Here is a 57,671-nt window from a genome sequence, read left to right as displayed (position 1 = left end):
TTAAAATAAGGGATACTCAATACCACGAGCAGTGATATACAGGCCGATGTCCCCAATGCGCCACCATAGCCATTAAAAAACTTGCTGGTATTGAGCAGGATGGTGGTAAAGATTACACCAGCCAAAGAGAGTCCGAAATAAGTGGACAACTGCGTTTTGGATACCATACCGATAAAAGATGCACCAATAAAAACGGCTGGAATATACTGTGTGAGATAAGTGGATAACAGCTGTGGGAAAAAATAGAGAAAACCGGACACGATCAACGTCAATAAGGCAGAGGAACGGACAGCCCCCTGTTTGTATCGGGTATTGACATAGTATGTGGCTGTACTTCCGATAATTCCGACAAGATAGAGAATGAATGTTTCCATGTTATTTGAAAAGATAAAGCAGTAAATAGGTCATCGAAACACCCAGAAAAGCCAATGTGCCCAATTTGCCTCCCACTCCATTCAGCAGGCTTTTTGAAATGACCAGAAAGATGGCGGTAAAAACACTCGCGGTTAGGATAAACGAAAAACCATGGGCAACCTGTGAACTCGACATGCCGACAAAAGCACCACAATAGATGGCGGCAGGGAGCTGAGGGAGGTAGTCCGAGTCTCTGTTGATATTGGGGATAAATGATGCCAATGTCCCTGTCAGTGCAGCACCCATCACCGGGCCAAGGCCAAAAATCTGGTTAAAATAATAGGAAACAATTGCACCTATGGGCACCCATAGCGCAATTTTGATTGACTCATATTCATGGATATGATGATGTATAGGCGACTTAAAGTAGCTATATAACATGAATAAAGAGAGTAATCCGATGAAAGACAGGACAATATATGAACTGGTGTTTTCAACAAAGATGGCCACTAGAAAGAGTGCCTGAATAACAAATAATAAGCAAATACTTAGAATTCTAAACTTCTGCCGGGCTTGCATTTATTTCAAATTTCGGCAAAGTTATTAATTATTTGTCTATTCTGCAGGTAGATTTTCTTTTTATCAGGATCGGATCAAGTACAACCTGCTGGATGTCTTCATAAGGATCCTTTTGTCTGACCATTTTTAAAAAGAGCTTGGCGCATTCTTCACCCATTTTGTTGGCCTGCTGATCTATACTGGACAGGGTTGGTGTGATAAATGAAGAGAAAGGTTGATTTGCGAAACCGATCACACCTGTTTCAGGGATATCGATATGTGCCGTTTTAAGCGCCTGAATAATCCCGACAGCAGTAAAGTCGTCGCCGCCAATGATCGCATCCGGTTTAATGGAAGACTGCAAAATCTGCTCGGTGCCTTTTATACCCGCTTCGATAGATAGTTCACCCTGAACAATAAGCTCATCCAGCTGGGGAAGATCCGCTTCCTTCAAAGCTGCTTCAAAACCGCTGAAACGATCCTGAAAAATAGCGATTTCTTTGTTAGTGGTAATAAAACCAATTTTTTTATAGCCTTGTTCGATAAGATGTTTTGTCGCAAGGTAGCCCGCCTCAAAGTCGTTCAGCTTGACGACAGGCGCGGCGATGTCCTTATGGGTACGGTCAAAGATGATCAGGCATTTGCCTTGTTTGATGACTTCCTGAAAATGTGCAATATCCTGGGTTTCCAGGGACAGGGAGGCGATGATTCCGTCTACTTGTGCTTCCAGTAAGGTTTTTACACCATTTACTTCATCTGTATACGATTCGTTTGACTGATAGAGCAACAGGCTATAGTTGTGTTTCTTTAATTCTTTTTCGATACTGTGAATAGCCTCTGCAAAAAAGTGGATCTGCATCGTCGGCACGATTACACCTATGGTATTGGACTTGCCCGAAGAGAGCGAAGACGCAATTTTATTGACACTGTAATTCAGCTCTTTTGCCTTCGCCAAGACCAGCTGCCGTGTAGCCTCACTGATGGTAGGTACGTTATTCAAGGCACGGGAAACCGTTGAAACCGTGATTCCAAGCGCCCGGGCAATATCATAGATCGTTGTTTTTTTATTCACGCCCCAAAGTAAATAATTTTATTGAATATTTTGGAAAATTCGGAAACATATCCTACTTTTATGCAACCGGTTGCAAGTTTGTTTCCGCGAATTGTTTTAATAACCAGTTTTAAAAAAATCAGATGTATTTTTTAGGTATAGATATTGGTACTTCCTCGGTCAAGGTTTCCATTGTCGAAGCATCCTCACAACAAAAGATCTGTTCGGCACAGTATCCAGCTGTTGAAGCACCGATTTATTCGCCGCAACCCAATTGGGCCGAGCAGGATCCGCGCGATTGGTGGGCTTATTTCAAGTTGGCCCTATCCAAAGCCAATGCTACGGGTTTATACGATCCCAAACAAATCATGGCCATCGGTATAGCCTATCAGATGCATGGACTTGTTGTTGTCGACAAGGATCAACAGGTCTTGCGTAATGCGATTATCTGGTGTGATAGCCGGGCTGTTGCATTGGGAAATAAAGCTTTCGAGGAGATCGGAGAGGTGTTCAATTTGAAACACCACCTCAATTCTCCCGGCAATTTCACGGCTTCCAAGTTGGCCTGGGTAAAAGCAAACGAACCCGAAATCTATCAAAAAATTGACAAGGTCATGCTTCCTGGTGATTTTATTGCCATGAAACTTTCAGGCACGATCAGCACATCCATTTCCGCTTTATCGGAAGGTGTATTCTGGGATTTTCAACAGAATGAACTGTCAGCTACACTGATGGATTATTATGGTTTTGACTCCGGTCTGATCCCGGCAATACGCCCTGTTTTTGCCGAACACGGTCAGATTAAACGCACTGTGGCCGAAGAACTGGGACTTTCGCCCGAAGTAACGATCAACTACAAGGCCGGAGACCAACCGAATAATGCATTGTCATTAAATGTGTTGCAACCGGGGGAAGTGGCCGCCACGGCGGGGACTTCCGGTGTGATCTATGGGGTGAGTGATCAGCTGATCGCTGACCGCGAGTCCCGTGTCAATACCTTTGCCCATGTCAACTATCGGGAAGATGCGATAAGGACAGGCGTTTTGCTCTGTATCAATGGTACCGGTATTATGAACAGTTGGGGCCGGAAACTTTTGGGAAAAGATTTATCCTATGATCAGATCAATGCCATGGCCGCAACTTCGCCGATTGGAAGTAAAGGCTTGCAGGTTATTCCGTTTGGTAATGGAGCCGAGCGCATGTTGAACAATCAGCTGGTTGGTGCTTCCATTACGTCCATCGATCTAAACAGACATGAAACCGCGGATATCCTGCGGGCGATTCAGGAGGGGATAGCCTTTGCCTTTCGCTATGGCCTGGATATTATGCGCGAAAACGCCCTGCATCCACAGATGATCCGTGCCGGACATGCCAATTTATTCCTCAGTCCTGTATTCCGGGAGGCATTTGTAGGCGCTACGAATGTTCCCGTAGAAGTATATGATCACGACGGTAGTGTTGGTGCGGCCATGGGAGCAGGCATCGGTAGCGGCTATTATCGTGATCTTACCGAAGCTTTCAGGAGCCTAAAACCAGTCTATACCGTGGAGCCCAAAGACATTGATCGGTATGAAGAAAATTATCAACAATGGAAGGGAATTTTAGAAACAAAAATAAACATCACATAAAATGAACATTATCAAAGGACAAAAAGAGTTTTTTAAAGGGATCGGAAAGATCGAATTTGAAGGACAGGAAAGTAAAAATCCACTTGCTTTCCGTTATTACAATCCAAAACAAATCGTTGCGGGCAAAACGATGGAAGCGTATTTTAAGTTTGCCTGTTCTTATTGGCATTCCTTCAATGGTGATGGTTCGGATCCATTTGGCGGGCCTACCCACAGATTTCCCTGGGATGAAAGTACGGACGTGATCACACGTGCAAAAGATAAGATGGATGCCGCTTTTGAATTTATCAGCAAAATGAATATTCCATATTATTGTTTTCATGATGTAGATTTAGTGGATTACACAGACAATGTGCTAGAAAATGAAAAGATACTGGCAACAATCGTGGATTACGCCAAGGAGAAGCAGCAGGCGAGTGGTATCAAGCTGCTTTGGGGGACGGCTAACCTTTTTAGCCACAGGCGCTACATGAATGGCGCGGCGACAAATCCGGATTTTCAGGTATTGACGCATGGTGCTGCACAGGTAAAGGCCGCATTGGATGCAACAATTGCCCTGGGCGGCGAAAACTATGTGTTCTGGGGTGGAAGGGAAGGTTACATGAGTTTACTCAATACCAATATGAAACGCGAGCAGGAGCACCTTGCAAAGTTTTTGCACCTAGCCAAAGATTATGCACGTAAGAATGGTTTCAAAGGGACATTCTTTATCGAGCCAAAACCTTGTGAACCGACCAAACATCAATACGATTATGATGCGGCGACCGTATTGGGTTTCTTGCGGCAATATGACCTTTTGGATGATTTCAAACTCAATCTCGAAGTGAATCATGCAACTTTGGCCGGGCACACCTTCCAGCATGAGCTGCAGGTCGCTATTGATGCCGGAAAACTGGGATCTATCGATGCTAACCGGGGTGATTATCAAAATGGCTGGGATACCGATCAATTTCCAAATGACATCAATGAACTGACTGAATCCTTGCTCATTATTTTAGAAGGTGGCGGTTTCCAAGGCGGAGGTGTTAATTTTGATGCCAAAATACGCCGAAATTCAACCGACCCCGCAGATTTATTCTATGCACATATCGGTGGAATGGATCTTTTCGCACGGGCTTTGCTTACTGCTGAACGCATCTTGGAAGACTCCGAATACCGCAAAATACGGGCAGACCGTTATGCTTCCTTTGACAGCGGCAACGGTGCTTCTTTTGAGCAGGGAACCCTGAGTTTAGAACGTTTAAGAGATCTGGCGGTAGAATTCGGTGAACCACAAACGATCAGTGGCAGACAGGAGTATTTAGAAAATTTGATCAATAGATATATATAGTTATTTAAAATATTTCTATATTAGGCGATCAAATTAAACCAATTACCAACACATGAATAATTATTTAAGCACAAAAGATTACATCGTTTTCCTGATATACTTTGTCATTGTCGCAGGCTACGGATTATGGGTGTATTATCGTAAAAAGTCTGAATCTGTAGGTTCCAAGGATTATTTCCTGGCCGAAGGATCATTGACCTGGTGGGCGATCGGAGCCTCCCTGATTGCGTCCAATATTTCTGCGGAGCAATTTATCGGTATGAGTGGGTCGGGTTTCAAGATGGGACTTGCGATTGCGACTTACGAATGGATGGCGGCGATTACCTTGATTGTGGTTGCGGTGTTTTTTATACCGGTTTACCTCAAGAACAAGATCTTTACGATGCCGCAATTCCTCCACAAACGTTATAATGGTACCGTAGCCATGATTATGGCTGTCTTTTGGTTGTTATTGTACGTGGTGGTCAATCTGACTTCTATTCTTTATCTCGGAGCGATTGCCGTGAGCAGTATCTCGGGGATCAGCCTGGAAGCCTGTATGTATGCCATTGCTATTTTTGCCGTTATTATTACCCTGGGCGGTATGAAAGTGATCGGATATACGGATATTATTCAAGTATTCTTTTTGGTGTTGGGTGGTTTGGCAACAACCTATTTAGCATTGAATCTGGTCTCAGAACACTATGGTGGTTCAGGTATCTTGCAGGGCTATCACCTGATGACGGAGAAAGCTTCTGATCACTTCCACATGATTCTGGACCGCAAGAACGAAAATTACCTCGATTTACCGGGATTGACCGTTTTGATCGGTGGTATGTGGATTGTGAATCTGAACTATTGGGGCTGTAACCAGTACATCACACAGCGTGCGTTAGGTGCTGATCTAAAGACTGCGCGTAATGGAATATTGTTTGCTGCGTTTCTGAAGTTATTGATGCCGATTATTGTGGTATTACCCGGTATTGCAGCTTACGTCATGTGGAAAGATGGCTTATTTCAAAATGAGATGATGCAACATGGTGAAGTCAATCCAGATCATGCTTACCCTGTTTTATTGAATTTGTTGCCGGCGGGCCTGAAGGGACTTTCATTTGCGGCCCTGACTGCAGCGGTAGTGGCTTCATTGGCCGGTAAGGCAAATAGTATTGCGACGATCTTTTCCTTGGATATTTATAAGAAAGTGTTTAACACCGAGGCATCGGATAAGAAACTGGTCAATATTGGTAAACTGACTGTTGTTGTTGCCATGATTCTGGCCGTGATCATCGCTCCACATTTGGGTATCGACAAAAAAGGTGGATTTCAATACATTCAGGAGTACACGGGATTTGTATCGCCGGGTATTTTTGCCATGTTTATCCTGGGATTCTTCTGGAAAAAGACGACGTCCAATGCTGCGTTGTTTGCGACGATCGGTGGGTTTATCCTGTCTATTATTTTCAAAAAATTACCGGACTGGGCAGATCTTTCGTTCTTGGCCTCTACCGGATTTTCTATTCCAAATCCGACAACCGGCGTTTACGAAATTCCGTTTTTGGATCGGATGGGCTTTGTGTTTGCGATCTGTATCATCGGTATGATCATTATCAGTTTGATTGACAACAAACGCGGAGTGGTGCCTGCGGGGCTAGAGGTAGATACGACAATGTTTAAACCGCATAAGGCATTTTTGATCGGTACATTGATTGTTGCCCTATTGGTAACAGCCTTGTACTCCATTTATTGGTAAGCCGATCATCATAAAGGCCTTATAGAACGCCCATATCAACTTTAGTTGGTGTGGGCGTTTTGTTTTCAGAAATCGTTGTCTGCTAGAAATCGTTTTCGCCAATTTTATACATGAGATCCAAAACGGTCGCTGATGGTTTTTTAAAAATTTCCTATCTTGTCTTCAATAATTATTACAGGTGCCGCGCTGCGCAAATCCGGTAAGGTATCCTCCTGTTTCAATACCCGGGAGAAACTAAAGGAGCAGACTTTGGACACTAAAAAAATAACAGGGATGAAAAGAAGATATACGCTATTTACTGCTCTGGCAGGGATAATGACCGCATTGGCGCCGATTCAGGTCCGGGCACAACGGACGGAGAAACCACCTTTGCACGGCAAACATTGGATGGCCATTACCGGAAAGCCTTTGGCGGCGACTGCAGGGGCACAGTTGTTCCAGCAAGGGGGGAATGCGGTCGATGCCGCCTGCGCAATGCTTGCGGCAACTTGTACCATGTGGGATGTCCTGAGCTGGGGTGGGGAAACACAGGCTTTGATCTATCATCCAAAACTGAAAAAGGTAATTGCCATCAATGCTTTGGGAGTTGCACCGACGGGAGCAACGGTTGATTTTTTTCGGTCGAAGGGCTATGAATTCCCGCCGGAATACGGCCCGCTCGCTGCAGTTACACCCGGCACACCCGGAGGCTTATGTTATATGTTAGCACAGTATGGCACCAAAAGCCTGGCTGAAGTCCTGGCGCCGGCCCTGGAGATGGCCTCGGGCTATCCCATCGATGCCCAGACGGCCAATAGCATCGAACGTGGTAAAGCACGTATCAAAGAATGGCCTTATAGCAAAAAAGTTTTCCTTGTTCGTGAAGGCAGGGAAAGAGAAGCACCCGAAGCAGGAGAAATCTTTGTACAGCAAGACTTACACCGGACATTGACCAAACTTGTTGAAGCTGAAAAGAAAGCCCTTGCCGCAGGCAAGGATCGAAAAATGGCGATTATGGCCGCCTATGACCGTTTTTATAAGGGGGATATCGCCGATGAATTTGTCCGCGGTAGTAAAGAACAAGGGGGCTTGATCACCAAAGCGGATCTGGCCAATTGGAAACCCATTGAGGAAGAGCCTTTACATGTCAACTACAAAGGCATTGACGTTTATAAATTGCAGGAATGGACGCAGGGACCAGCCATGTTACAGAGCTTGCAGCTGCTGAAAAATTTTGATTTAAAAGCCATGGGATATAACTCAGCTCCTTATATCCATACGCTTTATCAAGTGATGAACCTGGCCTTTGCTGACCGGGATTTCTATTATGGTGATCCCTATTTCAAACCTAAAGCACCTATTCGGGGGCTCTTAAGTGATTCCTACGCCAAGGCACGTGCTGCTACCATTGACCCGGCACATAACAATCCGCATGTACTTCCCGGTGATCCTTACCCCTATGAAGGGAAGCAGAATCCTTTTACCGGCCTGCTCGGGGAGCGCAGGAAGCAATTCACGCCGAATACCGAATTGAACAAGGATTTTGTGCCCAAGCACGATGTGAGTTCCACCTCGCCCTTGCTATCCCTGTCGGATACTGCCCGTTGGGCATCCCAAATCCCAGATAGTGTGTATATGGACCGCTTATTGCGTGGAACTACAAGTGTGGAGGCTGCGGATGCCGAAGGCTGGGTAGTTTCCATTACACCAAGTGGGGGTTGGTTACCGGCCTGTATTGCCGGAAATACAGGAGTAGGCATGAGCCAACGTTTACAAAGCTTTGTCCTTGACTCCCTCATTAATCCGTTCAATGTGGTGACACCGGGCAAACGCCCCCGGGTCACGCTCACACCTTCCTTAGCCTTAAAAGAGGGAAAACCTTACCTTTCTTTTGCCGTGCAGGGCGGGGATACACAGGATCAAAATCTGCTTCAATTCTTTTTGAATACAGTAGAGTTTGGCATGACCCCACAACAGGCCAGTGAAGCGCCTAATATCAACAGCAATCAGCTGTGGTTATCTTTGGGCGGTACCAAATTGGACGACCGAAAACCACGCGCGGGAAGTTTGCTGCTGGATAAGCGCACAGCGCCGGAAGTCGTCGAAAAGCTGGAGAAAATGGGCTATAGCATACAGTTCGGCGAGCGCAACAGCGGCCCGATCAATGCCATTTATTTCGATCAGCAGCATGGTACACTTTGGGGCGGTAGCAGCAACAATGGCGAGGACTACGGAATCGGCTGGTAGCATCTGTCCATGTTGAGGTAACACTATGAGCTGGGCCGACCTGGGTGAAGAGCAGCGTCGTTTTGTTATCTCCATCGGATTTGGTATCTTACCTACTGATCAAAAGGTGATTTTTTGTTATGGAGGGTAGTGTCAATAAATATTCGTTTGTTTTTCAGCCTGATGAATCTGGTTTGGTATTGGTAGATGGGTTAAAGCAGGGCTTGCGGGCAGCATTGGCGGAGGAATTTCCGGATAAGGGTAAAGGCTGGTACCACAGCTGCAATTCCAAAGCCCATGTCACTATCTGTGCTTTTACAGGAAATGACGATATGCTGGCACAGGCTATTGCGGCACTGCAGCAATCCCTGCGCTATGAACGCAGTCAATATGTATATTTTGATCATTTTGCTTCCTTTGCTGGCGGAGCTTTCTATATCGGTCCGACGGTACATGCCCGCAGTTACCTGAAGGATAGGGCACGGAAGGTTGTGCACACGCTGAACCCCTTTGACCTGATCGAGATCAGTGATGAACCCCATATCTCCATCGGACGCCGACTGGAGCCCGAAAGACTTGAATTTGCAAAGAAAATGCTGCGTTCGGTCGATCTGAGTTTTATGTGTACCGGGGTGTATATCCGCCGCTTTAATCCTGATATGGGTCAGTATGAGCATGTTGGTTTTGTTAAGTTCGGAAACCAGTCGAAAGAAAATTCGGGCCAACTTACATTTAAATTCTAATAATAATGGCCGTTTAATTGCCTAATACTATAAAGCTTTTTATCTTTAGCCCTAGCAATAAAAGATATTTTCCTAATGTAAGCTATGCATCACGACGACGCCCATCATAAATCATTATCCGATATCCACGAAAGTGTGGATGTCAATCAAGGGAAATCCAAATTCAAAAAGGTTCTCAGTTTTTTTGGTCCAGCCTATCTGATCAGTGTAGGCTATATGGATCCGGGCAACTGGGCGACGGACCTCGCCGGGGGAAGTCAGTTTGGCTATGCCTTGATCTGGGTGTTGCTGATGAGCAATATTATGGCTTTGTTGCTGCAGAACCTCTGTGCCCGTTTGGGAATTGTGCGGGGTAAGGACTTAGCACAGTGTAATCGGGAGACCTATCCCAAGCGCATGAATTTTGTACTGTATGTTCTGGCGGAGATTGCGATAGCCGCCTGTGATCTGGCCGAAGTGCTTGGGATGGCCATTGGTCTTAACCTGCTGTTTGGTATCGATCTGCTCTGGGGAGTCCTGATCAGTTTTGCGGATACCTTCCTGTTGCTCTACTTACAGAAGCTAGGGATGCGCAAGATGGAGCTCTTTATCATCGGTTTGATTTCCCTGATCGGAATGTGCTTTATGGTGGAGATGTTTTTGGCCAAACCTGATTTTGCGGAGGTGGCCACAGGTTTTATCCCGAGTATTCCCAATAGTGCCGCGCTCTATATTGCGATCGGCATCATCGGTGCCACGGTCATGCCACACAACCTCTATCTACATTCTGCCTTGGTGCAGACCCGAAAGATTGACCGCAATGAAGTCTCCATACGGAAATCCTTAAAATATAATTTCTGGGATAGTGCCATTGCGTTAAATCTGGCATTTCTGGTCAATGCCGCAATTCTGATCCTGGCAGCGTCTGTCTTTCATAAGAATGGCATGCACGATGTCGCCGAACTGGAAGATGCCTACCACCTGCTGGGAAATTTACTTGGTACCGAATGGGCATCGAAACTATTTGCCGTGGCATTGATTCTGGCCGGACAGAGTTCAACGGTAACGGGTACGTTGGCTGGACAGATCGTTATGGAGGGCTACCTGCGTCTGCGCATCAGTCCTACGCTACGGCGAATTATTACACGGCTTTTGGCGATCATACCTGCCGTCCTGGTGATCCTGATTTCTGGCGAAGGTCGCGTAGGGCAGTTGTTGATCTTTAGTCAGGTCATCCTGAGCATGCAGCTGGCCTTTGCGGTGATTCCACTGATTCATTTTGTCAGCGACAAAACCAAGATGGGCATCTTTGCGATTAAACCGCTGACCAAAGCATTTGCCTGGCTCATTGCTGCTGTGATCGCGGTGCTGAATTTTAAATTGGTTTACGACGAGGTCAGGGGCTGGATTGCCGAAGCAAACAATCCTTTGGTCACCGTGTTACTTATCCTGGGGGCTGTTGGTCTGCTCTTTTTGCTGATCATGACCGTATTGATTCCCATCTTACGTAAATCAAAACCGATCGAATTGGAAGTACATCCGCCATTTGAGGCCCTACATTTTGAGGACAAAGGTTCGTTCAAGAAGGTGGTGATTGCGCTGGATTTTTCAAATTCGGATCTGAAAGTGATCCAGTACGCCCTGCAGCTATCCCATGCGGATACCCGTTTTGTCGTTGTCCATATTGTCGAAAGCGCCTCTGTCAAATACACTGGTGAGTCTACTGATGATTTTGAGTCGCGGCAGGATCTGGAACGCCTGAAGCTGTATGCAGATTTTTTGCTATCCAAAGGGCACCAAACGGAATATGAACTCGGCTACAACAACCGGATCCGGAGCATTGCTGAGGTTTGCGAGAAATATCATGCAGACCTATTGGTCGTGGGAAGCCACGGGCATACCGGAGTCAAGGACTTTGTTTTTGGAGAGACCGTTAACAAGCTGCGCCATGCTGTAAAAGTTCCGGTTTTTATCGCGCAATAAGGCTTTGAAACCTATCCCAAAGACACACTGTTGATTCACTGTAATTTTATTGCGGAAAAAGTGTGGGGAGGGGTCGGTAAGTTCTAAATAATTCTTATTTTTGCGTCATCAAATCAAGATATGAGCGACGCTATTAAACACGAGTGCGGAATCGCACTAATTCGCCTGTTAAAACCCTTATCTTATTATCAGGAAAAATATGGTACGCCATTCTATGGCATCAACAAATTGTACCTATTAATGGAAAAACAGCACAACCGTGGACAAGACGGGGCTGGAATTGCAACCATTAAATTTGATGTTAAACCTGGAAATCGTTACATTTCGCGTTACAGAGCTATGGGCTCAACTGCTGTGGCAGACATATTCGAATATGTACAGAAAAAATTTGCTTCTGTTCAGAAGGCATTTCCAGATCAGTCAAAGGATACCCAATGGTTAAAAGATAATGTCAGTTTTACTGGAGAAGTACTTTTAGGACATTTGCGTTATGGAACGCATGGAAAGAACAGTATCGAAAGCTGTCACCCATTTTTAAGACAAAACAACTGGATGTCACGCAATCTTGTTGTTGCGGGTAACTTCAACATGACCAATGTCGACGAACTTTTGCAGCAACTGTACGAGTTGGGACAACATCCAAAAGAAAAGGCGGATACCGTTACCGTTTTGGAGAAAATTGGTCATTTCTTAGATGATGAAAATCAGGAGCTTTTTGATCAATTCAAAAAAGAAGGTTATTCTAATGTGGAAATCAGTTCATTGATTGCCAAAAATATCGATGTTTCCAAGATCCTGAAGCGTTCAGCGAAGACTTGGGATGGTGGTTATACCATTGCCGGTATCTTTGGTCACGGGGATGCTTTCGTGATGCGTGATCCTGCGGGTATCCGTCCGGCATTCTATTATCAGGATGAAGAGATTTTGGTTGTCGCTTCGGAAAGACCTGTCATTCAAACTGCATTCAACGTACCTATCGGTGCCGTGAAAGAAATTAAACCGGGGCATGCATTGATCGCTAAAAAAGACGGTACAGTATCACAGGAAATGTTTAGACAGCCTGTTGAGCAACGTTCTTGTTCTTTTGAGCGTATTTATTTCTCCCGCGGATCGGATGCTGATATCTATAAAGAACGTAAAGAACTGGGTAGATTACTGGTGCCTCAGGTACTGGAATCTGTCAAAAGTAATATTAAAAATACCGTATTCTCTTTTATCCCCAATACGGCCGAAGTATCTTACTACGGTTTGATGGACGGTATCAATACCTACGTTAGGGATTTCCAAAAAGAGACCTTATTAAAACGTTCGGAGAAAATTTCTGACGAGGAGTTGGATGAGATCTTAAGCATCAAACCCCGTTTTGAAAAACTGAATGTAAAGGATGCCAAATTGCGTACTTTCATTACACAAGATGCTGATCGTACCGATATGGTACAACATGTGTATGATACGACTTACGGTATCGTTAAAGATCATGAAGATACCATCGTTGCGATTGACGATTCCATTGTACGTGGGACGACGTTGAAACAAAGTATCCTGACAATCCTGGATCGTTTGAATCCAAAGAAAATTGTAATTGTTTCTTCGGCTCCTCAAATTCGTTATCCAGACTGTTACGGTATAGATATGTCACGTATGGGTGAATTCGTAGCGTTTGAAGCGGCAATTAACCTGTTGAAACAACGTGGTATGGCACATATTATTGACGAAGTATATCAAAAATGTCTGTTGTCGATGACCCAAGATGTTAACGAAATCGAAAACTATGTAAAGGCTATTTATGCGCCATTTACAGATCAGGAGATTTCCGAAGAAATTGGCCGTATCGTCAGGCCGCATCATTTAAAAGCCGAACTTGAGGTGGTGTATCAGACATTGGACAACCTGCATAAAGCATGTCCGGCACATACGGGTGACTGGTACTTCTCTGGTGATTATCCTACTCCGGGTGGGAATAAGGTGGTGAATAAAGCCTATATGAACTGGATTGAAGGTAAAAATGTACGTGCATACTTTAGTAATTAACGGCTAAAAAATATCAGAAGAAGGGATGCATTTATGCATCCCTTTTTTTATATATTCGTAGAACGGATTGATTAAAATGGTGCTGCTCACTTCGCAAAGTGTGCGCTGTATTTTGCCAATATAGACATTTAAGATTCGATCAATCTTTGCCCTAATAAAATGATGGTTTTTAACAGCTTAAAAAAATAGCTCCATGAGAGGACAACTTTTCTATCTTTTTTTTCTTTTTTTAATGGTTTCCTGCGGAATAACCCATAATGTACCCAAGGATCCATACCCCAATTCATTCGATAAACCGAATATTGTCAATTCATTTGTAGACCAAAACGGCAACTTCTATCCGGATAATTGGCGTAAGACCTATGGTGAGCCGCCAAAAAGCGGTGACATCAATGCCTACTCGCTGATGAAGATCGCAACGGAAAAAGGCATCGAAAGCCAGCTGAAAGGTTTTGAAAAGACCCGCATGTTGGCTGTGGGGAGTAAAGTGAAAGCGAAAGACCGCGTGTTTATTTTTGTACATGGTTTTAATGCGCCGTCTGATGAAGTTAATGAAAGCTATGAGTATATGCGCAAACTGTTGAAGCTCAATCCAAATAAAGATGAGGTTGTAAAATTCTATTGGGATGGTTTACATACCACGAATCCCTTTGGAGGTGCCAAAGTTTGGTTTTCTGCGACCTCATTCAGTCAGATGGCGGGTGAATTTGGCCTGCGCAACCTGTTAAATAGCATCAGTAATAAAAAGATTATCCTGATCTCCCATAGTCGTGGCGCATCGGTTGTCCTGAGTGCCCTGAGCAGCGCAACCTTTAGTGAAAGTTTTGCCAAGGGTACATTGGAGAACCATAATGTGGACGTTGATGCGGCAAAAAAGCTTGCCGAAAATGGCAATGACATCACCTGCATTATGCTCGCCCCGGCGATAGGCTTAGATGACTTTAAGATCCGGGATCTAACTTCGGGAACAGATTCATTCTGTAGTTTGAGCAAACAGGTTAAGAAAATCCACATCACCATCAATAATACCGATGTGATGTTGAAGAAGTTTGTTGGTTTTTTATCCAATAAGTTGAAAGCGACAGATTTAGGGTATAAAGCTGATGTCTGCAATGAGCTGGTGAAACATTATCCGATCATGAAGTATACAGATTTTACCGGAATGAAAAGTCATGATTTTAATAAATATATCCGCAACCCCAAATTCAAAACCATGTTAAAGGCTGAGGGAATTGCCGTTAATCGTTAGCACCATGAAGCATATTGTTAAAAGTCTCTATTTTCAGGTTATTGTCGGTATATTGGTCGGCATTTTTTGCGGTGCCTTTTTCCCGGATTTTGCCGTGAAGCTAAAGCCCCTCGGGGATGCCTTTATCAAGCTGATCAAGATGGTGATTGCACCCCTGATTTTCAGTTCGATCGTTATCGGAATTGCTGGCATGCAGGATGTGAAAAAGGTGGGCAAGATCGGGCTGACCTCCATTATTTATTTCGAAGTCATGACGACGATCGCATTGATTATCGGTTTGATCTTTGTCAACGTGATTCAGCCCGGTACAGGCATGAACGCCGATCCGTCGACCCTGGATATATCCTCGGTGTCACACTATATTTCGGAATCCAAGAAACCGCATAGTTTTATGGATTTTATCATGGATATTATCCCGGAGAATGTTATTGCTTCGGTCGCGTCGGACAATATGTTGCAGGTACTGGTTTTTGCGGTTCTCTTTGGGATCGGGATGACCAAGATTGGTAAAAAGGCTTCAGAACCGGTGATCAATGTGCTGCAATCCTTTCTAAAGGTACTTTTTGCCATTATTAAGATGGTGATGTACCTGGCGCCTATTGGAGCGATGGGAGCGATGGGGTTCACCATTGGCGCATTTGGTATTCAGGCCCTGACCAAGCTGGGTATGTTAATGCTAAGCTTTTACCTGACCTGCATTATCTTTATCGTGATAGTCATCGGGGCGGTATTACACTTCTATGTTAAGGTTAATATTTTTAAATTTCTGAAGTATATCAAAGGTGAAATTTTGATTGTATTGGGTACCTCCTCTTCGGAATCCGCATTACCGGGCATTATGCAAAAAATGGAAGATGCAGGCTGTGCCAAATCGGTCGTGGGACTGGTGATTCCGACGGGCTATTCCTTTAATCTCGATGGGACGAGTATTTATCTGACCATGGCTGCGGTATTTATTTCACAGGCGCTGAATATGCACTTGAGCCTAGAGCAGGAAATTACCTTGCTGCTGGTGCTGTTGCTGACCTCAAAAGGAGCAGCGGGTGTGACGGGAAGCGGCTTTGTGACTTTGGCGGCAACGCTCCCAGTTGTCGGACACGTGCCTGTCGAGTCCGTAGCATTGGTCTTTGGTGTAGACCGCTTTATGAGTGAAGCAAGAGCCATCACCAATCTGATCGGCAATTCAGCTGCGACGCTGGTGATCTCAAAATACGAAAATAGCCTGGATGAGGAACTGCTACAGGAGAAACTTGGTTGATAGCGTATGCTGTATTGAATAGCTGACCTGCAACCGCGAAGGAGACGGACAGCATAAAAGAAAAACGGGGTGTCCAATTTTTATTGGATACCCCGTCTTTTATCTATTCGTCGATAGCTCTTCAGAAAGAATTAAGCCTCCTTTTTTGTGTTTTCAATTCCCTGCGATAGATCTAGGGCACCATCTACTTTTTCTTCTAGAAGTGCGAGCTTGATTACCTGTGCCATTTCGGTCACGTAGTGAAACTGCATATCTTTGATATAATCTTCCTTGATTTCAAGGATATCTTTTTCGTTGGATCTGCACAGTATGATATCTTTGATGTTCGCCCGTTTGGCGGCAAGGATTTTTTCTTTGATACCACCTACCGGTAACACTTTTCCACGCAAGGTGATTTCACCTGTCATCGCCAGTTTCTCTCTTACCTTACGTTGTGTAAATAAAGATGTCAGCGCCGTCAGCATCGTTACTCCAGCGGATGGACCATCCTTGGGAATAGCACCTGCCGGAACGTGGATGTGGATGTCCCAATGATCGAATACGCGATAGTCAATACCAAAGTCGGCTGCATGTGCTTTTAAATAGGCTAGGGCAATAGAAGCTGATTCTTTCATGACGTCGCCCAGATTACCAGTAAGGCTCAAACGGCCTTTTCCGGGACTTAAAGAGGATTCGATGAATAAAATATCACCACCTACAGAAGTCCAGGCAAGCCCGGTTACGACACCAGCGACATTATTGTTCTCGTAGATATCTTTATCAAAGATCGGAGCCCCCAGGATATCCACGACATCCTGATCATTGATGCTCGGGTTGTAATCTTTTTCCATGACGATACGCGTGGCAATCCCACGGACGATCGAACCAATTTTCTTTTCCAGTCCACGCACACCGGATTCGCGGGTATAGTCTTCGATGATTTTCTCGATGATCTTACCTTTTAGGGCAACATCCTTGGCCGCCATACCGTGCATTTCACGTTGTTTCGGAAGCAGGTGTTTTTTCGCTATTTCGATCTTTTCTTCGATGGTGTATCCATTGACTTCGATGATCTCCATACGATCCAATAAAGCTGGCTGGATAGCGCTTAGCGAATTGGCTGTCGCGATAAACATCACTTTAGAAAGGTCAAACTCCATTTCCACATAATGGTCGTAGAAATGTGTGTTTTGCTCCGGATCCAATACCTCTAACAAGGCCGAAGAAGGATCACCTTTAAAATCGGCGCTCATTTTATCAATCTCATCCAGGATAAAGACCGGATTTGCAGCGCCCGCTTTTTTCAGCGATTGGATGATGCGGCCGGGCATGGCGCCGATATAGGTTTTGCGGTGACCTCTGATTTCAGCTTCGTCACGCACACCACCCAGGGCCATGCGGGTATATTTACGTCCCAATGCTTTGGCGATAGATCTTCCCAAAGAGGTTTTACCCACTCCTGGAGGGCCTACCAAACAAAGGATAGGGGCTTTCATATCATTTTTTAGTTTCAGTACTGCAAGGTATTCAATGATACGTTTTTTGACTTTCTCCAAACCGTAGTGATCCTTGTCCAGGACTTTTTGCGCTTTATTTAAGTCGAAATTATCTTTAGTCGTTTCATTCCATGGAAGATCAAGCAGGAGCTCCAGATAATTCAACTGAACGGAATAATCTGCCGCCGCTGGATTGATACGTGATAGTTTTTCAAGCTCCTTGTTGAAATGTTTTTCAACATCAAGCGCCCATTTTTTTGTTTTACCACGTTTTTTGAGTTCCTCCAACTCAAGGTCAGGTGTGTTTCCGCCAAGCTCCTCCTGGATGGTTTTTAGCTGTTGGTTGAGGAAGTAATCCCGTTGTTGCTTGTCCAGGTCGACGCGTACCTTGTTCTGGATCTGATGTTTCAGTTCCAGCATCTGGATTTCTGTGGTCAACAGTTCCAAAAGGAGTTTGGCGCGGTTTTCAACTTTTGGGATTTGTAGCAACTCTTGTTTTTTGACCATTTCGACATTGATGTTAGACGAAATAAAATTGATCAGAAAAGAGGGGCTTTCAATATTTTTTATTGCTATACCAGCTTCGCTAGGTAGGTTTGGTGAAAGCTGAATAATCTGCAATGCCATTTCTTTCAAAGTCGAGATTGTCGCTTTGAAATGTTTGGTCATCTTAGGTTTCGCCTCATTGAATTTCTCGACACGAGCTTTCAGATAAGGTTCGGTTTCGATGATTTCCACCAGGTTGAAACGTTGCTTTCCCTGAATGATTACCGTGGTGTTTCCGTCGGGCATCTGAAGCACTTTAATAATGTGGGCAACGGTACCCACTTTATTCAGTTCTTCAAAACCGGGATCCTCTACTGTCATATCCTTCTGGGAGACCACACCGATTGTTTTGCTGCCTTTATAGGCCTCTTTAACCAATTTGATGGATTTATCCCTTCCTACAGTGATCGGTATGACAACACCGGGAAATAAGACGGTATTGCGTAAAGGCAAAATAGATAGTGCTTCTGGAATTTCAGCGTTAGCCATATCGTCTTCATCCTGCTGTGTCAATAAAGGGAAGAACTCGGTGTCTTCCGCAACGATTGGAATAGCCTGACTGAAATCAAAAGTTTCGAATTTGCTCATAGTGTTTATTTTGTGTATTTGTCAGTCGCTGACATGTTGTCGGTAGACGTTCAAATTTTAAGCTTCAAATATTGTTTCCCCTATAGTGCAAGGGAAGTGCCAATTGCTAAAAGGTAGCAAAATTACAAATCTATTTTCTAGAATAGGAAAAAAAGGCAGGTTAAATAAAATTTATCTGCCATTTATTGGATAAATAGGCATAATAATTGTAATATTGGAATGTGAAAGAATAAACGATGGCAGATTCTTGCGAGAGGCGAAGCAATAAGGCTATTTTTTCATAGGGTAATAAACGATCAATATTGATCAATAATAAGGTATATTGAAAAAACGTAACTATTTAGATATGAACTTAAAATCACTTAAATTAGGTTTGTTCACAGGAGTTTTTGCTTTGGTTGCACTTGGTGCCAATGCACAACAAAAACAAGCTGAGCACAGCAATGCCAATGTGAGAATGGGGCAAAAAGCTCTTTTGGACGGTGACTTCAAAAATGCAGAGTCATACTTGACAAAAGCTTTACCTGAGGAAGGCAAAGATCCGGATGTCTTGTATATGTTGGGTTACTCCCAATTTCAAAATGGTGATTATAAAAAATCCGCTGAAACATTCGGAAAGGTTGTCGCTTTAAGTCCTAAAAATGCAAATGCGCTTTACTTTAAAGCGAAAGCAAACAACACACTTGCCATTCAGGCAAACAAAGTGTCTGCTGCAAACAAAGAACAGTTGTTGCGCGTAGCCATTGAAGATTATTCAAAAGCGATCGCAATCACCTCTACTGACTCAAAATTCTATCAAAATAGAGCGATCGCAAACCGCGATTTAGGAATCTTGATCGGTACAGCAGGTACACCGAATTACAATAAAGCTATGGCTACCGATGCTTATAATAATGCCATCAAGGATTATGAAAAAGTATTGAGCTTTGATTCTTCTAAAAAAGACATTCAAACAGAAATCAAAAAAGCTAAAGTGTACAGAGACAATTTGAAATAGTCTCCACGATAGATAAAATAAAAAGGGAAACCCGATCAGGTTTCCCTTTTTTTGTGCTCAGCTGTCCCTTGGCTTGTATTCTTTCCGCTTTCCATTCGTTCTTCTGGACCAACGTCTTCGGTAGTAACTCAGGCTCGGCGGATCAGGTCTTGACACTGCCTTTGATAAATTCGCAAACGAAATTGCGGCAAATATTGTTCTATACTTGAATCAACAAGAATTTAGTATATGGAAACGAATCGATTGTCAGCGGAAATGCAGGACATTTTAATCAGTCAGATGACGAAAGAAGCCGAAGCCGCACAAATTTATCTAGCTTTGGGGGTGTGGGCCGATGATCAGGGCTACGGTGGAATTGCCAATTTTCTCTATCGGCATGCCCAGGAGGAACGGAATCATATGACAAAAATTATGGGTTACATCCTCGAACGCGGTGGGCGTCCCCAAATTCAGGCGATTGCAGCACCACCATCAGATCCGAGCACCCTGACCGAATGTTTCCAACGTGTATTTAGACATGAGGTGGACAATACCGAAGCAATTTATCGCATTGTCAATCTGGCTATGGAACAGAAAGACTGGGCCACCTGGAATTTTGCACAATGGTTTGTCAAAGAGCAGATCGAAGAAGAGAAACTTGCCCTTGAACTGATTGATAAATTAAAGATAGCAGGTGGTGACCGGGCTTCGGACGAATCGCTGTTTGCTTTGGATTCGTCCTTGGAGAGCATGCCTGACGATGTACCTTTGGCGCGTGAGGCTACAGCGGATGACCCTAAATAATAATGACCCCAAATAATGCAAATAGCTATTCTTGCACCATGTGAATGGATTGGAATAGCCCATAAAAAAGCAGGGATCCAAAAGGATCCCTGCTTTTTTATGGGCCGGTTTATTTTTTTATGCTGAGTGGGAGATAGATACCGAAGGTAATATTTCTTCCCATATTGTAAACCCCGAAGGTAGGATCCTCCTGCGATAACCTTCCCGGGCGTAATCTACTCAGGGCATCATAATAGCGCTTGTTGGTTAGATTGGATGCAGCGGCATACACCTTCACCTGTTGTTTTCCGAAATGTAAGGTAGTACCTATTCCGGCGTTGATCAATGAATACGAATCTGCAGCTGTTTCAAAAGTTTCGTCAATGCGATTCTGTTTAAAATAATTGTCTAAACCTACCGATACATAAAATGCATGTAGACCATTGATCTTGGGCTCGAGACGTAGCGTGTTATGTAAAACACCTGCAGGGATCAATGCCAATGGCCGATCAAAGGTTCTGTTTTGTGCATGTGTATAGGTAAACGTGTTATCTAGGTGAACCCAATTGAGCGGATGGAGGTTTAAACTCCCTTCGAAACCAAAGAGATTGGCATTGACCTGGCCATAACGATAGATATCGTAGGTCTGCTCGTTATTATTGTCATCAACGATGGTTTTGGTATCTCCTTTTTTTGCTGAGGCATAAATAAAATTATGAATATAATTCTCGTAGATGCCGATACTACCCGTGACAATGCTATGTCCAAATTCGAGGGTTGCATCTGCCTGGAAACTACGCTCTGCTTTCAGGTTTTCATTTCCGATTTCATAGCGAGATGTACCTTCGTGTACACCATTGGAACCAAGTTCCGCTGGGTTAGGTGCTCTGAAAGCTGATCCTGCGTTGGCTTTGAAGTTGAAATCTTCGCTGAAACTATGCGTGTATCCCAAGGCACCACTAACATTGCTGAACCTATTTTTAAATCCCGGAAATTGTTCCTCATCTTCGACGAAGAGCTGTTTACCTTTGCTGTTGACGTAATCGTAGCGCAGTCCGATATTGAAGGTATTCTCTGCCCAGGTTTTCTTGGCGTACCCAAATGCTCCCAGTTCGATCTGGTCATAAGCGGGGATCAGAAATTCCGTGCCCTTGTTGATACTATGTTCCTGACTGGCGCTGATACCAACAACATGTTGCCAGCCGTTTCGTTCCGCCAGGTAGTATTTGGCATCAAGAGAATAGGTATTCAGGTCAAAAAATAGGGAAGGAGTTGCCGACTCCAGTTCGCGACGCTGATTTTTTTGGTAACCCAGATCCAGTTTTAAATTTCCCGAACCGATCACAAAATTATTGTTGAGGGCAAGCTTATAATGACGGATGTCCTGTTTTGGGAAATCCAATGTCCGGCTTTTGGAATTATTGTATAAAGGATCTCCGGGGTCGGCATCGTAAAAACCGATATTATTTTTGAGGTAAGAAAAGTTGAGGTGTGAATATCCCCATTGCTTGTTTAAACCCAGCATTCCACTGAAGTTCGTATTATTAAAACCACTATTGATATAGCGTCCTTCCGGTGTATTGTAGGCATGAGCATTTTGATAAGATCCGCGTCCGCGCCATACAAAGCCATTTTCATTTCCTGTAAGCATCAATGAGTTATTGGTCAGGCCATTGTTGGTCGAGAAGCTGGAAAGCAGTTCCCCTTTTATTTCACCTGCCGTTGGAACGCTGGGTTCAAGGATGTTGATGACACCGCCGATGGCATCTGATCCGTACATCAGCGAAGCTGCTCCCCGCAGGACCTCTACCCGGTCGGGTTGATTCTGGTCAATCTCTATACCATGTTCGTCCCCCCATTGTTGGCCCATTTGTTTTACACCATCATTGACGGTGACAACACGGTTATAGCCGAGACCGCGGATGACGGGCTTGGAAATTCCCTGTCCCGTTGTAATCTGGCTTAGGCCGGGTACCTGACGTGCTAGTGCGTCGATCAGGTTTGTCGCGCCACCCTGCAGTTCGTCTTTGGAGACAACGGAGACGGAGGTGCTGTTTCTGCGGCTTTGTGAAGTAACAAGCGTACCTGTAACCACGACTTCATTCGTTTCGATAATACTTTCAGTCAGTGCAAAATCAACTGACACATCCGCCGATGTTAGCTCTATCGTCTTGATCAGTGACTGGTAGCCTATAAAACGTACTTCGACAAGATAACGTCCACTCGAAGGAAGCGATTTGAAGGCATAGCGCCCCTGTTGGTCAGAAGAGGTGCTCGAGCGTAGCTGGAGCAGCGAGATCGTCGCTCCGGCGATCGGTTGATTTGTTTTTGAATCTGTCACGCGACCAGATATGGTTGCAGCAGTAGCAGAAAATAGCAGGAAATAACAGACAAGCATGAGTATGCCGTCTTTAATTTTGAGTTTCATCTGTAAATATTTTTATGCCATCGTAGATGGGCGTTATCGAGCTGATGGCCTGTCATACCGATCGTACGATTGTTGAATATGAAGAAAATTCATGATGAAAACGGCAGCACTGATCGCTAAAACTGGGAACAGGGAAAGCCGATAATCATCATATACAGCCGCTTTCGATAAAAACAGCTATTGTTGCATATTGGATCAAAATCAACACATGGGGGGACCGCGATTGCCCGATAGCAATGCCCTGACCATCTGATCGCCGGGCACAAAAAGACCAAATACTATTTCCCGTTCGGGAAGTAAAAACTCGCTTTGGTTGAAACTAAAGAGTATCTGCGGATGTGAATTTTGGTCACAGATGGAGCATTTGGGATGGTCTGCATGATGTTTTTTCGAATTGCAGTCCACTATACTTAATGCCGCCGGTTTATGGGGATGGGTATAGACAATGAACTGACCGATTAAAAAGGTCATTAAAAGCGTAAACGCTGCTAATTTGTTCAATGGAATACCGCGCACCTTGTTTTTTTCTAAACTATCGTCTTTGCAGACATATAATGGGCAAATATAAGGAAAAAAATAAATAAAGCAATGAAGTTGCATTTATTTGTTTGCATTCGATGGGGAAATAAAAAAATGTCTTTATGGATTCACATAAAGACATTTTTGTAGCACTTTATTTTTTGGATTGAATAAACTTTCCAATAATCTCATATTGGTTTGCATCGAGGCCTTGTACATCCTGTAGTTTTACGATGCTATACAATGAATCGCTATAATAATCCAGCTTTTCATTGCTATCGTATAGGGAGTTCGCAATCTTTTTATCAATATGGATATGTTTGACCTTTTCGTTGTTACGATCAAATTCGATCCTGAGTTTTTGTATCTGCAATTCCTCCTTTTTGGCGGTAAATTCCGTAACACAATCTATTGCTTTGACCTCATAGAGAGTGGGATCAAAGTTTTTACTGATATCAGCAGACTGGAAAGCTGAAAGTTCATTTTTCCAGTTTGCAATTTTAATTTCGCGTTGTTCTTTTTCGCCGTCTTTATTGACAGATTTTAATACCGAAGGATTGAGTTGCTGCAGGCGTTGTGCTTCGGCACTGAAGAAAGAGTCTACCGAAAAGATATCCGTCGTCTTGTTAGCTCCTTTGTGGCCGGAGGGGGAGCTACAGCTCCAAAAAAGCAGCGCACTGCCCACCAGTAGTGGAAGTGCGCTGTTCAATTTTTTATATAGATTTTTATTCTGATACCAATACATTTCCTGTCATTTCAACGGGGATATCTACGCCCAAAAGTTTGAGTACGGTTGGAGCGATATCTCCCAATTTACCATCTGCGATTTTTTTGTAATGATCGTCAATCAAGATGCATGGAACCAAATTCGTTGTATGTGCTGTATTTGGTGAGCCATCCTCGTTGACCATAAATTCTGAGTTACCGTGATCGGCCAGGATGATAAATGAATAACCATTTTTCAACCCAGTCTCCACCACTGTTTTTGTGCATTGGTCCACAGTTTCTACTGCTTTTACAACAGCCTCAAATACACCAGTATGGCCTACCATATCCGGATTGGCAAAATTGAGGCAAATAAAGTCAGGTTGAAGAGTTTGCATATCGTTGACGATGGCTTCAGTGATTCCGCTGGCAGACATTTCCGGTTGAAGATCATAAGTGGCCACCTTCGGTGAAGGCACCAAAAGACGGTTTTCACCTTCGAATTGTTGTTCACGACCACCGGAGAAGAAGAATGTCACGTGTGGATATTTTTCTGTTTCAGCGATACGGGTCTGTGTTTTATTATTGGCTTCCAAAACCTCCCCGAGTGTATTTGTCAAATTGTCCTTTTGGAACACAACGCGTACATTTTTGAAAGTTTCATCGTACGAAGTTAGCGTGACATAGTACAGGTTTAAGGGCGCTAGATCATATTCAGGAAACGCTTTCTGTGTCAGTGCGATCGTGATTTCACGACCACGGTCTGTTCTGAAATTGTAACAGAAGACGACATCACCTTCCTGGATTGTTGCTACTGCGGTACCATCAGCATGAACCAATGTGATTGGTTTAACGAATTCGTCGGTAACACCGGCATCGTATGATTTTTGGATCGCAGCAACTAGGTCATTCGATTTTTCACCTTCGGCTTTCACCAATAGGTCGTAAGCTAACTTAACGCGTTCCCATCTGTTGTCGCGGTCCATCGCATAATATCTGCCGATGGCAGAAGCGAAGGTGCCTGAGGTCGTTTTTAGATATTCCTGTAGATCTTTGACATAGCCAATCCCCGAATTGGGGTCTGTATCACGACCGTCGAGAAATGCGTGGATAAATACCTGCTCACTGTTTAGGCCGGCGTGTTTTGCGGCGTCACATAGACCTTTCAGGTGTTTGGTATGCGCATGCACACCACCATCGGAAAGTAAACCGATAAAGTGTACTTTCTTATTGTTTTCAAGCGCATATTTAAAGGCGTCCTGGATAACGATATCTGTGTTGAATACGCCGTCATTTACGGCCTTATGAATACGTCCTAACTCCTGATAGACAATTCTTCCGGCACCAAGATTCATGTGGCCGACTTCAGAGTTTCCCATCTGTCCGTCAGGAAGGCCCACGGCCTCACCGGAAGCTTCAAGACTTGAATTTGGGTATGTGTCCAATAAATGATCTAAAAATGGGGTATTTGCAGCTTCAACTGCATTTGATTTATCATGTTTTCCGTATCCTAGTCCGTCTAGGATCATGAGTGCAACTTTTTTCTTATTCATCGTATAACAAAGATAACCTTAATTTTAGAATCTATCAATGCATCTTTAAAATCTTCCCTTGTTTATATCCAATAATTTTATAGGTTTGTGGCATAGTTTATGTTTGATATAAACTATGCTACCTAATGATTGATACATCTATCTTGGAAACTGTGCTATCTTATTTTGAGCTATATGAAACTTTTGAGCTATTGCGTATTTATATTTGTTTATAGTCTTTTTATACACACTAACGCCTCAGGGCATATTTCGAAAGATTTAAACGATTCATCGCAGCCTATTTTGCAGGTCGAGGCGGGGTCCTTGGGAAGTATTTCCGAAGAACTTAAAACTTATTTACGGGAGGGTAACGCTAAGAATATAGCCAAATATTTTGGTTCTAATCTGACCTTATCCATTTTGGGTGAAAACGGTGTGTATACGAAATATCAGTCCGAGATTATGCTAAGTACATTTTTTAACCAACATAAGCCCAAGACTGTCAAACTGACTCAGGCCAGCAATGCCAATAACGGTTATCAATATTTCACCTTTTCTTTAACCACCGAACAGGCCAGTTACCGTGTATTTATTAAGATCGGGGCAGGATCCAATAGCCAGTCTATCGAAGAACTGCGCATTGATAAAAATTAAGATGCATGCCATTTTTTTATCATTCTATTTTTCGATTAAAAAATTATTCCACATCTTAGCCCAATAAATTGTATTTATGGAGAAGGAAATCAAGGATTATTTGGCGCAATTTGTAAAACAATCTGTCGCGGAAGATCTTGGGGATGGCGATCATACCTCATTATCAACGATTGCGACCGGAGCGCAGGGGGAGGCAAAGCTGATTGTGAAGGATGATGGCATTTTAGCAGGGGTTGAAGTTGCCCAGGCGATTATGAGCTACATCGACGAAACCTTGACCTGTGAAGTGTTTATCCAAGATGGAAGCCCGGTAAAAGTTGGTGATATTGCTTTTTATGTTCGTGGAAATATCCAAAGCATTTTACTTGCGGAGCGTTTGGTCCTAAATGTGATGCAACGTATGAGTGGTATAGCAACGACGACCCGAAAATACGTGGAACTGCTGAAAGGTACAGCTACACAGGTATTGGATACGCGTAAGACAACGCCTTTACTGCGCGTATTGGAAAAAGAAGCTGTCAAAATCGGCGGGGGCACCAATCACCGTTTTGGTCTATTCGACATGATTTTGATTAAGGACAATCACGTGGACTATAGTGGGGGGATTGTTCCGGCATTGACACGCGCAAACGACTATCGAAAAAAATTAAATAAACCAATAGAAATAGAAATTGAGGTCCGAAATTTTGCGGAACTTGACGAAGTTCTTAACTTTGGCGAAGTGGACCGAATCATGTTGGATAATTTTTCACCTGCCGATGTGGCCAAAGCTGTTAAAATTATCGATCATCGATTCAAGACAGAAGCCTCGGGGGGAATAACATTTGAAACCATTCGGTCATATGCAGAGGCTGGAGTAGACTATATCTCGGTGGGAGCTTTGACACATAGTGTCAAGAGTTTGGATCTTAGTTTGAAAGCCAAATTATTATAAGAACTGATTTAATTTAATGATATCGATTTATTTAGTAATTGCAGTATTACTAGCTTATTTGTTTGGTTCTATACCTACAGCGGTTTGGTTGGGTCAAGCATTTTATGGCGTAGATGTTCGTGAGTATGGGAGTGGGAATGCTGGAGCGACTAACACCTTTCGCGTATTAGGACCGCGTGCCGGTTCCATCGTGATGTTTGTGGATATATTTAAGGGCTGGACGGCGACAAACCTGGCTTACCTGATTGAGCTGGGGCAGAATACCAGTGATGTTCAGTTTGTTAATTTTCAGTTGGCTCTGGGGGTGATTGCTGTGATCGGGCACCTTTTTCCCGTATTTGCAGGCTTCCGTGGAGGAAAAGGGGTGGCGACATTATGCGGGATGATCTTAGCCATACATACACCGGCGGCTCTGGTCTGTGTGTCCGTATTTGTCATTATCCTATTAACCACCCATTATGTGTCTTTAAGTTCGATCTCCGCTGGATTTGCCTTTCCGTTTAGTTTGGCATTTATTTTTAAAACCACGATTCCTTCGGTATTACTGTATGGTATTGCGATCTGTACACTCTTATTAATTACCCATCAAAAAAATATTGAGCGACTGCTAAAAGGACATGAATCTAAGATTTATCTGTTCAAGAAAAAATCGAAGGAAAAAGAATAGGCACAATAATTGTATCCTCTAAAACGGATTTAATTGAATATTATGAAAGGCATATTTAAGTATTCGGCTATGGTTTTGGCGTGTGTTGCGCTCTCCTCGGGGTTGTCAGGTTGCGCGACTTCGGCCGTTACCGGAAAGAAATATTTGAAATTGGTCAGTGCTGACCAGGTCAACCAGCAAGCAGCGTTAGCTTATAAGGATTTTTTGTCGAAAAATAGTGCAAAGGTGATTACCGGTACTGCCGATGCAGCAATGGTAAAACGTGTGGGTAACCGATTAGCAACAGCGGTCAACCAGTATCTGCAAAGCAAGGGTATCGCCAATAAATATAATTTCAACTGGGAATTTAACTTGGTGAAGAGCGACGATGTGAATGCTTGGTGTATGCCGGGCGGTAAAGTTGCTGTATATACCGGAATATTACCTGTAACACGGACAGAGGCGGGTATGGCGACAGTAATGGGACACGAAATTGCCCATGCGATTGAAGAGCATTCCGTGGCGCAGGCTTCCAACCAGATGGCTTTGCAAATGGGCGGTCAGATCCTGGGCTCAGCAGCAGGGATGACAGGCAGCAGTTCCCTTGGAATCTTTAACAATCTTTATGGCTTGGGTGGCAGCTTAGCACAGTTGAAATTCTCACGAAGCGATGAATCTTCTGCCGATCAGGCGGGTTTGATTATTATGGCGTTGGCCGGTTACGATCCGAATGAAGCCATTGGATTTTGGAAGCGTATGGCATCGGGCAGTCAAAAAGGGCAACCTGAATTTTTGAGCACACACCCGAGTGATGCCCGTCGTATTGCGGATATTGAAAAACAGATTCCAAATGCAATGCGGTATTACAAAAAGTAGAAATGTAATTTAATTATAACAGAAAGGGAGGATATCAGATGCTCCCTTTTTTGTTTTAGTTTATGCTATTTTGGTTTTATACGGCAGCTATTGCATCAGAGATACCCATGACGATGCCGAGAATAAGGCCCAGGAAATTAAATCCGATCGTGATAATGACGATGATCCCAATGAATTTATAATGTTTTTTTAGGGCATCGAGGCAGAGTTCGAGCTGTATGCCATCGCGGTTTTCTATTGCTTTTCTTGCTTTGGATCCGAAATTATACAAATAATAAATTGGGAGGCAGGAGAAAGCCAGGAACAGGAGGTAAAGCACCCCAAAGGTGGATATTGTCCCGGCTGAGACATATTCACCCTGACCGAGGGATAAAGCACTCGCGCCAAAGATCAGGCTAACCATGGTGATGGCCGATATTCCGATAAAAATAAAACAGACAATAGCCAAAAAATTAGCCCATTTAGCTGCCGAAGCTAAGAAAGAGAGCCCTGCTGGAGACAGTTTAATGTCTGCGGGTTCGTGAAAAGAAGAATTTTGAATACCGACTTCCATGAAAAAAGAGAATTATAAAGGTGTGCGAATTTCTAAAATTTCTCCGTTTTTTAAAACAGATTTTTATAGAAACCAGTTCGCAGGGACAATAGTTTACAGTTTTAATACAAATACTAGGTTAGTAGCGTCATAGCTACAGAAAAAACGAGTTGATCAATAAAATGCTCGGTTGACAGAAAGTTAGTAAATTTTTTTTAAAAAGTCTATGTTGAGATTGGAAGAATGTTGTTACAAATATGATCGTGTGATTCAGTGTGGAAAACTATTTTTTATGGATTAAAATATTTTAAAATGGCGCTTTAAAAGGTGTTATAACGTTTTTTTTCTTTAAAAATTATGTCGGAAGATAAGAATTTCTGTCGATATTATATGAAGTGTATGTGCTGTAGTATGTTAAGTTTATATTAAGTCCTTTGTTATTTGAAATCTCTTAGTAATTTTGCTTAACATTTTTTAACAAATCACATTATATGAAAAGATCTTTACTCTTTTTCGCTCTTGTTATGGCCAGTTACGGTGCTGTACAAGCTCAGGTTACGACAAGTAGCGTTACAGGTATTGTAAAAGAAGCAAACGGCAGTCTAACTTCAGGAGCTACGATCAAGGCAACGCACGTGCCATCGGGAACGGTTTATTCGGGTTCTTCGAATGCTGCAGGTCGGTTTAATCTGCCAGCGATGCGTATTGGCGGTCCTTACAAAGTAGAGGTAACCTATGTAGGACAACAGCCTATTGTGTATGAAGATATTTATTTAAAGTTAGGGGAAGCTTTTTCACTTAATCCTGTTTTTACAAATTCAGGTACAACTTTAAATGAAGTTTTAGTAACAGCAAAAGGTGGTAAATTAAATGCTACAAAAAGTGGGGTTGCAACAAATGTTGGATTAAAGCAAATTCAAGAGTTGCCGCAAATCAGCAGAAGTATTACAGAATTTACTCGTATGACTCCTCAGGCTAATGGAACTTCGTTTGCGGGTAGAGACTCTCGTTACAACAATCTACAGATTGACGGTGCAAATTTTAATAATGGCTTTGGAACAGATACAAAGAATCCTTTACCTGGGGGGAATTCACAACCTATTTCATTAGATGCAATCGAAGAAATATCTGTTAATATCGCGCCATTCGATATTACACAATCGGGATTTACAGGTGCAGGAATAAACGCGGTTACAAAATCCGGTACTAACCAATTTCACGGATCTGTTTATGGGTATTATAATAATCAGAACCTCAATGGGTTTAGAATCAATAAAAAGAAAATAGATTACGGTGAAGGCACAAAACAAAATTATGGTTTTACTTTAGGTGGACCAATCATCAAAAATAAATTATTTTTCTTCGTAAGTGGTGAACGTGAAGCTGCTACTGGTGTTAATGCTTCTGGTGCGAACTTATGGAAAGCATCTCAAGACGGTGTAGCAAATGTTGCTCAGAATATAACCAGAGTGAAAGAATCAGATTTAATTGCTGTAAGTGAACATTTAAAAAACGTATGGGGCTATGATCCTGGAAGATATCAAGGCTATGCTGATGAGGCAAAACAACATGGTAACAAATTTTTAACTAGAATTGATTGGAATATTAGTGAAAAACATAAGGCTTCATTTAGATATAATTTACTAAAAGGAACCTCGATGCAACAAGCGAATTTTAACTCTGGACCATCTCCAAGATCTGCTTCAGGTAGGGTAAGTGAAAATTCAATGGTATTTGAAAACGCTAATTATTCTTTTGAAAATACAGTGAGTTCGTTAGCTGCAGAGTTAAATTCTAACTTCAATTCACAACTTTCAAATAAGTTTTTATTTACTTATACACGGGTACAAGATAAGCGAAAATCACCTAGTAAAGGATTGTTTCCGTTTGTTGATATTTGGGATGGTAGCAGTTCAGGAAGCAACTATATGAGTTTCGGAACAGAGTTGTTTTCTTATTTGAATGACGTTGTAAATGATAATTTTTCATTTACCAACAACTTAACTTATTCAATTGGAAAACATACATTTACTGGTGGTGCCGCATTTGATATACAGAAATTTGGTAACTCTTATACTCGTTCAGGAACAGGTTATTACCGTTATGCTTCCGTAGCAGATTTCTTAAAAACAGGCACTCCAGAGGAGGTCGCTCCAATAATGTATTCGCTTACTTATCCTTACGAAGGTCAGGATACATATTCGAGAATCAGTTACGGTTTAGCTTCTCTTTATGCTCAAGATAAAATTACTGTAAATGATCAATTTAATGTGACGGTGGGATTGAGAGCAGAATTGCCGATTTATATGAATAAACTCACTCCTAATAGCTCGATTGATGCATTAAAACTATTAGGAGTCGATGGGAATGAACGTAACTATGCATCGGGTAAATGGCCTAAATCACGTGTTATTTTGTCTCCGAGGGTAGGTTTTAATTATGATGTATTTGGAGATAAGTCATTCATGGTACGAGGTGGAACCGGTATTTTCTCAGGTCGCGTACCATTCGTATGGTTAACGAATATGCCAACAAATGCAGGTGTTCTACAAAATGTATTAGAACCCAAAAGCTATGACGATGTAGCAGGTTGGATTGGAAAAGTTCAATTCCATCCGGAGGATCCTTATTATTATGTGAAAAATCCAATCTATTATAAAGATAAAGAAGGTAAAGACGTAACGCCATTTATTACAAACCCAAAGGACGGAGCTCCTGATTCGTTTGCTTTGGTCGATGATAATTTTAAAATGCCAACAATTTGGAGGTCAAGTATCGGTGCAGATTATAGAATTCCTAATACACCAATAACTTTAACCACTGATATTTTGTATACTAGAGATGTAAATGCGGCATATCAATTCGGGGCGAATAGAAAAGCAACAACTGAGAAAATGACTTATGCAGGTGTAGATCGTGACTTTTATCCAAATAACGGATCTTACCAATATAATCAATCTATCGGTGGAAACAGTGCAGTCGTTTTAACCAACACAAAAACTAAAGGGCATGCTTTCTCTGCTACATTTGGAGGTTCATTATCACAATGGAACGGCTTATCTGGATCTATTTTTTATACGTATTCAGAAGCTAAAGAGGTTTCTGCTAATAATGGATCTAATGCAAGTTCTGCATGGTTAGGCTCTCCTGTAATAAACAGTCCTAATCAAGATTTTTTAAGTATTTCTGACTATGCAATTCCTCATCGAATTGTTGCTAATGTGAGTTATACTATTAAAAACACAACATTAGGTATTTATTATAATGGTGCTAATCAAGGGCGTTTCTCCTACTATCATAGTTTTGACTTAAATGGTGATGGAATTACAAATGACCTAATCTTCCTCCCGAAGAATACTAGTGACATGAAATTTGCCAATATTATGAAGGGATCTGACGTTTTGTTCTCTAAAGAGCAACAAATTGAAGCTTTTGATAAGTTTGTTAGCGATAACGGATTAGAGAAATACAGAGGGCAAATTTTACCGCGTAATCAATTCTTAATGCCTTGGCTGAATAGATTTGATGTTCGTTGGACACAGAATTTGTTTAACAATATCGCAACAGAGAAAGATAAATTACAATTCACAGTGGATATTATAAATGTTGGTAATTTATTCAACTCTAAGTGGGGAGTACAAGATGTAATATTGACTAACGGAAGAGCAATATTAGGTAAGGTAGAAAAAAATGCTGTAGCTGATCCAACTTTCCAAATGTTACAATATGATGGAAAATTAGTTACGTCTCCTTTTGTTCCGGCGAGTACAACGGCAACAACATGGTCAGCTATGATTGGTTTGAGATATTCATTTTAGATAGTACGTCAGTAAATAGAAAGCCTCAGGAATTTGTTCTTGAGGCTTTTTTGTGTTTCTGAAAATCAAAAACCAAAAAGGAAATGTTAGCCTAAATAAATTAATCTATATTTTGTTCTCTCCAATCAAGTATTTTCCTACTTTAAGGAGAACTTTTGCAAAAGTGAAGAGAATAATCCAGTTTGTAATCATATGACCAGTTTAAAAAAACATCTTGGTAAGTATGTTGATCCACGTACTGATTTCGGTTGGAAATTTTATTTTGGAAGAGAAGAGAACAAAATTTTATTGATTGAATTTCTGAATAGCTTGTTTGAAGGAGAAAAAGTCGTTAAGGATCTGCGCTATAAGACCGTGGAGCATGATGGAGATCATGAGGACATGCGTCGTATAGTTTTTGATCTGCTCTGTATTAGCGATGATGGCAAGCAATTGACTCGCGGCAAGAAAGGTAATAGTTATTGCTTACCTGAAGTGTATTTTATTGGCATTTTGGAATTTCGAATGGATGAAAAAAAAGATTTCGAACATCGGGACACAGGTCATCCTTATTTCTATGATGTCGCTTTATGTGATAAAAATACACATGAAATATTTTACGATAAGCTGGGCTATAAAATGGTATCCTTACCTCTTTTTAATAAAACTCCCGAAGAGCTGCTTACGGTCATGGATCAATGGTTGTATCTTCTTAAACATCTGAGTACCATGGATAAATTGTCTTCTTTTTTGGATAAGCGAATATTTGGCCTTATCTTTGAAATAGGAGAGATAGGCAAATTAACGGAGGAAGACCTGATGTCATACGAAGCAAGTTTAAAACATAAAAGAGATGCCGAAAGTGTTTTCAATTCGGCATTAAATACCGGACGTGAAGAAGGTCGTAAAGTTGGGCTTGAAGAAGGTCTTGAAGAAGGTCGAAAGGTTGGACTCAAAGAAGGTCGAATGGTTGGCGTTGAAGAAGGTAAACATCAAAAAGCTATTGAATTTGCACGTACAATGAAACAAGATGGTGTTCCAATGGCGCAGATTATGCGTTATACAGATTTATCTGCCGAAGAAATCGAAAAACTTTAATCATATAGTCTGCTGCTACCTAACAACTCGATTATTTTTTGATTATCGTCCGGTATTTATAATCTTTGTATAGATTATAACAAATAAATTATGGGAAGTTCCCACGAGCAGTCTCTAAGTATAGCGTTGCCAAATCCCATCCGGTATTATCCCATGGGAGATCAGGCGATTGTCCTCTCTTTCGGCGATACGCTTTCCGAAGCGCTCAATACACAGGTACGTAAGGTCGTGGCATCTCTCGTAAATTGGTCACAGCCCGGCGTTATCGAATGTGTTCCGGCCTATACCACAATCACGATTTACTATGATCCGCTGACGATTACCTATCATGAGCTATTATCTGCGCTCCAAATGATTATACAAGATATACCAGAGGATACAGAATATAGGGGCCTAAAAAAGGAGATCCCTGTCTATTACAATGGGGATGATCTCGCTTATGTAGCCCAATATAATGGGTTGACAGCGGAAGAGGTTATCCGTATACACAGTACCCCCGAATACCGGGTATATATGATCGGTTTTGTTCCCGGATTTCCCTATATGGGCTGTATGGACAGTCGGATTGCGACACCACGAAAGCAGGTTCCCCGGCTGAAAATAGAGGCGGGTGCGGTCGGCATCGCGGGGGAACAGACCGGCATTTATCCAATCGAAACTCCAGGTGGCTGGCAGATTATCGGACATACGCCACAGCAGCTGTTTGACCTGACACGGGAGAGTCCCTCTCTGCTTGAAGTGGGTGATCGCGTATGTTTTGTTCCCATAAGCTATGATGAGTTTGTACAACAAAAAACGAAAAGCAATGGGCATTAAGATCGTCAAAGCAGGTATGCTAACAACGATACAGGACCTGGGACGCTACGGGCTACAGCGTTACGGAATGGCTGTGAGTGGGGCGATGGATAGCTATGCGCTCCGTCTTGGTAATAACATCCTTGGAAATCCGGATAATGAAGCCGCGATAGAATGTACTGTTCTTGGACCGATAATTTACTTTGAACAGGCTCAACTTATTTGTCTGACAGGAGCAGACCTGTCGCCCATGATTGATGGTAATCCACTGCCCATGTGGAGACCAGTGCTGGTCGAGGCTGGTTCACTGCTCTCTTTTGGACGGCCCCATTTAGGTTGCCGGGCGTATATCTGTTTTCAGGGTGGACTTGATATCCCCGAAATATTAGGAAGCAGGTCTACCTATAGTAAAGGAGGATTAGGTGGCTGGCAGGGAAGAGCGCTTCATGAAGGAGACCGCATCCCTTTCCGGCATCATTATACGGGCAAAGATAGCTTATTTCATTGGAGCATGGATCCTGGCCTATATCCTGACCTGGCCACAGAGGTCGTTCGGGTGCTGGATGGACCTCAGTTTGCCTGCTTTGAAAGCAACGCGCAAAAAAGCTTCTTTTCGGATGTATTTACCATAAGCAACAACTCGGATAGGATGGGGTACCGGCTGACATCCAAACCGCTTTGGCTAACAGAACAAAAGGAACTGTTGTCAACGGCGGTTACCTTCGGGAGTATACAGGTACCGCCTGATGGCAATGCGATTGTCTTAATGGCTGACCATCCGACCACAGGTGGCTATCCGGTCATTGCGCAGGTGGCCACAATAGACCTGTCGCTTCTGGCTCAAAAAGGACCAAATGATCGCATCAGCTTTAAACGGGTCAGCCTGGATGAGGCACATGGCCTGCTGAAGAAACAGCATGCGCAATTAAAAAAACTGAAAAGTGCAATCGCATTGAAATATGAATAACCAACTGACTATAGATTTGAATTGTGACATGGGCGAGAACTTCGGCTCTTGGAAAATGGGCGATGACGAGGCGATCCTGCCTTATGTTTCTGCAGTAAATATTGCCTGCGGTTTTCATGCCGGAGATCCCGCGACGATGATGAAGACTGTTCAGCTTGCTCTGAAGTACAAGGTCAAAATAGGCGCCCATCCCGGCCTTCCGGATCTGGTGGGTTTCGGTAGGCGTGAGATGCAGCTTTCAGCGCGGGAAGTGTATGAACTGGTCGTCTATCAGGTCGGGGCACTTGCTGCTTGTGCCAAAGTACAGCAGACCACTTTGCGACATGTGAAGCCACATGGTGCACTTTATAATATGGCGGCAAGAAAACCTGAACTGGCAGATGCGATCGCAGCAGCCATCTATGATATAGACCCCGGACTTATATTATATGGGCTCTCGGGAAGCGAACTCATCAGAGCTGGCAGAGCAAAGGGATTGAATGTTTATAGTGAGGTCTTTGCCGACCGCACCTACCAACAGGATGGCACATTGACTGCAAGGTCGGATAAACACGCGCTGATCCATGATCCTGAACGGGCCGCCAAACAGGTGGTTGGTATGATTAAAACTGGAAAAGTTATTTCCCTGCAAGGTACTGCCGTCGATATCCGGGCCGATACCATCTGCTTGCATGGCGATGGCGAAGAAGCTGTTCAATTTGCGAAGACAATCAACCAGACGTTAAGAGACAACCAGATACTTATCCGATGAAACAACAAAACACCTCAGCGCTTATTGGTGCGGCATTGTTGATGGCGACATCGGCTATCGGTCCGGGATTCTTGACCCAGACCACGGTTTTTACCAAATCACTGGGCGCCAGCTTTGGGTTTGTGATTCTGGTTTCGATCCTGATTGATATTGGTGTTCAGTTGAATATCTGGCGCGTGATCGCCGTATCCGAAATGAGGGCACAGGACATCGCCAATAAATTGCTGCCCGGACTGGGTGGCTTTATTTCCCTGCTTATTATCCTCGGTGGACTGGCATTCAATATTGGTAACGTCGCTGGGGCTGGACTGGGGCTGGAGGCGCTCTTTGGCGTTCATGTCATGACCGGGGCCTGCATCTCTGCGTTGATCGCCATTGCTGTTTTTATCAACAAGCAGATCGGCAAAGCCATGGACCGTTTTACACAGCTTATGGGAGCAATTATGATATTGGCTTTTATCTACATCACACTGATATCTTCGCCACCCTTGGGCGAGGCGGTACTGCGTACGGTAGCTCCTGCAAAAATTGACTTTGTCTCCATCATTACTCTGGTCGGAGGGACTGTCGGTGGCTACATCACTTTCGCGGGTGGTCATCGTCTGATTGATGCGGGGGTAAAGGGATTTGATGCTTTACCTACCGTCAATAGGAGTGCTGTCATGGGGATATCTGTTGCTTCGCTGGTCAGGGTATGTCTATTTTTGGCTGCGCTGGGCGTGCTGAGCCAGGACCTGCTGATCGATGATGGTAATCCTACAGCTTCGGTCTTCCGGCTTGCTGCTGGAAACTTTGGTTATCGCCTGTTTGGGCTGGTGATGTTTGCCGCTTCAATTACATCGATTATCGGTTCGGCTTATACTTCCGTATCATTTATAAAAACATTTAATGCACGGATCGCTAAAAATGAAAATTGGATTATTATTGCCTTTATATTGATTTCAACCATCATATTCGTTTCTGTAGGTAAACCTGTTCATCTATTGATTATCGCTGGTGCAGTAAATGGGATTATATTGCCTATCTCGCTAACGGTGATGCTAATCGCTGCCTATAAACCGGCGATTGTCGGAGTCTATAAACAACCGTTGATCCTCACGCTGATTGGCGTGACAATCGTTGTCTTGATGACCTTTATGAGCCTGCGTGTGATGATGGATTTATAATTTTTTAGCAGAGCAACCGCAGATGTCAATATTTCCACCTAAATGATCGAAAATTACCCCTCAAAAAAACAGCAGCATAACGATATTTGGTATAATAACTAAATATAAACCCAGCTGATGATAATTTTTATGAGGTCAATACTCTCGAGTATTGCTGTGTCTTTGGCACTATATGCTCCGGCGCAGAACATAGATTTAAAAAACTGGCCCGAAGCGGCCAATCCCATAACCGTTGGCCGTTTGGTCGCGCAGCGTTTTGTCGAAAGTCCACATAACAGCTTTAAACCGCCGGCGCCGCCCAAATCCATCACTTATCCTGAAGTGTGTACTTGGTATGGGGCATTGAAGTTTGCGGAAGTCAGCCAGGATAAAGCGCTGCTCGATAAGCTGACACAACGCTTTATGCCATTTTTTGATACCGAGAAGCACCTGGTACCGCGACCCTGGCACGTGGATTTTGCCGTGTTTGGAACGGTTCCTCTTGAACTTTTCCGCCAGACAAAAAACAAAACTTTTCGCGAGATGGGGATGCGTTTTGCCGATGCGCAATGGAGTATTCCTATTGATTCGCCCCAAACAGTGAAAGATTCCTACCAAAAGTTTCTGGACAAGGGGCTGACCTGGCAGACACGCTATTGGATAGATGACATGTACATGATCACCATGCTGCAGTCCAAAGCATATCAGATGACCGGGGAGCGTAAGTACATTGATCGTGCAGCACATGAAATGCTTGTCTATCTCGATACCATTCAAAAAGAAAACGGCCTATTCTATCATGCCCCGGATGCACCTTTCTTTTGGGGAAGGGGGAATGGCTGGATGGCAGCCGGGATGAGCGAATTGCTATCTGCTTTGCCCAAGGATAACCTCAATAGGCCTGCAATTTTAGCCTCTTACAAAAAAATGATGGCCAGCCTCAAAAAATATCAACGTGAAGATGGCTTGTGGGGGCAACTGATCGATAGACCGGAGTCCTGGGTAGAAACTTCGGGTTCGGCCATGTTTACCTATGCGCTGATCACGGGCGTGCGGAACGGTTGGCTTGATGCCAATGAATATACGCCAATCGCACGTAAGGCTTGGTTGGCCCTGGTCGGGTATATCAATAAGGAAGGGGATATTGCCAATGTCTGTGAAGGGACAAACCGAAAAAATGATTATCAATACTACCTGGATCGAAAACAAAGGACAGGTGATATGCATGGGCAGGCGCCGATACTCTGGTGCATATATGCCCTGTTAAAAAAATAATCCATTATGGAAAAAATCCTGATTATCCTATTGCTGTTGCTCTGTAGTCATGCAAAGGCACAGCCTATCCAATGGAAAGAACAATATCCCGGTGTATGGAAGGGTACTTTTGGTCAACCTGAAAAATACACCTTGCTGGGTGCTGCGGGTATTGAACCGCGCGCTTCGACACTCGAACAGCTGCAGTCAACGGACTTCCCGCTGCCGAAAATGGAGGTTCATGCCGAACTGATTGACGGGAAAACCTATGTGGGGATGCCATTGACAAAAAATGAACAGATCTATGGTCTGGGATTGAATTTTCAGACTGTTCACCAGCGTGGCAAGATCCTTAATCTACATGTAGACCATTATGGTGGCAAGGATAACGGCCGTACACATGCACCCGTTCCTTTCTATGTCTCCTCCAAGGGTTATGGTGTGCTTGTTAATTCTGCACAGTATTTGACCTACTACGTGGGGACCGCTGTTCGTAAAGACACGAAGGAGCCGACAGAAGCCAAGGATCGCAATACCGATAAAAGCTGGAACTCGCGTCCTTATTCGGATGCGGTGGAGATCTATATCCCGGCAGCAGGTGTAGAGATCTACGTCTTTGCAGGTATCAATCCCCTGGACGCGATCAGACGATACAATCTATTCTGCGGGGGCGGTACATTGCCACCACGATGGGGACTGGGATTTACTCAGCGGGTACAAAAACTCTATACGGCCGAAGAGGTACTGAATGAAGCCGCCCAGTTTGAGGAACACGGTTTTCCGCTTGATTTCATTGGTCTTGAACCCGGATGGCAGTCGCGAGCCTATCCATGCACGTTTGAATGGGACAAGGGACGTTTTCCGGATCCAGCTTCCTTGATCAGGAAATTGGCCGCCAAGGGAATTCGTCTAAATCTTTGGACAAATCCTTATGTCTCGCCAGATGCAGGTATCAGTAAGGCGATCGAACCTTATACAGGTTCTCATACGGTCTGGAACGGTACAGTTCCCGATTTGAACCATCCCGAAGCCAAAAAAATACTGGCTAAACAATTCATGGATGCGCAGCTTAATATTGGCGTCAGTGGTTATAAAATAGATGAAGTCGATGGTTACGATTATTATCTTTGGCCCGATATGGCCAAATTTCCATCGGGTATCAGTGGTATCCAGATGCGGCAGACCTATGGTGTACTCGCGCAGAAGCTGACCGATAGTTTGTATAGAAGTCAGAATAAGCGCACCTATGGACTGGTACGCGCATCGAATGCTGGAGCCAATAATTTGCCTTATGTTATCTACAATGACTATTACAGTCATCAGGATTTTATCACGGCACTGGTCAATAGCGGATTTTGCGGTGTACTGTGGACACCGGAAGTGCGGGGATCGAAAACAGGGCAGGAGTGGCTACGTCGCTTTCAGTCCGTTGTCTTTTCGCCCATGGCCATGATCAATGCCTGGTCCAGTGGGACAAAACCCTGGTCTTTTCCCGAAGTCGCTGATCAGGTGAAATATTATGCACAATTGCGGATGGAGCTGATGCCTTATTTATATTCCGAATTTGCAAAGTATCACTTTGAGGGTACACCTCCTTTCCGGGCGATGGTATTGGAAGAAGGTTTTCAGGGGCAGGCCAAGGCGGTGCTAGGCAATCAGGATCTGGAAACAAATCCTTATCTCGAAGCCGTCAACAGGGAAGTCAAGGATCAGTATATGTGTGGTGAATATATACTTGTCGCGCCCTTATTCGCTGGAGAGTCATCCCGAAAAGTGTTGTTGCCAAAAGGTAATTGGTATGATTTCTATACAGGAAAATATGCGGGTAATGGAGAAGAGATCGTCGCCTCGCCGGATATGGACCGCATACCGGTCTATGTCAAAGATGGTGGTATTATACCGATGATGGACAGCCGCTTACATGCGCCACTTTCAAATGAGAAGGTCGATTTGACCATCCGTCATTACGGGGAGAAAGAGGGAAGCTATCGGCTGTATGATGATGATGGCGTGAGCTTTGACTATGAAAAAGGAAGCTATGCCTGGCGTAGGGTGTTGGTCAGAAAGAATGCAAAAGGCAGTCTGAGTGGCGAAATATCCAAACCGCAGCAAGGAAAACCAAATACGTTTGGAAGGGTTCAATTTGAATTTATGACAAAATAGGGAAATTAAAATAGCTTATCCCTGATGGTTGAATCAAGCGCTTTTTGGATTAAAATGATCATTTTTTACTGCTAAAAAGAACAGAATTTACCCCCTTTGACACGGGGAAGTACCCGATATTTGGGTAATAACGAATTATAAACAATAACCAAATAAGGGAATACGGATGAGTCTGTCATTAGCTTCGATCAATAGGGAAGCTGGGACGAAATGGGACTATGATGGTCTGAATTCCTTAGTATAATAAATAACCAATTAATAAATATCTAACTTATGATGAAAAGTATCACAAAAATGGGGTGCTTTGTACTCTGCCTATTTTTACTAATGGGCAGTATGGGCTTACCGCTCTTTGCCCAGCAAAATATCCGGATTTCAGGTAAAGTGAGCAGTAGCAAAGGCGATGCGCTACAGGGGGTGAGCGTCCGTATTAAAGGGAAGAGCCAGGGAACAAGCACAGATGCCGCCGGAAAATATCAGATAGATGCTGCGCCGGCAGCGGTTCTGATTTTTAGCCAGGTGGGTATGAAGATGGAAGAGAGAACTGTTGGTAGTCAGCGTCAGATTGATGTCCAACTGGGGGAAAATGACAATGCGCTGGATGAGATCGTCGTAACAGGCTACGGCGGAACTGTTAAAAAACGGGATGTGACGGGGGCAATTTCATCTGTCAGTGCAAAAAAGATTGAAGAGCGCCAGCCGATCAATATTTTTGATGCCTTACAGGGGCAGGCAGCGGGGGTACTTGTAACCAACGATGGTGGTGGTGCTCCTGGAGCGACAGGTAGCATCCAGGTACGTGGTACCTCAACCTTAAACGGCGGAAATGGTCCTTTGTATGTTGTGGATGGTGTGATTAACCCAGAAGGTGCAAATATCAATCCGGCTGATATCGAAAGTATTGAAGTTTTAAAAGATGCCGGTTCGGCGTCAATCTACGGAACCCGTTCTGCAAATGGCGTTATCTTGATTACGACCAAACGTGGCTCAGAAGGCAGACCCCTGATCAATGTAAATTATAACCATCTCTTTGGTCGTCTGGCACATTATATTCCGGTCAGTAACTCTGCCGAGGTAAGAGAATTCAGAAATATTCAGAACAGATCAACAAACGTAGATTCTTTAAACCCGAGTTTTAATGCGGACAATGATCTTCAACGTTTGTTGTTGGGTAATTTGGCACAAAAGAAAGAACTCAAACTAAGTGTCGGTGGTGGACAGAAAAACCTGCGTTACTACAGTAGTTTAAACTACCTGGATGACAAATCCATTATTTTGAATAGTTATGCCAAAAGATTGCAATCGCGTATTAACGTGGAGTATCAGATATCGCCCAAATTGCGCTATTCAAATAACATATCCTTTTCTTGGCAGCGGGGTAATGCTACGCCGATAGGGAATACCATACGTGTGGTAATGGATCGGCCGGCCTATTCTTTGATTTATTATCCGGATGGTTCCCTGACAAGCTATATCGGCTCAAAGCGAAATCCGGTCGCCAATGCCTTGTTTGAAGAAAATTTGTCAGAAACCTATTCGGGGCAGTTGAACAATCAGTTGGACTACCAGATTCGGGATGACCTGAAATTTACGACTTTAGTCAATGGCCGTTTGGACAATTTACAATTTACGGGATTTTCGCCACGTTTCCTCTCAGCGAAACTGGACCAGAACAGTGGAACCAATGAAATGAGCAAAACTTTCTTCTGGGAGTTTCAGTCATTTCTGAACTATAATAAAACTTTTGCCCAAGATCATGTGGTGTATGCTTTATTGGGATTTAGCGCGGACCGCAAACGCCTTGACCTGTTCCATTCGGAATATTTAAACAGCGTAAACGAAGAGATCCGGGTCACGCTTCCGGATTACCTGACAGCTGCCAAGACCTATACCTCGGCAACGGCGAATACAACAAGGTCACTATTCAGCCGGATCGGTTATAATTACAAAGGCCGATACCTCGTACAAGGTTCGTACAGAAGGGATGGTTCGTCGCGTTTTGGGCCAGGCCGAAGATTGGGAAACTACTTTTCAGCATCTGCCGCATGGCGTTTCTCGGACGAAAACTTTATGAAATGGGCAAAACCGGCATTACAGGATGCGAAGATAAGGTATAGTTTCGGGCAGCTGGGCAACGATCAGATCGGTGATTACGAATCTTATACCAAAGTGAAATTTAGCGGAAACTATAACGGCGTAGGTGGTGCGGCCTTAACGAGTACGTTCGGGAATAATCAGATCCAATGGGAAATGACGACACAGAATAACCTAGGATTGGATCTCACCTTTTTAAATGGTCGATTAGGAGTGACAGCGGACTATTATGTGAAAACAACCTCGGATTTATTGTATAAAAAGGAAATGCCGAAAGAAACAGGTTTTTCCAATGTTGTAGTCAATTTTGGAACAATCCGTACAAGAGGTGTTGAACTCATTGTTAATGCGAAACCTATCGTCACTCGCGATTTCACCTGGGAGGTTGGTGGCAATATTTCCTTCGAACGTGGTAAGATTGTTAAACTGGCGGGTGGTGTACCGATGTTTGCCGGTAATAAATGGTATGTCGAAGAGGGTGGACGTATTGGTAACTTTTACGGCTGGCGTAATCTTGGGGTCTACGCCTGGGATGAATCCAACGCCTATAACGATAACTGGGATAAGCTGACACTCGTATTGGATGATCAGGGTAAACCCATGTATCGCGATGGTAAGCCTGTCTATACATTCGATGGCCGTGATTACACAGGGACAGTGCATCAATTGTATGCACCCGACGGTAAATTGAAAGGTGGCGATGCGGAATGGCTTAATCATAAAAAAGATAGCTTGATCAACGATGAAGATCGTATGGTTCTTGGAAATGCAACACCTGATTTCTATTTCGGGTTTATGCAGAACTTTATGTATAAGCGATTTTCATTGAATGTTCTTTTCAATGGATCATTTGGTCGCGAGGTATATAATGCTTTACTACAACGTCAGAATTACCCGTCGGATACCGGAGCTGGTTCGCCGGATATGGTCTATAATGTCTGGAGAAAACCCGGTGATGTGGCTAAATACCCGAATTATCCTGAGCGAAATAACCGCGGTAACATGAAAACAAATCAGAATAGCTTATACATCGAGAATGGATCATTTGTACGGCTTGCTAGCGCACGTCTGTCGTATACTTTTGATCCACAACTTATCAGCAAGTTGAAAATGAAAGGATTGACAACCTATGTATACGGTACAAATTTATTGACCTGGACCAATTATCGGGGCTATGATCCGGAGTTTAGTTCATCGAATCCATTGACTCCGGGTGAAGATGATGGTCGTTATCCGAGGAGAAGAGAGTTTGGATTTGGGGTAAATATCAATTTTTAGGGATTTAAATTATGAAAACAAAGATTTTAGCATTACTACTTCTGTCAGCGGGGTTCAGCAGCTGCAGCAAATTTCTGGAAGAAAAACCATTGGCGGAAGTTGCCTTAGATCAGCATTATAAAAATTTATACGATGTGCAGGCTGCGATAGCTGGTATGTATAGTGGTTTTCAGATCGAAATGGTCGGAAAGGGTAATTTGGATAACAATAAGGACAATTTCCTGGAAAAATACCTGTATTGGGGCGAATACCGTGCAGATAATTTTGATCGGGCAATCAGTTATACAAAAGATTTTATTGACGAGATTGTGTTGAACAGCTTGACGCCGACGAATCAATTCTCCGATTGGAGCGGCTTATATACGGTAATCAGCCGGACGAATTTAAATATCAAATACATTCCCCGTGCGGCTGAACTGGACAGCCGGATCACACCTGAAATGTTGAATGATTATCTGGCACAATGTTATGCATTGCGTGCCATGTGCTATTTCTATCTTGTCCGTGTCTGGGGGGATGCGCCGATCTGGTTGGAACCCTATGAAGACATCAACCAGCCAGCGGAGAAAGCTCGTGAATCCAAAGATAAAATTTTGAACGAGGTGATCATTCCGGATCTGGAAAAGGCTTACTCTCTCATAAACAAGGAGGCCAAAAGTCCCCTATGGACACTTGGCGCCGGTGGAGTATGTGCTATCATGGCCGATGCCTATATGTGGAAGAAGGATTATTCGAACGCGAAAATATGGATCGAAAAGCTGTTTTTGGCCAAATCTCCGACAGGGGTAAGCTACGGTGGTATTAATGAAACAAATTTGCAGGAAACGGCTTCATGGAAAGCGATTTTCACGAGCCCACTGCTCAGTAAAGAAACCATTTGGAGTGTCAACTGGGATTATACGAAAAACGGCTGTGCCTGTATGCAGACTTCCTGGGCTCCCAACAATAAACAGATTGTTGTGGATGAAGATGTTTTTGCCAACTTGTTTTTGCCCCAAACAACAGATGGACGTAGTCCGGACATTCGTCCGCAACAGACCTTGGATATCTATTTTGGTTTACCAAGCAATAAGCGGGACCGATTTATAAAATGGTATCCGACTGAAGCAAATCCAACCAAAGCGGATCCCTGGCCGGCAGCCAACCAAGAACTTCCGGTGTATTTAACCATGTATAGATTGAGCGACATGTATTTGCTGTATGCAGAGGCATTGAACGGATTAGGAGATAAGGCGAATGCGGTCAAATACCTCAATTTTATACGAAAGCGTGCCCGTTTAGCCGAATACGATTTGAATGACGCGCAATTAGCCACAGCTTACCAGTTAGAAACAGCAATATTAAACGAACGCAGGGTGGAGCTTTTTGGCGAGGGGAAACGCTGGTTTGATCTGGTGCGGACAGGAAGGGTGAAGGAGGTCATGGATCCAATTTTGAAGCGTAGACAGGAAGATGCCGGCAGCCTGGACAAACCTGGATTTCTAGATCCCCAAAACCGGGTATACTGGCCCCTCAATCGTAGCGTAATGAATGCGAATAACCTATTGGTGCAAAATCCGGGATATACAGATTAATAGATGCATATAAATCAAAGAGTCATGAAAAGAATATCTAACATAAAATGGGCACAATATGGTGTTATTGTGGTAAGCTTGCTGCTAATGTCAAGTTGCTCATTATTCGATTTGGAATTACAGGAGAACTACGATTATAAACATAAAACACTGGATCCAAATATCGGCATCAGCGCACGAAAATTTTTGGAAAATCGCTCCTATGAAACAACAGAAAATCCATCAGATACGGTGTTTAAATGGATGCGGATGGGACTGGAATATGCGGAGATCAGTTTGGAAGAGCTTGATAAAAACGACCGTACATTTATCTTTTTGCACAATGAGGCAATAAAAACCTGGGATGCCAAAACGAAAAAGGTCACGTCCGGACTTTTCTTCGATTTTCCGATTGTGACCGGCGTGGACGGTACAGGCAAACCAATGACCAGGCCAGCGACGAAATGGGAGGATTATAATAAAGAAGATGTCCGGAATTATTTTCTCTACCTCATCTTACAGGGCAATTACAACTTCGATAAATTGACAATCTCCAATAAAAAAGCCAAAACTTTATTGCCGGCAAATACAGTAGCCAGTAAAAGTTCGCTGTTGGGTTATCTGAACGACAACAAAGGTTTCAATCAGGAAGGTGTGATGTATTTAAGACTGGTCAATAACAACGACCTGGCGCCGATTCAAATCAATGATAAGACGACGAATAGATCCGGAGGTTATATAACAACCAATGGCGTAGTCCATGTTTTTGGATCCAAGGGAAATACAACGGTGTATCCTTTTTAGGGATGTATGGCAAAATGAACCTTATAAACAAAATAAATATGATGAGAAACGTTTCAGTATTATCGACTTTATCACTGCTACTGGTGATAGGGAGCAGCTGTGAAAAACCAGCGGCGGTAAAATTGCAATTAAAAGGCATCGCTTGTGTGCAATGTCATACCATTCAATCGGCGGCGGATTTGCAGGCTTTAAACCTGCAGCCCGGCGATACTGTCATTATGAAATCCGGGCAATGGACAGATCAGGAACTGACATTTAACGCGCAGGGAACAAGCCAGCAGCCTATTGTGCTGATGGCGGAACAGCCTGGAGCCGTGGTTATGAAAGGTACTTCTTCCATCAGCATTACAGGAAAATGGCTCGTGGTCAGTGGACTGGTCTTTCAGAATGGTTATACCTCAGGTAAGAATGTGGTTGATTTCACCTCCTCTTCATCAAATTGTCGCTTGACAAATAGTTCGATTGTGGATTATAATCCGCCAACAGCTACTACCGACTACCGCTGGGTTTCCATCAACGGATCAAATCACCGTATTGATCATTGTTATCTCAAAGGAAAATTGCATCAGGGACCTACAATGGTGGTTTGGGGAACAAACAAAACAATGAAACATCGGATCGATCATAATTTCTTTGGTGAGCGAGCGGCAGTACCGGATAACGGGGGGGAGACCATCCGTATCGGAACAAGCGATTGGTCCATGACCAGTGCTTATACGACGATAGAAGATAATATCTTTCAACGTTGTAATGGTGAAACGGAAATTATCTCCAATAAAATGGGCGCTGATACCATCCGTAATAACTTTTTTCACGAGAGCCAGGGGACACTTTGCCTGAGACATGGAAATGGTTCTGCGGTCTATGGAAACTATTTTGTCGGAAATGGGATTAGTGCTGCAGGTGGTATTCGTATTATTGGTGAGGATCATATCGTTTACAACAATTATTTCCAGAATATGACTGGAACAGGGCAAAAAGCAGCTTTGGCAATAATGGATGGTGTACCGAATTCGCCATTAAGTGGTTACTATCAAGTAAAACGTGTGAAGGTTGTGGCCAATACCATGATCAAATGTAAACAGTCATTTGATATCGGTTCGGGAAAAGGGGGGAACAATCGCACCTTGCCACCAACAGATGGCCATATTGCCAATAATGTTGTCTCGCAAGCTTCGCAATCTACCATGTTGACTTTTACAGATCAACCGGTTAATTTTACCTATCAGGGAAATATCGTCTATGACGTGCCGACAAGCCAACAGCTTCCGGCAGGATTTACACGACAGAATCCACTATATACACTAACAACTGATGGAATCTATGAGCCGACCAGTAATAGTCCGGTGCTGGGTGCTTTTGTCGGTAACTATCCTTTTGCGGCCGCGGTAGATGCGGGAGCACCTAAATTGGATACAAAACACCGTGATCTTCTGAAAGCACAAAATATCGGTCCGGGCTTTATGACTGGTCTGGGGAATAGTTTGGTTATTAATCCTTAATAATCCTGAACATTATTTTTCTTCATTGTACAAGGAAACCTAACTTGGTGGATTATGCGGGATGGATTTGTCATTCCGCACTGTATTATTGCATTTTCCCCACCTAAAAGTATGAAACAAACCGATGGCTGTTCGGTTTTTCCACCGGGGGAAATCAACCAGTCCGTTGACTGAACGAAAAACTCCCCTTACTGCAACAAGCAGTCAGGGGAGTTTTTCGTTCAGTCACCCGGGAAGATGAAACAAACACGCGTTTGTTTCATTTTTTCACGAGGGGAAATCAAAGTTCCATTGCTTTGTTTGTAGCAGTCATAGGACTTCGCGAAACTTCCATGAGACTGGATCGCAATTTTACTGTGCAAAACCGATCATTTACTATACTTTTTGACAGGTTTTGGAGAATGCTTTTTTCGATATTCTTTATAATTTCCATGTTTTTCGTATTCCAGTGTACCTTCTGCACAATAGCTGCTGAGATAAACAGAAAATTTATTGCTCTGTTCTTTGTTTGCATGCAGCTGTTGGATTATATCAGAAACACGACGGGGTATTTCGAAAAAATTTGAATTGTAAACAAGGTCATCCAGTTCTTTGGTCATTTCGATGCGACGCTTTGACTCAGGCGGGATATTGTAGAGCGGTGTTAAATCAATCTAATTTTTTTCCTCTATAATATTCATTCCAGCTATCCTTCGCATAACCTTTACCTAAATATTTAAATGTAAAGGCAGTTGCATCTTTTATCTCCTGACCGAAATAATAGACTTTCCAGCTATCCTTGCTGTATCCGTCCCCGAGAAGAACAAAGCTTGGGGCGGATACATCTTTTATTTGATTGCCTCTATAATAGACATTCCAACTATCTTTGGCGTATCCTTCATCCAATACTTTAAAGCTAGGCGCAGAGACATCTTTAATTTTAACACCCCGATAATAGGCATTCCAACTATCCTTGGCATATCCCCAACCAAGTGACTGGAATGAATGTGGCGATACATCTTTGATCTTAATGCCACGATAATAGGCATTCCAGTTGTCTCTTGCATAAGCATTACCGAGGTCTTTGAAAGATTGCGCATCGACACCTTCGACCATCTTATCCCTGTAGAAAGTCCGATTGCCTATGGTAACGTAATCGTTTTCTCTATCATGTCGAAATGTCGTTTGAGACGTAGATCTTTTATTGTCGTCAACTTGTTGAGCAATACTTTTATCCAATATACATAGCACTGCAAAGGAAATAACAAGCATATTTTTTAAGTGAAAAAAGGCCATAATTTAATCTGTTTTATAATATCTATTTATATCGGATCTTTACTTTATGACCAGAATAATTCACCGAAGGTTTAATCATTCTATCATTTAATTTTTTAATAATACTTATCCATTTTAAATGCAACTATTTTGAAATGCCAATATTTTTTTGTATATTGCTGGTTATGAGTTTTAAAGAAAAATTAGAGAACTGGCGCACGTCAATCAATCGCGCCGGTAGTGGTGAGGAATTGTATATTTTGCTTTTGAACTACAAAAAGTTTATCAATAAAAATTGGATGGACGATTTTGGCGATCCAGGCAACTGGAAATCAGAGCTAAATCAGGTCATCAGCAAAGTAAGAAACAAGGTGGATGTAGCAGATATCAGAGCCTGCCAAGATTTATCGTCCTATCAGGACGATGCCCGGCAGACCGCACATTCACTCAATCATACCTTAAAATATCATCACTCATTGACAAAAGGGTAGGCTAGGCCTACCTTTTTTTGTGATCAAAATTTTTTAAATTATTTACTAAGCGGGATGTATGATCAGCCATGATAATACATCCCGCTTTATTTTTTCCATACCGCCACACAGCTAACGGCCGTTCGATCAAATAGCTATAATGCACAGTTAGAACCCATTATTTGAAAAAATATTTGTGGATGTCGGAAAATGTTTTTACTATTGTATAGTAGTATAGAATAGTATAGATTAAAAGCTACTATGCTACGCAATAATAACCAATCTATAAGAAGACCAATTTATGATCTACCACATGTATTACCGAATCTGTAAATGGCAGCGATGTAGTCTTGTCTTCCTCTTTCTTCTGATTGCCGGCTTTGCAAATGCACAGTCCAAATCTTTTGAATTAAGAGGAGTTGTATTGGATAGCATCGGACATTTACCCATTTCCAACGTTACAATTGCCTTTATGGGAAAGAATGCAGTTGTATCAACGGATGCACAGGGACAGTTCCTGATCAAAGATGTGCAACTCAATGATCAGCTTGTCCTGACTTCGGTCGGATTCGACCGAAAAACTGTTCAGGTCACCAGTACCAACCGGATGACCATCTTTCTGTCTTCATCAAGTTCAAATCTGGATGAAGTGACGGTCGTCGCTTATGGCACACAAAAGAAGACGAGTATGGTCGCTTCGATCACCTCGATTAATCCGAAAGAGATTAAGGGACCTACCTCCAATCTGACCACCATGCTGGCAGGTCGGGTAGCGGGTTTAATTGCTTATCAACGGAGTGGGGAACCGGGTAACGACAATGCTTCCTTTTTTATCCGCGGTGTCGGGACCTTTGGTGCCGGAAAGAAAGACCCCTTGATCCTCATCGATGGGATGGAATCGAATACAACGGCCTTAGCGCGGCTTCAACCGGACGATATCGCTGGTTTTTCGGTGCTGAAAGATGCGGCCGCTTCTGCACTATATGGTGCCAGAGGTGCAAATGGTGTGGTCTTGGTTAATACCAAAAGTGGTATCGTGGGAAAAGCAAAATTTAATGCGCGTTTCGAAAATTCAATTTCCACCAATACCCGAAACTTCCAATTTGCCGATAATATTACCTATATGAATTTGGCCAATGAAGCTGTTTTGACACGCAACCCGAGGGGAACATTGCCTTATGATCAGAATAAGATCGACCATACGGCTAGGGGTGACGATCCGCTGCTTTATCCAAATAACAACTGGATCGATCAGTTGATTAAAGATTATACCAACAATCAGCGTTTCAATTTCAACGTAACGGGTGGCGGTAACCTAGCGCAATATTATGTTGCGGGTACTTTTAACAATGATAAGGGAATTTTGAAATCGGAAAGTGGCAATAATTTTGACAATAACATTAACCTCAAAAATTATTCTTTACGGTCTAATATCACCTTAAATATTACACCGACAACCATAGGAATTATCCGCACGTCGGCACAATTTGACGATTATAAGGGACCGATCGGTGGTTATGATGACTGGGGCAATTTGATCAATGGTGGCCAACGGGTATTCAAAGAAGCCATCTGGTCCAATCCAGTCATGTTTCCGGCAGTATATCCGGCTTCTTACGCGCCATTTACAACACACCCGTTATTCGGCAATAACTTTATACCGACGACAAAGACCTTGTACAATAACCCGTATGCCAAGATGGTCAACGGTTTTCAGGAATATAATAGTTCGACAGTCAATGTACAATTGGAGCTGAAACAGAACTTTGATTTTATCACAAAAGGTTTATCTGCACGTTTGATGGCTTATACGCAACGGTACTCGTATTTTTCAGTGCGCAGAAGCTTTGAACCGTTCTACTATAATTTGCTGAAAATACCCGGAACAAATAATACGGTATTGAGCTTGCTGAATGAAAACCAGGGGACAGAATACCTGGATTATAGTCAGGGCGATCGGATACAGAATACAACAACCTACGGTGAATTTGCGCTTAATTACAACCGAACCATCGGAAAAGATCATGATATCACGGGTATGCTGATCGGTATCATGCGGAATTATCAGACAGCAAATGGAGGCAATTTACAGGCTTCTCTGCCAGCACGTAATATCGGTGTGTCCGGACGCGCAACGTATGCGTATAAAAATAAATACCTTTTTGAAGCGAATTTTGGTTACAACGGTTCCGAACGTTTTTCCAAAGACAAACGGTTTGGTTTTTTCCCCTCTTTTGGGGTAGGCTGGAATCTCCAGGAAGAGAAAATGTTTGAGTTTATTACGCCTGTGGTATCTCGTTTAAAACTGCGGGCAACCTATGGTTTGGTGGGTAACGACCAGATCGGTAACGACCGCGACCGCTTTTTCTATTTGTCGCAGGTCAATCCCAATGATGGCGGAAAAGGATTTTCCTGGGGTAACCTTTGGGATTATACCCGACCAGGTTACTCGATCTCGCGCTATGCCAACCCCAATATTACCTGGGAGCGCGCCAAAACATTTGATGCGGGTTTTGACCTCAATCTTAAAAATGGATTGGGTGTCGTCTTTGACTATTACAACTCCAAGCGAAGTGATATCTTAATGGTACGCTCAACTATTCCGACCACTGCTGGTTTTCAGGCGGATATTCAATCCAATATGGGTAAAGCGGAGAGTAAGGGATTTGACCTGGCTTTGGATTACAACAAATCGTTTGCCAATACCTGGTGGACGCAGTTGCGCGGCAACATGACCTATGCGACAAATCGCTTGCTGACCAACGAAGAACCGAACTATCCGGCAAATTTGTCTTACCTGACACATTTAGGGTATCCGATTAAACAGCAATATGGCTTGATCGCCGAACGACTGTTTGTCGATGATATTGAAGCCGATAATTCGCCTTTGCAAAATTTTGGTGGTGCATTGAAGACAATGGGTGGTGATATCAAATATCGCGACATTAACGGTGATGGCAAAATAACTGATCTGGACAAAGTGCCCATCGGTTTTCCAACGGATCCTGAAATTATCTACGGTATGGGATTCACCGTCGGTTTTAAAGGCTTTGATGTCAGTGCTTTCCTGCAAGGCTCTGCACGTTCATCTTTCTTTATCAATCCTGGAAATATCACGCCTTTCGCCATCAATGGCCCCTATCAAAATGGCCTGTTAAAACAAGTAGCCGATAGCCACTGGTCCGAAGATAATCAGGATATCCGTGCATTTTGGCCACGATTGACCGATGGATTCAATAACAACAATAATCAATTCTCGACCTGGTGGATGCGGAATGGTGCATTCTTACGATTGAAATCTGTTGAACTGGGCTATACAGTGCCAAAGAAGATCCTGGATCGCTGGAAGATGTCCAATATCCGCATTTATACCAATGCCCTGAATCTTGCCGTATGGAGCAAATTTAAAATGTGGGATCCTGAAATGGGTGGTGATGGTTTGGGTTATCCGGTTCAGGCGGTATATAATATCGGAATCAATGTGGGATTATAAAAAACAATGTATCATGAAAAAGTTAACTGTATTTAAATCGATGGTGGTATCAGGTCTATTGTTTTTTCAATCCTGCAACTATTTGGATGTTGTACCCGACAATGCCCCTACAATAGATAATGCCTTTACCATGCGTAGCGAAGCGATCAAATATTTGGCCACTTGCTATTCTTATTTACCAAATGATGGCGAACCTACCGTAAATCCAGCCTTCTTGGCGGGGGATGAGTTTTGGTTGGATTACCCAACGCGCAGTATCAATGGAACAAACTGGAATATTGCACGTGGCAATCAAAATGTCACTAATCCTTATGTCAATTACTGGGACGGATATATGTTCAATGCCATTCGCGACTGTAATATCTTTTTGGAGAACATCCAAAATCCGGAAAAAGTGCGCGACATGACGCAAGACGAACGTACCACCTGGGAGGGCGAGGTATTATTCCTAAAAGCATATTATCATTTTATGCTGATGCGCCATTATGGCCCTATTCCCATTATGGATGTCAACGTTCCTGTCACAGCACCAATTGAGGAGACGCAGGTAAAGCGTCAGCCGATCGACCAAGTAACGGATTATATCGTGAAGGTACTGGATGAGGCGGCTGGCAAATTACCCAATGCCGTGCAGTCGCCAGTAACCGATCTGGGACGTATTACCAAACCGATTGCCTTAGGTATCAAAGCGAAAGTCCTGTTGTACGCAGCGAGCCCATTATTCAATGGTAATACGGATTACGCAACCTTTAAAAATGTGGACGGTACGTTATTTTTTAATCAGGGCTTCCAAGCCGAGAAATGGCGTAAAGCAGCGCAGGCTGCAAAGGAAGCGATTGCCGCCTGTGAGGAGCTGGGGATGAATCTGTACGAATTTCCGACACCGGTGCGTCCATTGTCCAATACCACAATGATTCAGATGAGCATCCGGAACGCGGTAACGGAAAAATGGAACCGCGAGATCATCTGGGGAAATCCAACCTCAAGGACCTGGCAGTTGCAGTACTCGTCTATGGCGCACATCGATCCAAATAATGCTGGTAATAATAGTGTGAATGGTGTGTTGGCGCCGACCATCAAGATCGTTGAACAGTTTTATACCAAAAATGGCGTGCCGATGGATGAAGACAAGACCTTGGATTTCAGTAATAAAAACCAATTGCGTTCGGGAACGCATGACGAACGGTTCAATACGATCGAAAATTACCAAACAGCGCGTTTGCATTTTGACCGGGAAAATCGTTTCTACGCCAATGTGGGATTTGACGGTGGGGTTTGGTACATGGAAAATAGCCCGAGTCAGACGGACGAAAATACCTGGACGACTCAGCTTCGCTTGGGTTTATTTGGCAGTGGGGTTTCCGTGCCGATTACAACCTATTATCCAAAGAAGTTGGTCAATTGGAAATTTGCCTTTAAGGATGGAAACAGCTCGCATATCGAAGAGTATCCATGGCCTATGCTGCGGCTTGCCGACCTGTATCTGATGTATGCCGAGGCGCTAAACGAGAGTGAAGGACCGATAGCCGATGTATTCCTCTATCTCGATAAAATTCGCAAGCGCGCCGGTTTGGAAGGGGTGAAAGAATCCTGGGCAAAGTATGCTTTTAATAGCGCCAAGCCGACGACAAAAGAAGGACTCCGTGCAATCATACAACGTGAACGTAATATTGAGATGAGCTTTGAAGGTTCCCGCTTTTGGGATTTGAGACGCTGGAAGCTTGCCGCGCAAGAACTCAACAAAAATATCACGGGCTGGGATCGCAATCAGGATAAGGACCATCCGGAGCTTTTCTATCAGGAACAGACCTTCTATCAACAACGATTCGTAGCACCAAGGGACTATTTTTGGCCGATTAAAGAAAGTGATCTATTGGTCAACCCGAATTTGGTACAAAATCCGGGTTGGTAATTAGCGTATTAAATTGAAGAAAATCATGAAAAAACGAATATATCGCAATAGTATCTATGTCATGGCTGGTTTGCTGTTTCTGCTGCTCGGCTGTAAAGAGGAAAAAGGCTGGACCTTAATGGAGGACGACCAGACCAAACCGGGACTGGTACAGCATCCCTCCGTCGTGAATGGTTATGGACAGGCAATCATACATTATAGCCTTCCGGAGAATGACAATATACTGTACGTCAAAGCCGAATATGTGATGGCGAGTGGAGCCACCCGTGTCGTCAAATCATCGACGTACACCAATGAAATCTTAATCGATGGATTCCCCGATACCAAGCCGCAAACCGTTAAACTATACGCGGTAAGCAAGGCTGAGGTTGTGTCGGATCCCGTAGATGTAATTGTTGAACCGAAGACGCCGATCTTTAATCTGGTGTTTGGGGAGATGAAAGTAACAGCTGCCTTTGGTGGTATCCGCATTACCTCAACCAATAAGGAAAAAGGAAATGTGGTGATTGTACCGATGGTAGACTCGCTCAACAATGGGGAGTACCTGCCCTTAGATAACTACTATGGACAGGATTCCATCATCCTATATAATGTCCGTGGATTGAAATCCAAGGAAATGAAGTTCGCATTTTATGTCCGTGATCGCTGGTTAAATAAATCCGATACGCTGTACACTTCGATTACGCCATTGGAGGAAAATCTGTTTAACCGGCAATTGTTTACGCCATTGCGCTTGCCAGGGGATGCACAAATCCTCTACGGTTCTATGGACAATCTATGGGATGGCAATCTCAATACGTCCAAATGGCCAAGCTTTTATACGGTGGAGAACGCAGGTGTACCGCAATCGGTGACTTTCTCGATCGGTAGAGAAGCAAAACTAAGCCGCGTGGTGATCTTTCCGAGACGGGAAAATGGCTTCTACGATAAGGGCAATTTACGTGATTTTGAGATCTGGGGAAGCAATACGCCGAATTTGGATGGCTCTTGGGAATCATGGACGAAATTGGCTACCTGCACGGTACGTAAACCATCGGGAACACCGTCGGGAACAAATACCAATGCAGACGAAGTGTATGGTACCTCTGGCTGGTCATTTGATCTACCGGAAGATGCTCCGAAATACAAATACCTGCGCATTCGCAATCTGCGCAATTGGCGGGGTAGTTATTTTATGCAGATTAACCAGATTCAGGTATGGGGCGTTTATTAATCAATTTAAAAAGCAAAGTTATGAAAAGATATATCGTATTGCTGTCTTTGTTTATTGTGGCGCTGTTGGCGGCTTGTTCCAAAATGGACGAGTTTACTGAGCATACGGATGGGAAAGCAATTATCTATCCGGCAAAGCTCGACTCGATTAGAGTTCGTTCTGGAAAATACCGTATACAAGTAGAAGGTGTCTATAGAGCTTCCTCGGGTGTGTCCGAGCTACGGATCTATTGGAACAGCAAGCAAGATTCGATAAAAATACCAGTCAAACTGACTGGTAAGGTGGATACCGTACGTTATTTAATCGATAAACTGCCCGAAGGCCGAATGAATCTTGAAATTCGCAGTGTGGATGCCGCAGGGCGCTTTTCTGTTCCGACCTATGTGGTGGGGAATGTGTATGGCGATCGTTACCGCGAAGGGCTTTACCAACGTGCGGTACTCGAACAGAATTTTATCGCTGGACAGCAGCTGCAATTGGGTTTGCAAAATGTATCGGAAACCATGGGTTTTGATGGACTGCGTATCGCGTATAGAAATTGGGATGGTGGCACCACGGATACCGTAGTGCGTACTAAAAATCAGGATGAAAAGATTGGTCTTCAACGCTATCTTCCTGGTGCCGAAGTTTCCTATCGTACCGTGTTCAGACCCGATAGTTCGGCCATCGATACCTTTATGGTCAAATCGACCAAATTGGCGATAAAAAAGGATAATATCACGCCTTGGTACCTCCAGAATTACAAAACACCATTTACAGCGACTGTATACGATGGCAACCGTTGGGGAGTTTTGGACAACTGGATTACAAATACCGCCATGAAAAACCATAACGGT

At 43.4% G+C, this 57,671-nt stretch carries 43 protein-coding genes (1 of these 43 running past the window's edge); 32 read left to right on the top strand and 11 right to left on the bottom strand.

Translation table 11 applies throughout. The annotated features are described in order from the left end of the window. The 3 genes from HMAT_RS13355 to HMAT_RS13345 all read right to left on the bottom strand — a co-directional run. Positions 1–374, bottom strand: the 5' portion of a protein-coding gene (locus tag HMAT_RS13355; RefSeq protein ID WP_104383164.1) for a hypothetical protein. It extends 100 nt beyond the left edge of the window; the window shows 374 of its 474 coding nt (coding positions 1–374); its start codon is at positions 372–374; the stop codon falls past the left edge of the window. Between the two features lies 1 nt (position 375). Further along, positions 376–795: a hypothetical protein gene (locus HMAT_RS13350; RefSeq protein ID WP_233789256.1), complete on the bottom strand. Its 420-nt coding sequence runs from the start codon at positions 793–795 to the stop codon at positions 376–378. Positions 796–961: 166 nt separating this feature from the next. Beyond that, positions 962–1,984 carry a LacI family DNA-binding transcriptional regulator gene (locus HMAT_RS13345; protein WP_104383162.1) on the bottom strand — a complete coding sequence of 341 codons (1,023 nt, stop codon included), beginning with the start codon at positions 1,982–1,984 and terminating at the stop codon, positions 962–964. A gap of 122 nt (positions 1,985–2,106) precedes the next feature. On the opposite strand from HMAT_RS13345, the gene HMAT_RS13340 reads away from it, so the two are divergent. The 9 genes from HMAT_RS13340 (at position 2,107) to dctA (ending at position 16,098) form a co-directional block, all read left to right on the top strand. Next, the gene (locus HMAT_RS13340) at positions 2,107–3,591 is read left to right on the top strand and encodes a xylulokinase (protein WP_104383161.1); all 1,485 of its coding nucleotides are present in this window, start codon (positions 2,107–2,109) and stop codon (positions 3,589–3,591) included. A gap of 1 nt (position 3,592) precedes the next feature. Then, a complete protein-coding gene (xylA, locus tag HMAT_RS13335; RefSeq protein WP_104383160.1) occupies positions 3,593–4,921 on the top strand; it encodes a xylose isomerase in 1,329 nt (442 codons plus the stop codon). Between the two features lie 52 nt (positions 4,922–4,973). Then, the gene (locus tag HMAT_RS13330) at positions 4,974–6,650 is read left to right on the top strand and encodes a sodium/sugar symporter (protein ID WP_104383159.1); all 1,677 of its coding nucleotides are present in this window, start codon (positions 4,974–4,976) and stop codon (positions 6,648–6,650) included. 156 nt (positions 6,651–6,806) lie between these two features. Continuing rightward, positions 6,807–8,876: a gamma-glutamyltransferase family protein gene (locus HMAT_RS13325; RefSeq protein ID WP_233789254.1), complete on the top strand. Its 2,070-nt coding sequence runs from the start codon at positions 6,807–6,809 to the stop codon at positions 8,874–8,876. 119 nt (positions 8,877–8,995) lie between these two features. Further along, positions 8,996–9,598 (top strand): 2'-5' RNA ligase family protein, encoded by a 603-nt coding sequence (locus tag HMAT_RS13320; protein WP_104383158.1) that lies wholly within the window; start codon positions 8,996–8,998, stop codon positions 9,596–9,598. A gap of 84 nt (positions 9,599–9,682) precedes the next feature. Beyond that, a complete protein-coding gene (locus HMAT_RS13315; protein ID WP_104383157.1) occupies positions 9,683–11,560 on the top strand; it encodes an Nramp family divalent metal transporter in 1,878 nt (625 codons plus the stop codon). 120 nt (positions 11,561–11,680) lie between these two features. Continuing rightward, positions 11,681–13,591, top strand: a complete 1,911-nt coding sequence (locus HMAT_RS13310; protein ID WP_104383156.1) for a class II glutamine amidotransferase — start codon at positions 11,681–11,683, stop codon at positions 13,589–13,591. A gap of 193 nt (positions 13,592–13,784) precedes the next feature. Beyond that, the gene (locus tag HMAT_RS13305; protein WP_104383155.1) at positions 13,785–14,840 is read left to right on the top strand and encodes an alpha/beta hydrolase; all 1,056 of its coding nucleotides are present in this window, start codon (positions 13,785–13,787) and stop codon (positions 14,838–14,840) included. Between the two features lie 4 nt (positions 14,841–14,844). Next, the gene (gene dctA / locus HMAT_RS13300) at positions 14,845–16,098 is read left to right on the top strand and encodes a C4-dicarboxylate transporter DctA (protein WP_104383154.1); all 1,254 of its coding nucleotides are present in this window, start codon (positions 14,845–14,847) and stop codon (positions 16,096–16,098) included. 131 nt (positions 16,099–16,229) lie between these two features. Here the strand turns inward: dctA and lon are convergent, their stop codons facing one another. Then, on the bottom strand, positions 16,230–18,707 hold the full coding sequence (gene lon, locus HMAT_RS13295) for an endopeptidase La (protein WP_104383153.1): 2,478 nt from the start codon (positions 18,705–18,707) through the stop codon (positions 16,230–16,232). A 346-nt stretch (positions 18,708–19,053) separates the two neighbouring features. Here lon and HMAT_RS13290 point away from each other — a divergent pair, with 346 nt between their 5' ends. Both HMAT_RS13290 and HMAT_RS13285 read left to right on the top strand, forming a co-directional pair. Further along, positions 19,054–19,704 carry a M48 family metallopeptidase gene (locus HMAT_RS13290; protein WP_104383152.1) on the top strand — a complete coding sequence of 217 codons (651 nt, stop codon included), beginning with the start codon at positions 19,054–19,056 and terminating at the stop codon, positions 19,702–19,704. Between the two features lie 228 nt (positions 19,705–19,932). Beyond that, positions 19,933–20,487, top strand: a complete 555-nt coding sequence (locus tag HMAT_RS13285) for a ferritin (protein WP_104383151.1) — start codon at positions 19,933–19,935, stop codon at positions 20,485–20,487. Between the two features lie 109 nt (positions 20,488–20,596). Here the strand turns inward: HMAT_RS13285 and HMAT_RS13280 are convergent, their stop codons facing one another. The 4 genes from HMAT_RS13280 to gpmI form a co-directional block, all read right to left on the bottom strand. Further along, entirely contained in the window at positions 20,597–22,894 is a 2,298-nt protein-coding gene (locus tag HMAT_RS13280; protein ID WP_104383150.1) for a TonB-dependent receptor, read from the bottom strand. Positions 22,895–23,095: 201 nt separating this feature from the next. Beyond that, on the bottom strand, positions 23,096–23,410 hold the full coding sequence (locus HMAT_RS13275; protein WP_158655823.1) for a hypothetical protein: 315 nt from the start codon (positions 23,408–23,410) through the stop codon (positions 23,096–23,098). A 157-nt stretch (positions 23,411–23,567) separates the two neighbouring features. After that, entirely contained in the window at positions 23,568–24,158 is a 591-nt protein-coding gene (locus HMAT_RS13270; RefSeq protein WP_104383148.1) for a hypothetical protein, read from the bottom strand. Next, a complete protein-coding gene (gpmI, locus tag HMAT_RS13265) occupies positions 24,139–25,671 on the bottom strand; it encodes a 2,3-bisphosphoglycerate-independent phosphoglycerate mutase (RefSeq protein ID WP_104383147.1) in 1,533 nt (510 codons plus the stop codon). The genes HMAT_RS13270 and gpmI overlap by 20 nt, the downstream gene beginning before the upstream one ends. Positions 25,672–25,845: 174 nt before the next feature. Between gpmI and HMAT_RS13260 the strand changes: the two genes are divergently transcribed. The 4 genes from HMAT_RS13260 (at position 25,846) to HMAT_RS13245 (ending at position 28,760) form a co-directional block, all read left to right on the top strand. Further along, a complete protein-coding gene (locus HMAT_RS13260) occupies positions 25,846–26,304 on the top strand; it encodes a DUF4783 domain-containing protein (protein ID WP_104383146.1) in 459 nt (152 codons plus the stop codon). Positions 26,305–26,380: 76 nt separating this feature from the next. Further along, positions 26,381–27,238 (top strand): carboxylating nicotinate-nucleotide diphosphorylase, encoded by an 858-nt coding sequence (gene nadC, locus HMAT_RS13255; protein ID WP_104383145.1) that lies wholly within the window; start codon positions 26,381–26,383, stop codon positions 27,236–27,238. A gap of 16 nt (positions 27,239–27,254) precedes the next feature. Then, on the top strand, positions 27,255–27,905 hold the full coding sequence (gene plsY, locus HMAT_RS13250; RefSeq protein ID WP_104383144.1) for a glycerol-3-phosphate 1-O-acyltransferase PlsY: 651 nt from the start codon (positions 27,255–27,257) through the stop codon (positions 27,903–27,905). Positions 27,906–27,947: 42 nt separating this feature from the next. Then, a complete protein-coding gene (locus HMAT_RS13245; protein ID WP_104383143.1) occupies positions 27,948–28,760 on the top strand; it encodes a M48 family metallopeptidase in 813 nt (270 codons plus the stop codon). A 76-nt stretch (positions 28,761–28,836) separates the two neighbouring features. Here the strand turns inward: HMAT_RS13245 and HMAT_RS13240 are convergent, their stop codons facing one another. After that, positions 28,837–29,313: a hypothetical protein gene (locus HMAT_RS13240; RefSeq protein WP_104383142.1), complete on the bottom strand. Its 477-nt coding sequence runs from the start codon at positions 29,311–29,313 to the stop codon at positions 28,837–28,839. 470 nt (positions 29,314–29,783) lie between these two features. Between HMAT_RS13240 and HMAT_RS13235 the strand changes: the two genes are divergently transcribed. The 12 genes from HMAT_RS13235 to HMAT_RS13180 all read left to right on the top strand — a co-directional run bounded on the left by HMAT_RS13235 (position 29,784) and on the right by HMAT_RS13180 (position 48,493). After that, positions 29,784–33,110 (top strand): carboxypeptidase regulatory-like domain-containing protein, encoded by a 3,327-nt coding sequence (locus HMAT_RS13235; RefSeq protein ID WP_104383141.1) that lies wholly within the window; start codon positions 29,784–29,786, stop codon positions 33,108–33,110. Between the two features lie 192 nt (positions 33,111–33,302). Then, complete coding sequence (locus tag HMAT_RS13230) at positions 33,303–34,187, top strand: PD-(D/E)XK nuclease family transposase (RefSeq protein ID WP_104383140.1); 885 nt, start codon at positions 33,303–33,305, stop codon at positions 34,185–34,187. Positions 34,188–34,277: 90 nt separating this feature from the next. Further along, positions 34,278–35,003 carry a 5-oxoprolinase subunit PxpB gene (gene pxpB, locus HMAT_RS13225; protein ID WP_104383139.1) on the top strand — a complete coding sequence of 242 codons (726 nt, stop codon included), beginning with the start codon at positions 34,278–34,280 and terminating at the stop codon, positions 35,001–35,003. After that, complete coding sequence (locus HMAT_RS13220; protein ID WP_104383138.1) at positions 34,993–35,949, top strand: biotin-dependent carboxyltransferase family protein; 957 nt, start codon at positions 34,993–34,995, stop codon at positions 35,947–35,949. The genes pxpB and HMAT_RS13220 overlap by 11 nt, the downstream gene beginning before the upstream one ends. After that, positions 35,942–36,700, top strand: coding sequence for a LamB/YcsF family protein (locus HMAT_RS13215; RefSeq protein WP_104383137.1), 759 nt, complete (start codon positions 35,942–35,944; stop codon positions 36,698–36,700). Before HMAT_RS13220 ends, HMAT_RS13215 begins: the two co-directional genes overlap by 8 nt. Next, complete coding sequence (locus tag HMAT_RS13210) at positions 36,697–37,866, top strand: NRAMP family divalent metal transporter (protein WP_104383136.1); 1,170 nt, start codon at positions 36,697–36,699, stop codon at positions 37,864–37,866. The genes HMAT_RS13215 and HMAT_RS13210 overlap by 4 nt, the downstream gene beginning before the upstream one ends. A 129-nt stretch (positions 37,867–37,995) precedes the next feature. Next, positions 37,996–39,120 carry a glycoside hydrolase family 105 protein gene (locus tag HMAT_RS13205; RefSeq protein WP_233789249.1) on the top strand — a complete coding sequence of 375 codons (1,125 nt, stop codon included), beginning with the start codon at positions 37,996–37,998 and terminating at the stop codon, positions 39,118–39,120. A gap of 6 nt (positions 39,121–39,126) precedes the next feature. Further along, the gene (locus tag HMAT_RS13200) at positions 39,127–41,262 is read left to right on the top strand and encodes a TIM-barrel domain-containing protein (RefSeq protein WP_104383135.1); all 2,136 of its coding nucleotides are present in this window, start codon (positions 39,127–39,129) and stop codon (positions 41,260–41,262) included. A gap of 273 nt (positions 41,263–41,535) precedes the next feature. Next, positions 41,536–44,634 carry a TonB-dependent receptor gene (locus tag HMAT_RS13195; RefSeq protein ID WP_104383134.1) on the top strand — a complete coding sequence of 1,033 codons (3,099 nt, stop codon included), beginning with the start codon at positions 41,536–41,538 and terminating at the stop codon, positions 44,632–44,634. 11 nt (positions 44,635–44,645) lie between these two features. Further along, positions 44,646–46,208, top strand: coding sequence for a RagB/SusD family nutrient uptake outer membrane protein (locus HMAT_RS13190; protein ID WP_104383133.1), 1,563 nt, complete (start codon positions 44,646–44,648; stop codon positions 46,206–46,208). 24 nt (positions 46,209–46,232) lie between these two features. Next, on the top strand, positions 46,233–46,991 hold the full coding sequence (locus HMAT_RS13185; RefSeq protein WP_158655822.1) for a hypothetical protein: 759 nt from the start codon (positions 46,233–46,235) through the stop codon (positions 46,989–46,991). A 38-nt stretch (positions 46,992–47,029) separates the two neighbouring features. Continuing rightward, on the top strand, positions 47,030–48,493 hold the full coding sequence (locus HMAT_RS13180) for a polysaccharide lyase 6 family protein (RefSeq protein WP_158655821.1): 1,464 nt from the start codon (positions 47,030–47,032) through the stop codon (positions 48,491–48,493). 368 nt (positions 48,494–48,861) lie between these two features. On the opposite strand, the gene HMAT_RS13175 is transcribed toward HMAT_RS13180, so the two are convergent. After that, positions 48,862–49,092, bottom strand: coding sequence for a hypothetical protein (locus HMAT_RS13175; protein ID WP_104383130.1), 231 nt, complete (start codon positions 49,090–49,092; stop codon positions 48,862–48,864). A gap of 49 nt (positions 49,093–49,141) precedes the next feature. Beyond that, positions 49,142–49,768: a DKNYY domain-containing protein gene (locus HMAT_RS13170; protein ID WP_104383129.1), complete on the bottom strand. Its 627-nt coding sequence runs from the start codon at positions 49,766–49,768 to the stop codon at positions 49,142–49,144. 164 nt (positions 49,769–49,932) lie between these two features. Here HMAT_RS13170 and HMAT_RS13165 point away from each other — a divergent pair, with 164 nt between their 5' ends. The 5 genes from HMAT_RS13165 to HMAT_RS13145 form a co-directional block, all read left to right on the top strand. Further along, the gene (locus tag HMAT_RS13165) at positions 49,933–50,238 is read left to right on the top strand and encodes a hypothetical protein (protein ID WP_104383128.1); all 306 of its coding nucleotides are present in this window, start codon (positions 49,933–49,935) and stop codon (positions 50,236–50,238) included. Between the two features lie 280 nt (positions 50,239–50,518). Then, positions 50,519–53,710: a TonB-dependent receptor gene (locus tag HMAT_RS13160; protein WP_233789247.1), complete on the top strand. Its 3,192-nt coding sequence runs from the start codon at positions 50,519–50,521 to the stop codon at positions 53,708–53,710. Between the two features lie 13 nt (positions 53,711–53,723). Next, positions 53,724–55,622 carry a RagB/SusD family nutrient uptake outer membrane protein gene (locus HMAT_RS13155; RefSeq protein WP_104383431.1) on the top strand — a complete coding sequence of 633 codons (1,899 nt, stop codon included), beginning with the start codon at positions 53,724–53,726 and terminating at the stop codon, positions 55,620–55,622. Positions 55,623–55,647: 25 nt separating this feature from the next. Next, a complete protein-coding gene (locus HMAT_RS13150) occupies positions 55,648–56,835 on the top strand; it encodes a DUF5000 domain-containing lipoprotein (protein WP_104383126.1) in 1,188 nt (395 codons plus the stop codon). A gap of 20 nt (positions 56,836–56,855) precedes the next feature. Further along, the coding region (locus tag HMAT_RS13145) for a DUF4998 domain-containing protein (protein WP_262508755.1) at positions 56,856–57,671 on the top strand (816 nt) is incomplete at its 3' end.

Source organism: Sphingobacterium sp. HMA12 (genome assembly GCF_002933815.1).
Lineage (GTDB): Bacteria > Bacteroidota > Bacteroidia > Sphingobacteriales > Sphingobacteriaceae > Sphingobacterium.
This window is presented reverse-complemented; position numbering and strand designations above follow the sequence as displayed.

Bases quoted from the DNA above. Each gene is read 5' to 3' on its own strand.
- HMAT_RS13350 (WP_233789256.1), bottom strand. From the start codon at position 795: ATGTTATATAGCTACTTTAAGTCGCCTATACATCATCATATCCATGAA.
- HMAT_RS13340 (WP_104383161.1), top strand. From the start codon at position 2,107: ATGTATTTTTTAGGTATAGATATTGGTACTTCCTCGGTCAAGGTTTCC.
- xylA (WP_104383160.1), top strand. From the start codon at position 3,593: ATGAACATTATCAAAGGACAAAAAGAGTTTTTTAAAGGGATCGGAAAG.
- HMAT_RS13330 (WP_104383159.1), top strand. From the start codon at position 4,974: ATGAATAATTATTTAAGCACAAAAGATTACATCGTTTTCCTGATATAC.
- HMAT_RS13320 (WP_104383158.1), top strand. From the start codon at position 8,996: ATGGAGGGTAGTGTCAATAAATATTCGTTTGTTTTTCAGCCTGATGAA.
- HMAT_RS13315 (WP_104383157.1), top strand. From the start codon at position 9,683: ATGCATCACGACGACGCCCATCATAAATCATTATCCGATATCCACGAA.
- HMAT_RS13310 (WP_104383156.1), top strand. From the start codon at position 11,681: ATGAGCGACGCTATTAAACACGAGTGCGGAATCGCACTAATTCGCCTG.
- HMAT_RS13305 (WP_104383155.1), top strand. From the start codon at position 13,785: ATGAGAGGACAACTTTTCTATCTTTTTTTTCTTTTTTTAATGGTTTCC.
- dctA (WP_104383154.1), top strand. From the start codon at position 14,845: ATGAAGCATATTGTTAAAAGTCTCTATTTTCAGGTTATTGTCGGTATA.
- lon (WP_104383153.1), bottom strand. From the start codon at position 18,707: ATGAGCAAATTCGAAACTTTTGATTTCAGTCAGGCTATTCCAATCGTT.
- HMAT_RS13290 (WP_104383152.1), top strand. From the start codon at position 19,054: ATGAACTTAAAATCACTTAAATTAGGTTTGTTCACAGGAGTTTTTGCT.
- HMAT_RS13285 (WP_104383151.1), top strand. From the start codon at position 19,933: ATGGAAACGAATCGATTGTCAGCGGAAATGCAGGACATTTTAATCAGT.
- HMAT_RS13280 (WP_104383150.1), bottom strand. From the start codon at position 22,894: ATGAAACTCAAAATTAAAGACGGCATACTCATGCTTGTCTGTTATTTC.
- HMAT_RS13270 (WP_104383148.1), bottom strand. From the start codon at position 24,158: ATGTATTGGTATCAGAATAAAAATCTATATAAAAAATTGAACAGCGCA.
- gpmI (WP_104383147.1), bottom strand. From the start codon at position 25,671: ATGAATAAGAAAAAAGTTGCACTCATGATCCTAGACGGACTAGGATAC.
- HMAT_RS13260 (WP_104383146.1), top strand. From the start codon at position 25,846: ATGAAACTTTTGAGCTATTGCGTATTTATATTTGTTTATAGTCTTTTT.
- nadC (WP_104383145.1), top strand. From the start codon at position 26,381: ATGGAGAAGGAAATCAAGGATTATTTGGCGCAATTTGTAAAACAATCT.
- plsY (WP_104383144.1), top strand. From the start codon at position 27,255: ATGATATCGATTTATTTAGTAATTGCAGTATTACTAGCTTATTTGTTT.
- HMAT_RS13245 (WP_104383143.1), top strand. From the start codon at position 27,948: ATGAAAGGCATATTTAAGTATTCGGCTATGGTTTTGGCGTGTGTTGCG.
- HMAT_RS13240 (WP_104383142.1), bottom strand. From the start codon at position 29,313: ATGGAAGTCGGTATTCAAAATTCTTCTTTTCACGAACCCGCAGACATT.
- HMAT_RS13235 (WP_104383141.1), top strand. From the start codon at position 29,784: ATGAAAAGATCTTTACTCTTTTTCGCTCTTGTTATGGCCAGTTACGGT.
- HMAT_RS13230 (WP_104383140.1), top strand. From the start codon at position 33,303: ATGACCAGTTTAAAAAAACATCTTGGTAAGTATGTTGATCCACGTACT.
- pxpB (WP_104383139.1), top strand. From the start codon at position 34,278: ATGGGAAGTTCCCACGAGCAGTCTCTAAGTATAGCGTTGCCAAATCCC.
- HMAT_RS13220 (WP_104383138.1), top strand. From the start codon at position 34,993: ATGGGCATTAAGATCGTCAAAGCAGGTATGCTAACAACGATACAGGAC.
- HMAT_RS13215 (WP_104383137.1), top strand. From the start codon at position 35,942: ATGAATAACCAACTGACTATAGATTTGAATTGTGACATGGGCGAGAAC.
- HMAT_RS13210 (WP_104383136.1), top strand. From the start codon at position 36,697: ATGAAACAACAAAACACCTCAGCGCTTATTGGTGCGGCATTGTTGATG.
- HMAT_RS13205 (WP_233789249.1), top strand. From the start codon at position 37,996: ATGAGGTCAATACTCTCGAGTATTGCTGTGTCTTTGGCACTATATGCT.
- HMAT_RS13200 (WP_104383135.1), top strand. From the start codon at position 39,127: ATGGAAAAAATCCTGATTATCCTATTGCTGTTGCTCTGTAGTCATGCA.
- HMAT_RS13195 (WP_104383134.1), top strand. From the start codon at position 41,536: ATGATGAAAAGTATCACAAAAATGGGGTGCTTTGTACTCTGCCTATTT.
- HMAT_RS13190 (WP_104383133.1), top strand. From the start codon at position 44,646: ATGAAAACAAAGATTTTAGCATTACTACTTCTGTCAGCGGGGTTCAGC.
- HMAT_RS13185 (WP_158655822.1), top strand. From the start codon at position 46,233: ATGAAAAGAATATCTAACATAAAATGGGCACAATATGGTGTTATTGTG.
- HMAT_RS13180 (WP_158655821.1), top strand. From the start codon at position 47,030: ATGATGAGAAACGTTTCAGTATTATCGACTTTATCACTGCTACTGGTG.
- HMAT_RS13175 (WP_104383130.1), bottom strand. From the start codon at position 49,092: ATGACCAAAGAACTGGATGACCTTGTTTACAATTCAAATTTTTTCGAA.
- HMAT_RS13170 (WP_104383129.1), bottom strand. From the start codon at position 49,768: ATGGCCTTTTTTCACTTAAAAAATATGCTTGTTATTTCCTTTGCAGTG.
- HMAT_RS13165 (WP_104383128.1), top strand. From the start codon at position 49,933: ATGAGTTTTAAAGAAAAATTAGAGAACTGGCGCACGTCAATCAATCGC.
- HMAT_RS13160 (WP_233789247.1), top strand. From the start codon at position 50,519: ATGATCTACCACATGTATTACCGAATCTGTAAATGGCAGCGATGTAGT.
- HMAT_RS13155 (WP_104383431.1), top strand. From the start codon at position 53,724: ATGAAAAAGTTAACTGTATTTAAATCGATGGTGGTATCAGGTCTATTG.
- HMAT_RS13150 (WP_104383126.1), top strand. From the start codon at position 55,648: ATGAAAAAACGAATATATCGCAATAGTATCTATGTCATGGCTGGTTTG.